Source organism: Mesorhizobium sp. WSM4833 (assembly GCF_055811095.1).
In genome coordinates this window covers 349,051-404,195 of the sequence record NZ_JBVVQG010000001.1, presented here as the reverse complement: position 1 = coordinate 404,195, position 55,145 = coordinate 349,051, and the positions used below count along the sequence as shown (strand labels likewise).

General features: G+C 63.0%; 56 protein-coding genes and 1 other RNA gene (2 of these 57 only partly in view). 40 read left to right on the top strand and 17 right to left on the bottom strand.

Features of this window, described 5'->3' with window-relative positions; translation table 11 throughout:
- On the top strand, positions 1-1,714 hold the 3' portion of the coding sequence (locus AC0L2D_RS02045; protein ID WP_013531013.1) for a chloride channel protein. It extends 89 nt beyond the left edge of the window; only the last 1,714 of its 1,803 coding nucleotides appear in the window; the start codon falls outside the window, past its left edge; the stop codon is at positions 1,712-1,714.
- Here AC0L2D_RS02045 and AC0L2D_RS02040 read toward each other — a convergent pair.
- The 4 genes from AC0L2D_RS02040 to AC0L2D_RS02025 form a co-directional block, all read right to left on the bottom strand.
- On the bottom strand, positions 1,711-1,935 hold the full coding sequence (locus AC0L2D_RS02040; protein WP_473540234.1) for a ribbon-helix-helix domain-containing protein: 225 nt from the start codon (positions 1,933-1,935) through the stop codon (positions 1,711-1,713). The genes AC0L2D_RS02045 and AC0L2D_RS02040 overlap by 4 nt on opposite strands.
- Positions 1,932-2,129 (bottom strand): DUF4169 family protein, encoded by a 198-nt coding sequence (locus tag AC0L2D_RS02035; RefSeq protein WP_024501426.1) that lies wholly within the window; start codon positions 2,127-2,129, stop codon positions 1,932-1,934. The genes AC0L2D_RS02040 and AC0L2D_RS02035 overlap by 4 nt, the downstream gene beginning before the upstream one ends.
- 16 nt (positions 2,130-2,145) lie before the next feature.
- On the bottom strand, positions 2,146-2,682 hold the full coding sequence (locus tag AC0L2D_RS02030) for an SspB family protein (RefSeq protein WP_013531016.1): 537 nt from the start codon (positions 2,680-2,682) through the stop codon (positions 2,146-2,148).
- Between the two features lie 118 nt (positions 2,683-2,800).
- Positions 2,801-3,490 carry a TetR/AcrR family transcriptional regulator gene (locus AC0L2D_RS02025; RefSeq protein WP_473540233.1) on the bottom strand — a complete coding sequence of 230 codons (690 nt, stop codon included), beginning with the start codon at positions 3,488-3,490 and terminating at the stop codon, positions 2,801-2,803.
- Between the two features lie 188 nt (positions 3,491-3,678).
- Here AC0L2D_RS02025 and AC0L2D_RS02020 point away from each other — a divergent pair, with 188 nt between their 5' ends.
- The gene (locus AC0L2D_RS02020; protein WP_473540232.1) at positions 3,679-4,884 is read left to right on the top strand and encodes a multidrug effflux MFS transporter; all 1,206 of its coding nucleotides are present in this window, start codon (positions 3,679-3,681) and stop codon (positions 4,882-4,884) included.
- A 295-nt stretch (positions 4,885-5,179) separates the two neighbouring features.
- Complete coding sequence (locus tag AC0L2D_RS02015; RefSeq protein ID WP_473540231.1) at positions 5,180-6,964, top strand: acetolactate synthase 3 large subunit; 1,785 nt, start codon at positions 5,180-5,182, stop codon at positions 6,962-6,964.
- Positions 6,965-7,028: 64 nt separating this feature from the next.
- Here AC0L2D_RS02015 and AC0L2D_RS02010 read toward each other — a convergent pair whose 3' ends face one another.
- Both AC0L2D_RS02010 and ssrA read right to left on the bottom strand, forming a co-directional pair.
- Positions 7,029-7,580 carry an AAA family ATPase gene (locus AC0L2D_RS02010; protein ID WP_473540230.1) on the bottom strand — a complete coding sequence of 184 codons (552 nt, stop codon included), beginning with the start codon at positions 7,578-7,580 and terminating at the stop codon, positions 7,029-7,031.
- Between the two features lie 86 nt (positions 7,581-7,666).
- Positions 7,667-8,026: a transfer-messenger RNA gene (gene ssrA / locus AC0L2D_RS02005) on the bottom strand.
- A 170-nt stretch (positions 8,027-8,196) separates the two neighbouring features.
- Between ssrA and AC0L2D_RS02000 the strand changes: the two genes are divergently transcribed.
- Both AC0L2D_RS02000 and AC0L2D_RS01995 read left to right on the top strand, forming a co-directional pair.
- A complete protein-coding gene (locus AC0L2D_RS02000; RefSeq protein WP_275952761.1) occupies positions 8,197-8,508 on the top strand; it encodes a DUF2853 family protein in 312 nt (103 codons plus the stop codon).
- Between the two features lie 160 nt (positions 8,509-8,668).
- On the top strand, positions 8,669-9,463 hold the full coding sequence (locus AC0L2D_RS01995) for a thymidylate synthase (RefSeq protein ID WP_024501420.1): 795 nt from the start codon (positions 8,669-8,671) through the stop codon (positions 9,461-9,463).
- An 11-nt stretch (positions 9,464-9,474) separates the two neighbouring features.
- Here AC0L2D_RS01995 and AC0L2D_RS01990 read toward each other — a convergent pair whose 3' ends face one another.
- Positions 9,475-9,684: a TOBE domain-containing protein gene (locus tag AC0L2D_RS01990; RefSeq protein ID WP_013531022.1), complete on the bottom strand. Its 210-nt coding sequence runs from the start codon at positions 9,682-9,684 to the stop codon at positions 9,475-9,477.
- Between the two features lie 161 nt (positions 9,685-9,845).
- Here AC0L2D_RS01990 and modA point away from each other — a divergent pair, with 161 nt between their 5' ends.
- From modA to AC0L2D_RS01970, 4 genes are all read left to right on the top strand, one after another.
- Positions 9,846-10,640 carry a molybdate ABC transporter substrate-binding protein gene (gene modA / locus AC0L2D_RS01985; RefSeq protein ID WP_473540228.1) on the top strand — a complete coding sequence of 265 codons (795 nt, stop codon included), beginning with the start codon at positions 9,846-9,848 and terminating at the stop codon, positions 10,638-10,640.
- A gap of 15 nt (positions 10,641-10,655) precedes the next feature.
- Entirely contained in the window at positions 10,656-11,360 is a 705-nt protein-coding gene (gene modB / locus AC0L2D_RS01980) for a molybdate ABC transporter permease subunit (protein WP_063168280.1), read from the top strand.
- Positions 11,357-12,469, top strand: coding sequence for a molybdenum ABC transporter ATP-binding protein (gene modC / locus AC0L2D_RS01975; protein ID WP_473540226.1), 1,113 nt, complete (start codon positions 11,357-11,359; stop codon positions 12,467-12,469). Before modB ends, modC begins: the two co-directional genes overlap by 4 nt.
- A gap of 80 nt (positions 12,470-12,549) precedes the next feature.
- The gene (locus AC0L2D_RS01970) at positions 12,550-12,891 is read left to right on the top strand and encodes a winged helix-turn-helix domain-containing protein (protein WP_473540225.1); all 342 of its coding nucleotides are present in this window, start codon (positions 12,550-12,552) and stop codon (positions 12,889-12,891) included.
- A 197-nt stretch (positions 12,892-13,088) separates the two neighbouring features.
- On the opposite strand, the gene cobF is transcribed toward AC0L2D_RS01970, so the two are convergent.
- Entirely contained in the window at positions 13,089-13,865 is a 777-nt protein-coding gene (gene cobF / locus AC0L2D_RS01965; protein WP_013531027.1) for a precorrin-6A synthase (deacetylating), read from the bottom strand.
- Between the two features lie 183 nt (positions 13,866-14,048).
- Here cobF and AC0L2D_RS01960 point away from each other — a divergent pair, with 183 nt between their 5' ends.
- The 6 genes from AC0L2D_RS01960 to AC0L2D_RS01935 all read left to right on the top strand — a co-directional run bounded on the left by AC0L2D_RS01960 (position 14,049) and on the right by AC0L2D_RS01935 (position 19,661).
- Positions 14,049-15,050, top strand: a complete 1,002-nt coding sequence (locus AC0L2D_RS01960; protein ID WP_063168277.1) for a DUF4424 domain-containing protein — start codon at positions 14,049-14,051, stop codon at positions 15,048-15,050.
- Positions 15,050-15,568: a dihydrofolate reductase gene (locus tag AC0L2D_RS01955; RefSeq protein WP_473540224.1), complete on the top strand. Its 519-nt coding sequence runs from the start codon at positions 15,050-15,052 to the stop codon at positions 15,566-15,568. The genes AC0L2D_RS01960 and AC0L2D_RS01955 overlap by 1 nt, the downstream gene beginning before the upstream one ends.
- A gap of 169 nt (positions 15,569-15,737) precedes the next feature.
- Positions 15,738-16,856: an FtsH protease activity modulator HflK gene (gene hflK, locus AC0L2D_RS01950; protein ID WP_473540223.1), complete on the top strand. Its 1,119-nt coding sequence runs from the start codon at positions 15,738-15,740 to the stop codon at positions 16,854-16,856.
- On the top strand, positions 16,856-17,824 hold the full coding sequence (gene hflC, locus AC0L2D_RS01945) for a protease modulator HflC (RefSeq protein ID WP_063168276.1): 969 nt from the start codon (positions 16,856-16,858) through the stop codon (positions 17,822-17,824). The genes hflK and hflC overlap by 1 nt, the downstream gene beginning before the upstream one ends.
- 6 nt (positions 17,825-17,830) lie before the next feature.
- Positions 17,831-18,019 (top strand): DUF2065 domain-containing protein, encoded by a 189-nt coding sequence (locus AC0L2D_RS01940; RefSeq protein ID WP_013531032.1) that lies wholly within the window; start codon positions 17,831-17,833, stop codon positions 18,017-18,019.
- A gap of 127 nt (positions 18,020-18,146) precedes the next feature.
- On the top strand, positions 18,147-19,661 hold the full coding sequence (locus AC0L2D_RS01935) for a DegQ family serine endoprotease (RefSeq protein WP_013531033.1): 1,515 nt from the start codon (positions 18,147-18,149) through the stop codon (positions 19,659-19,661).
- Positions 19,662-19,704: 43 nt separating this feature from the next.
- On the opposite strand, the gene AC0L2D_RS01930 is transcribed toward AC0L2D_RS01935, so the two are convergent.
- Both AC0L2D_RS01930 and serB read right to left on the bottom strand, forming a co-directional pair.
- A complete protein-coding gene (locus AC0L2D_RS01930; protein WP_127385238.1) occupies positions 19,705-20,277 on the bottom strand; it encodes a GNAT family N-acetyltransferase in 573 nt (190 codons plus the stop codon).
- Complete coding sequence (serB, locus tag AC0L2D_RS01925) at positions 20,274-21,161, bottom strand: phosphoserine phosphatase SerB (RefSeq protein ID WP_473540222.1); 888 nt, start codon at positions 21,159-21,161, stop codon at positions 20,274-20,276. The genes AC0L2D_RS01930 and serB overlap by 4 nt, the downstream gene beginning before the upstream one ends.
- Between serB and miaA the strand changes: the two genes are divergently transcribed.
- Both miaA and AC0L2D_RS01915 read left to right on the top strand, forming a co-directional pair.
- On the top strand, positions 21,151-22,119 hold the full coding sequence (gene miaA, locus AC0L2D_RS01920) for a tRNA (adenosine(37)-N6)-dimethylallyltransferase MiaA (protein ID WP_473540220.1): 969 nt from the start codon (positions 21,151-21,153) through the stop codon (positions 22,117-22,119). The genes serB and miaA overlap by 11 nt on opposite strands.
- 105 nt (positions 22,120-22,224) lie before the next feature.
- The gene (locus tag AC0L2D_RS01915) at positions 22,225-23,016 is read left to right on the top strand and encodes a GGDEF domain-containing protein (protein ID WP_473540219.1); all 792 of its coding nucleotides are present in this window, start codon (positions 22,225-22,227) and stop codon (positions 23,014-23,016) included.
- A 217-nt stretch (positions 23,017-23,233) separates the two neighbouring features.
- Here AC0L2D_RS01915 and AC0L2D_RS01910 read toward each other — a convergent pair whose 3' ends face one another.
- Positions 23,234-25,063 (bottom strand): ATP-binding protein, encoded by a 1,830-nt coding sequence (locus AC0L2D_RS01910; protein ID WP_024501408.1) that lies wholly within the window; start codon positions 25,061-25,063, stop codon positions 23,234-23,236.
- A 154-nt stretch (positions 25,064-25,217) separates the two neighbouring features.
- Between AC0L2D_RS01910 and AC0L2D_RS01905 the strand changes: the two genes are divergently transcribed.
- The 3 genes from AC0L2D_RS01905 to AC0L2D_RS01895 are packed head-to-tail and all read left to right on the top strand — an operon-like array spanning position 25,218 to position 26,666.
- Positions 25,218-25,781, top strand: a complete 564-nt coding sequence (locus tag AC0L2D_RS01905; protein ID WP_027160588.1) for an XRE family transcriptional regulator — start codon at positions 25,218-25,220, stop codon at positions 25,779-25,781.
- Between the two features lie 4 nt (positions 25,782-25,785).
- A complete protein-coding gene (locus AC0L2D_RS01900) occupies positions 25,786-26,094 on the top strand; it encodes a hypothetical protein (RefSeq protein ID WP_013531040.1) in 309 nt (102 codons plus the stop codon).
- A gap of 44 nt (positions 26,095-26,138) precedes the next feature.
- Positions 26,139-26,666 carry a GNAT family N-acetyltransferase gene (locus AC0L2D_RS01895; protein WP_063172445.1) on the top strand — a complete coding sequence of 176 codons (528 nt, stop codon included), beginning with the start codon at positions 26,139-26,141 and terminating at the stop codon, positions 26,664-26,666.
- Between the two features lie 4 nt (positions 26,667-26,670).
- Here AC0L2D_RS01895 and AC0L2D_RS01890 read toward each other — a convergent pair whose 3' ends face one another.
- Positions 26,671-27,546, bottom strand: a complete 876-nt coding sequence (locus AC0L2D_RS01890) for a LysR family transcriptional regulator (protein ID WP_063172444.1) — start codon at positions 27,544-27,546, stop codon at positions 26,671-26,673.
- Between the two features lie 120 nt (positions 27,547-27,666).
- On the opposite strand from AC0L2D_RS01890, the gene tmpA reads away from it, so the two are divergent.
- Together tmpA and tmpB are read left to right on the top strand one after the other, a co-directional pair.
- A complete protein-coding gene (gene tmpA / locus AC0L2D_RS01885) occupies positions 27,667-28,818 on the top strand; it encodes a 2-trimethylaminoethylphosphonate dioxygenase (protein ID WP_473540218.1) in 1,152 nt (383 codons plus the stop codon).
- Positions 28,815-29,405: a (R)-1-hydroxy-2-trimethylaminoethylphosphonate oxygenase gene (tmpB, locus tag AC0L2D_RS01880; RefSeq protein WP_013531044.1), complete on the top strand. Its 591-nt coding sequence runs from the start codon at positions 28,815-28,817 to the stop codon at positions 29,403-29,405. The genes tmpA and tmpB overlap by 4 nt, the downstream gene beginning before the upstream one ends.
- Positions 29,406-29,476: 71 nt before the next feature.
- On the opposite strand, the gene AC0L2D_RS01875 is transcribed toward tmpB, so the two are convergent.
- The gene (locus tag AC0L2D_RS01875) at positions 29,477-31,279 is read right to left on the bottom strand and encodes an NAD(P)/FAD-dependent oxidoreductase (protein ID WP_063172441.1); all 1,803 of its coding nucleotides are present in this window, start codon (positions 31,277-31,279) and stop codon (positions 29,477-29,479) included.
- 420 nt (positions 31,280-31,699) lie between these two features.
- Here AC0L2D_RS01875 and AC0L2D_RS01870 point away from each other — a divergent pair, with 420 nt between their 5' ends.
- From AC0L2D_RS01870 to AC0L2D_RS01825, 10 genes are all read left to right on the top strand, one after another.
- The gene (locus AC0L2D_RS01870) at positions 31,700-32,881 is read left to right on the top strand and encodes a DUF6600 domain-containing protein (RefSeq protein ID WP_473540217.1); all 1,182 of its coding nucleotides are present in this window, start codon (positions 31,700-31,702) and stop codon (positions 32,879-32,881) included.
- A 257-nt stretch (positions 32,882-33,138) separates the two neighbouring features.
- Positions 33,139-34,920 (top strand): acetolactate synthase 3 large subunit, encoded by a 1,782-nt coding sequence (locus AC0L2D_RS01865; protein WP_082826477.1) that lies wholly within the window; start codon positions 33,139-33,141, stop codon positions 34,918-34,920.
- A gap of 85 nt (positions 34,921-35,005) precedes the next feature.
- Complete coding sequence (gene ilvN, locus AC0L2D_RS01860) at positions 35,006-35,578, top strand: acetolactate synthase small subunit (RefSeq protein ID WP_013531048.1); 573 nt, start codon at positions 35,006-35,008, stop codon at positions 35,576-35,578.
- Between the two features lie 132 nt (positions 35,579-35,710).
- Positions 35,711-36,307, top strand: coding sequence for a LysE family translocator (locus AC0L2D_RS01855; protein WP_473540216.1), 597 nt, complete (start codon positions 35,711-35,713; stop codon positions 36,305-36,307).
- Positions 36,308-36,554: 247 nt separating this feature from the next.
- A complete protein-coding gene (locus AC0L2D_RS01850; RefSeq protein ID WP_337121753.1) occupies positions 36,555-37,829 on the top strand; it encodes an efflux RND transporter periplasmic adaptor subunit in 1,275 nt (424 codons plus the stop codon).
- Positions 37,826-40,987, top strand: a complete 3,162-nt coding sequence (locus tag AC0L2D_RS01845) for an efflux RND transporter permease subunit (protein WP_013531051.1) — start codon at positions 37,826-37,828, stop codon at positions 40,985-40,987. The genes AC0L2D_RS01850 and AC0L2D_RS01845 overlap by 4 nt, the downstream gene beginning before the upstream one ends.
- 79 nt (positions 40,988-41,066) lie before the next feature.
- Entirely contained in the window at positions 41,067-41,690 is a 624-nt protein-coding gene (gene nthA, locus AC0L2D_RS01840) for a nitrile hydratase subunit alpha (protein ID WP_473540214.1), read from the top strand.
- Positions 41,687-42,346 (top strand): nitrile hydratase subunit beta, encoded by a 660-nt coding sequence (nthB, locus tag AC0L2D_RS01835; RefSeq protein WP_473540213.1) that lies wholly within the window; start codon positions 41,687-41,689, stop codon positions 42,344-42,346. The genes nthA and nthB overlap by 4 nt, the downstream gene beginning before the upstream one ends.
- Before the next feature lie 7 nt (positions 42,347-42,353).
- Entirely contained in the window at positions 42,354-42,692 is a 339-nt protein-coding gene (locus AC0L2D_RS01830) for a nitrile hydratase accessory protein (protein ID WP_473540329.1), read from the top strand.
- Positions 42,693-42,836: 144 nt separating this feature from the next.
- A complete protein-coding gene (locus tag AC0L2D_RS01825; protein ID WP_063168263.1) occupies positions 42,837-43,964 on the top strand; it encodes an ATP-dependent DNA helicase in 1,128 nt (375 codons plus the stop codon).
- Here AC0L2D_RS01825 and AC0L2D_RS01820 read toward each other — a convergent pair.
- Complete coding sequence (locus AC0L2D_RS01820; protein WP_013531056.1) at positions 43,957-44,379, bottom strand: SpoIIAA family protein; 423 nt, start codon at positions 44,377-44,379, stop codon at positions 43,957-43,959. The two genes, AC0L2D_RS01825 and AC0L2D_RS01820, sit on opposite strands and share 8 nt — an antisense overlap.
- 133 nt (positions 44,380-44,512) lie before the next feature.
- On the opposite strand from AC0L2D_RS01820, the gene AC0L2D_RS01815 reads away from it, so the two are divergent.
- Both AC0L2D_RS01815 and AC0L2D_RS01810 read left to right on the top strand, forming a co-directional pair.
- Positions 44,513-45,253, top strand: coding sequence for a pyridoxine 5'-phosphate synthase (locus AC0L2D_RS01815; RefSeq protein ID WP_013531057.1), 741 nt, complete (start codon positions 44,513-44,515; stop codon positions 45,251-45,253).
- A gap of 103 nt (positions 45,254-45,356) precedes the next feature.
- Positions 45,357-47,276: a potassium transporter Kup gene (locus tag AC0L2D_RS01810; RefSeq protein WP_013531058.1), complete on the top strand. Its 1,920-nt coding sequence runs from the start codon at positions 45,357-45,359 to the stop codon at positions 47,274-47,276.
- Positions 47,277-47,434: 158 nt separating this feature from the next.
- On the opposite strand, the gene AC0L2D_RS01805 is transcribed toward AC0L2D_RS01810, so the two are convergent.
- The gene (locus tag AC0L2D_RS01805; protein WP_473540211.1) at positions 47,435-48,328 is read right to left on the bottom strand and encodes an SDR family oxidoreductase; all 894 of its coding nucleotides are present in this window, start codon (positions 48,326-48,328) and stop codon (positions 47,435-47,437) included.
- A 135-nt stretch (positions 48,329-48,463) separates the two neighbouring features.
- On the opposite strand from AC0L2D_RS01805, the gene AC0L2D_RS01800 reads away from it, so the two are divergent.
- Together AC0L2D_RS01800 and AC0L2D_RS01795 are read left to right on the top strand one after the other, a co-directional pair.
- On the top strand, positions 48,464-48,874 hold the full coding sequence (locus AC0L2D_RS01800; protein ID WP_013531060.1) for a winged helix-turn-helix transcriptional regulator: 411 nt from the start codon (positions 48,464-48,466) through the stop codon (positions 48,872-48,874).
- A gap of 44 nt (positions 48,875-48,918) precedes the next feature.
- Entirely contained in the window at positions 48,919-50,214 is a 1,296-nt protein-coding gene (locus AC0L2D_RS01795) for an FAD-dependent oxidoreductase (RefSeq protein ID WP_275952774.1), read from the top strand.
- On the opposite strand, the gene AC0L2D_RS01790 is transcribed toward AC0L2D_RS01795, so the two are convergent.
- Positions 50,162-50,908 (bottom strand): glutathione S-transferase family protein, encoded by a 747-nt coding sequence (locus tag AC0L2D_RS01790; protein ID WP_275952775.1) that lies wholly within the window; start codon positions 50,906-50,908, stop codon positions 50,162-50,164. The two genes, AC0L2D_RS01795 and AC0L2D_RS01790, sit on opposite strands and share 53 nt — an antisense overlap.
- A gap of 99 nt (positions 50,909-51,007) precedes the next feature.
- Between AC0L2D_RS01790 and AC0L2D_RS01785 the strand changes: the two genes are divergently transcribed.
- From AC0L2D_RS01785 to ilvC, 3 genes are all read left to right on the top strand, one after another.
- Entirely contained in the window at positions 51,008-51,466 is a 459-nt protein-coding gene (locus AC0L2D_RS01785) for a MarR family winged helix-turn-helix transcriptional regulator (RefSeq protein ID WP_064993769.1), read from the top strand.
- Positions 51,467-51,583: 117 nt separating this feature from the next.
- Complete coding sequence (locus AC0L2D_RS01780; RefSeq protein WP_244514306.1) at positions 51,584-52,297, top strand: TetR/AcrR family transcriptional regulator; 714 nt, start codon at positions 51,584-51,586, stop codon at positions 52,295-52,297.
- 100 nt (positions 52,298-52,397) lie between these two features.
- Positions 52,398-53,417 carry a ketol-acid reductoisomerase gene (ilvC, locus tag AC0L2D_RS01775; protein WP_013531065.1) on the top strand — a complete coding sequence of 340 codons (1,020 nt, stop codon included), beginning with the start codon at positions 52,398-52,400 and terminating at the stop codon, positions 53,415-53,417.
- A 107-nt stretch (positions 53,418-53,524) separates the two neighbouring features.
- Here ilvC and AC0L2D_RS01770 read toward each other — a convergent pair whose 3' ends face one another.
- Positions 53,525-54,091, bottom strand: coding sequence for a BA14K family protein (locus AC0L2D_RS01770; protein ID WP_013531066.1), 567 nt, complete (start codon positions 54,089-54,091; stop codon positions 53,525-53,527).
- Positions 54,092-54,280: 189 nt separating this feature from the next.
- Between AC0L2D_RS01770 and AC0L2D_RS01765 the strand changes: the two genes are divergently transcribed.
- Positions 54,281-55,145, top strand: partial view of an endonuclease/exonuclease/phosphatase family protein gene (locus AC0L2D_RS01765; protein ID WP_473540210.1) — the 5' portion only. Its footprint extends 248 nt past the window's final position; the window shows 865 of its 1,113 coding nt (coding positions 1-865); it begins with the start codon at positions 54,281-54,283; the stop codon falls past the right edge of the window.

Here is a 55,145-nt window from a genome sequence, read left to right as displayed (position 1 = left end):
GGCGACAGCCGGGTTGTTTGCCGGCATCGCGCTTTTGAAGCTGATCCGGCTTGCCACCAACATTGCCTATTTCGGCCAGTTCTCGCTTGCCGACCTGAAGCTCGAGAACACGCCGCTTGGGCTTGCCGCCGTCCTCGTTCCGGTGATCGGTGCGCTGATCATCGGCCTGATGGCGCGCTATGGCAGCGAGAAGATCCGCGGCCACGGCATTCCCGAAGCCATCGAGGCGATCCTGCTCGGGCGCTCGAAACTCGACGCCAAGGTGGCGATCCTGAAGCCGCTGTCGTCGGCGATCTCGATCGGTTCCGGCGGACCGTTCGGCGCGGAAGGACCGATCATCATGACAGGCGGCGCGATCGGCTCGCTGATCGCGCAGATGCTGCCGGTCAGCGACAACGAGCGCAAGACCCTGCTGGTGGCTGGTGCGGCAGCGGGCATGACCACGGTGTTCGGAACACCGATCGCCGCCATCATGCTGGCGGTCGAACTGCTGCTATTCGAATGGACCCCGCGCAGCTTCATTCCGGTGGCGGTCGCGGCTGTTATCGCCGAGGTCGAGCGCACCATGCTGCATCTGCCCGGGCCGATCTTTCCGTTTCAGGGCGGCATGGAGGTGTCTTTTGTCGGCCTTGCCGGCTGGGTGGCGATCGGCGTTTGTGCAGGACTTCTGTCGGGACTGCTGACGCAGATGGTCTATGCCTGCGAGGACGGTTTTCAGAAGCTGCCGATCCACTGGATGTGGTGGCCGATGCTTGGCGGCCTGGTGGTCGGCATAGGCGGGCTGATCGAACCGCACGCGCTCGGCGTCGGCTATGACAACATCACCGACATGCTGGATGGCCGCACCGTCGCGACGGCGGCACTCCTGCTGCTGGTGGTCAAGGCGATCATCTGGTCGGTAGCGCTCGGCTCGGGAACGTCGGGAGGTGTGCTGGCGCCGCTGTTGATCATGGGCGGGGCTATGGGCGCTGTGCTCGCTGGCGTTCTGCCTGCCGCGGATCCGGGTTTCTGGGCACTGCTGGCAATGGCCGCCACCATGGGCGGCACGATGCGCGCGCCGCTGACCGCCACGTTCTTCGCCGTCGAACTGACCGGCAACACACATATGCTGGTGCCGCTGATTGCCGCCTGCGCCGCGGCGCATGCCGTGACCGTGCTTCTGATGAAGCGTTCGATCCTGACCGAAAAGATCGCCAGAAGGGGACACCATCTGGTTCGCGAATACCGTGTCGACCCTTTCGCCCTGACCAGGGTGCGCGAGGTGATGACGTCGCAGGTCGAAAGCGTGCCGGCGACGATGACGCTGCATGGCGCAGCAGCCTTCCTGACGGCGCCGGAAACACGGCATCCGAGTTTCCCGGTGGTCGACGAGAACGGTCAGGTGCTGGGCCTCATCGATCCGCCGGCGATCTTGCGCTGGAGACGCGCCGGCACGCACCGCACCACCACGCTTGGCGCGTTGCTGGCCGGCAGCAAGGTGACGCTGGCCTATCCGGACGAATATCTCGAAGGCCTCTCCGACAAGCTGCTGATGGCCAACGTCTCCCATCTGCCCGTCGTCACTCGCGAAGGCTCGTTGCTGGTCGGCTATGTCGGCTGGAAGGATCTGATGCGCGTGCGGTCCAGGAAACAGGCCGAGGAGCGCGAGCGTTCGACCTTGCTTGGCTTCGGCACCAGACGCAGGAAAAAGGACGACGCGGTCGAAAGCCTTTAGATGCTCTCTCCTCGCTTCGCCCACTCCAGCACATGGAGCCTCAACGCCGAAGACAGGTTGGTGTCGCGGGGCCGCGTCTCGTCGACTTCGGCGACAAGAGCAGCGAGCGTCAGCTCTCTGGCCGCCGCGATCGCGACGAGGTCGTCATAGAAGGGCTTTTCAAGCGAGTAGCTGGTGCGGTGGCCGCGAATGGTCACCGAACGCTTTTCGACCGGGCTCATTGACGGCCGGGGTCGCCGGGCTTTTCACGACGATGCCCGGCAACGAATTTTTCGCTCTTGTCGGCGGCGACGCGATCGCGTTCCTTTTCGGCCTTGGAGCGGCCGTGCAGCGCGCGGTTCTGTTCGGCGGCGCGCAGCTTTTCGTCCCGCGCCTTTTGCTTGCGGGCCTGGCGGAGATTGACGATTTCGGCCACGGCGTAAGTCGCCGGCCTATTTCTTGCGGAAGGCGTCGAGCGAGACCACTTCGGCGCCCTTGGTGGCGGCGTCCGCGGCCGCGGGCTTCTTCTCCGCCTCCGCGGCGGCCTTCTTCTCGGCCTTCGGCTTTTTCTCGGAGACGATGGTCAACGGCTCCGGAGTTGGCGCAGCCGGTTCATCGGCTGCCGCACCATCCGTCTTGACGTCGAATTCGAGTTCGAAATTGACCGAGGGATCATAGAAGCCGCGCACGGCCGAGAACGGGATTTCGAGTTTTTCCGGCACATCGGAGAAGGACAGGCCAACCTCGAAGCCGGTATCGGTCACCTTCAGGTCCCAATACTGGAACTGAATGACGATGGTCATCTGCTCGGGATAGCGCTCGCGCAGCCGCGAGGACACGCGTACGCCCGGCGCGCCGGTCAGGAAGGTGATGAAGAAGTGGTGGTTGCCGGGGAGGCCGGTGCGCGCGACCTCGGCCAGGACCTTGCGCATGACGCCGCGCAACGCCTCCTGGGCCAGAATGTCGTAGCGGATGTGGTCGTCGGCCATGTGGCGGTCGGGTTCCGTTGAATCGTCCGCATAGCTGTAATCAAGCTTGAGCGCGGCGTAAACCGCATATAGATCACCCTCGCGCGGAAGCGAAGACTATTGCCAGCGATTTGATCGCTCAGGCGCTGGTGAGCGCGCTTTGCTTTTCGGACGATGCCGCGGAGCGGCGCTTGCCGAAGGCGCGCAGGAAGGTGCGCACGCCATTGGTCGCGGATTGCAGCACCTCATCCTCGCGCGGCGAGCCGCCAAGCATGAAGGTGGTCTGCAGTTCGGCATTGACAAGGCCAAGGAACTGGCGTGCCGCCACGTCCGGGTCCTCGATCGTGAGATAGCCGCCATAGGCGAGGCGGGCGAAGCGGGCGGCGATTGCCGGCCATGTCCTGCCCGGTCCCTGTTCGCGCCATTCGGCAAACAGTTCGGGATAGCGCTCGCCTTCGGTCTGGATCAGCTTGCGCAGGAATTTTCCATCGCGGTTGCAGATGCAATTCTGATTCAAGCGCACCGCAAAGCCGATCAGGTCGGCTTCGAGATCCCCCGGCTGATCGGGGAAGGTGGCAATGGTGGCGAAGATGCCGGCATTGCAACGTTCGGTCAGATCACGGACCACAGCGACGAACAGTTTTTCCTTGTCGCCGTGATGGTTGTAGATGGTCTGGCGCGAGACGCCGGCTTCGGCGGCGATCAGGTCGATATTGGCGCCGGCGAAACCTTCGCGGCAAAACACGGTGGCGGCGGAGTCGACGATCGACAGGCGCTTGGCCTCATGACCGCGTGGCGGGAAAATGTCAGGAGAAACGTGCAGCTTCATAAAAAACTATATAGAGACGATTGACGATTTAGACAAGAGTGTCTAAATTTGTGGACACAAGATAAAGAGATTTCGCATGAAAGAGACGAACAGAACTCGCTCTCGAGGTGTCGGAATCTCACGGGATGGAACGTCCTAGGTTAGACGCCGCCTGGCGGCGGCAACCAGATTTGAAAGAAGCCTCTATCATGAGTCCCAAATTCCTCCGCATCGCGGTCGTGCTCGGCTTGTTGTCCGCCATCGGCCCGTTCGCCATCGACATGTATCTGCCCGCGCTGCCGTCGATCGGCGCCGATCTGCATGCCGGCACCGCTGCCGTGCAGATGAGCCTGTTGATCTTCTTCCTGTCGATGGGCTTTGGCCAGATCGTCGTCGGGCCGATCTCCGACATGGTCGGCCGCAAGCTGCCGCTCTACGGCGGCCTTGCGCTGTTCATGGTCGGCGGCATCGGTTCGGCAATGGCGCCGACCATCGAATGGCTGATCGCTTTCCGCTTCCTGCAGGGGCTTGGCGCCAGCGCCGGCATGGCCGTTCCGCGCGCCATCGTGCGCGACCTGCATACCGGCAATGAGGCTGCCAAGCTGATGTCCTTGCTGATGCTGGTATTTTCGGTGTCGCCGATCCTGGCGCCGCTGACCGGCAGCGTGATCATCGAGAATTTCGGCTGGCGTGCCGTGTTCTGGACGGTGACGGGCGCGGCTCTGCTGGCCACCATCCTTCTGGCGACCTCGCTCAAGGAGACGCGGCCGGTGGAAGATCGCGCCGGGTCCTCCTTCGGCACCGCGCTGTCGGCCTACCGCTTCCTGATGGGCGACCGTAACTTCCTTGGCCTGACGGCGATTGCCGGCTTCGGCATTGCCAGCTTCTTCGTCTATCTGTCGAGCTCGTCGTTCATCCTGATCGACCATTACGGCCTGTCGCCTTCGGTCTACAGCGTGTTCTTCTCGATCAACGCGGTCGCCTTCATCGGCATGTCGCAGATGACGGGGCTGCTGGCCGAGCGCTTCGGCCTGCGACGCGTGGTGCGCGTCGCGGTGACCGGCTATGCCACGACGATGGTGGTGCTGTTCGCGGTGATGGCGACGGGCATCGACCGGCTCGACGTGATGGCGGTGCTGCTGTTCGTCGGCTACGGCTTCCTTGGTCTGGTCATTCCGACCACGTCGGTGCTGGCCATGGAAGAGCATGGCGAGATTGCCGGCACGGCGTCAGCGCTGATGGGCACGCTGCATTTCGCCATCGGCGCACTGGCCATGGGTGTTGCCGGCGTGTTTTTCGACGGTACGCCGCTGCCGATGGTGGCCGGCATCACGCTCTGCGCGGTGATTTCCTTCACGCTGGCCAAGGTCACGCTCGGCCGCTCTCGCGAGGCCGTCGAGGCGCCGGCCGAGTAGTAGACTTTCGATGAGAACGAAGGGGCCGGCTCATGCCGGCCTCTTTGCCATTGGGCGCGGACAGTTCCGTCCGAAAGGCGTTGACGACGCCCGGTTTCGGCTGTAGCAGCGATGGTCATGATGATCGCAACGGCTCTCGTGGTGGTAGGAAAGCGCATGGGCAGGATGGTGTAACCATCCGGCGATAGCCACCCATGCGCGGTAAACAGGCTCCTGACGGGGCCTTTTTTTATGCCCGAAATCCGGGCGATGCCCCGTCAATCATCCTCATCACGCAACACCACGGATCAGAACCATGACGGGCGAGAACCCTATTCAAACCGCGAGCAAGCGCATGACAGGCGCGGAGATCGTTCTCCACGCACTCAGAGACAATGGCGTAGAGCATGTCTTCGGCTATCCTGGCGCCGCCTTGCTGCCGATCTACGACGAGATATTCCAACAGGATGACATCAAGCATATCCTCGTGCGCCATGAGCAAGGTGCGGGCCATGCCGCCGAAGGCTATGCACGGTCTACGGGCAAGGTCGGCGTCATGCTCGTCACATCCGGTCCAGGCACGACAAATGCGGTAACGCCACTGCAGGATGCGCTTATGGATTCGGTGCCGATCGTCTGCCTGACAGGACAGGTGCCGACAACGCTGATCGGCTCCGATGCCTTTCAGGAATGCGACACGGTCGGCATTACGCGGCCCTGCACCAAGCACAATTCGTTGGTCAAGGACGTCAACGAACTGGCGTCAACGATCCACAGGGCTTTTCACATCGCCAAGTCCGGACGACCGGGACCTGTCCTCGTCGACATGCCAAAGGACGTCCTGTTTGCCACCGGCGTGTACACGCCGCCCTCGGATGCTGCTGCACTGAAGAGCTGTCGGCCGACGGTGGAGAGCGACATCAACGAGATCGGCAAGGCGATAGAGTTGATGGCCAATGCCCGTCGTCCAGTCATTTATACCGGCGGTGGCATCGTCAATTCCGGCATGGAGGCATCGAGACTGCTGCGGGAGCTTGTCGAACTGACTGATTTCCCGATCACTTCGACCCTCATGGGGCTTGGCGCATATCCGGCATCCGGCAAGAACTGGCTGAAAATGGTCGGCCTGCACGGATCGTACGAGGCGAACATGGCCATGCATGAGTGCGACGTTATGCTCTGCATCGGCGCCCGCTTTGACGATCGCGTGACTTCGCGCGTGGAGGCTTTTTCACCGAACTCAAGGAAGATCCATGTCGATATCGATCCCTCCTCGATCAACAAGACCGTCCGTGCCGACGTCGGCATCCAGGGCGATGCCGGCAAGGTGGTGGACAGCCTGGTTCGCTCATGGCGTGCGCTGCCGCAAAACCCTGACAGAAGACGCCTCGATGAATGGTGGAAAAAGATCGCGCGCTGGCGCGGGCGCAACTCCTTCTCTTACGAAATGAGCAACGAGGTGATCATGCCGCAATACGCGGTCGAGCGTCTCTACGCGCTGACGAAGGATCGCGACACCTACATTACGACCGAAGTTGGCCAGCATCAGATGTGGGCGGCCCAGTTCTACGGTCTCGAAAAGCCGCGTCGCTGGATGACGTCGGGCGGCCTTGGTACGATGGGCTATGGCTTGCCGGCGGCATTGGGCGTGCAGATCGCGCACCCGGAAAGCCTTGTCATCGATATTGCCGGCGACGCATCTGTCCAGATGACGATGAAAGAGATGTCGGCGGCGGTTCAGTACAATGCGCCTATCAAGATATTCATCTTGAACAACTCTTACATGGGCATGGTTCGCCAGTGGCAGCAAATGCTTCACGGAAACCGGCTTGCGCATTCCTATTCCGAAACTTTGCCCGATTTCGTCAAACTGGCTGAAGCGTTCGGTGCGGTCGGCATACGTTGTGAGAAGCCGGCCGACCTCGATGACGCGATTCAGGAAATGATCGATGTAAACCGGCCGGTGCTCTTCGACTGCCGTGTTGCCGAACTCGCCAATTGCCTTCCGATGATCCGGACGGGCAGAGCCCATAATGAGATGCTCTTACCCGGCGAGACCTTCGCCAGTGCAACCGATGAGATCGGCCAGGGACTGGTATAGACCCCAGAGCGGGATGCATTCGAATTGAATCGTGCATCCCGCTCGATTGCGTCCGACTTCAAGGCTACAGCCCGGTTTGCGCCAGCACGAAGCGCAGCCGCGCCTCGACGGGGGCCAGCGGCAACGGAACCATCTCATAGCCCAGTTCCGTATAGACGCCGACCAGCGCATGGTGGGTGCGCTCGGCCTCGTCGAGCGTCTGCCTGCGCTCTTTGTCCTGCGCGAAGATCTCCGGCCAAAGCGGGGCGACGAAGACGCGCCGATGATAGCGGAAGCGCTCTGCGGCAGCGTGGGCGTGTTCGGGTATCGGCAGGCCGCTCAGCCTGAGATAGCCGAGCGTGTCCGGAACGCCGCGATCGAAAAAAACAGGACGCCCAGTCTGTTCTTGCGCAATTTGATACGAGCGCATCTCCCATGACAGCATCAACTCGGCAAACAGGGCGCGATCGTGCCAAGGCAAAGCGGGTCCGCCAATGGCGGACTGGTCGCGGATAATGCCACGCCCGGCTTCGACCGAGGCGGCAAAGCCTGCCCGGCGCAGGGCTTGGATCAGGGTCGTCTTGCCGGAGCCGGGACCGCCGGTCAGCACGAAGAATCGATCGGAATCGTTTTGCATATATTGTCCATGGAGAGGGAGCACGCGGCAGGGCGCGTTCGCGGAGGAACTGCCGTCGCGCATGCTGGATATCGGAGGAGGGGAGAAGTGGAGGTTTCTGTTGCCAGGTACCTCCGAACCCCGCCTAGAAGTGCGAACCTCTAGGGCTTGATTTGAAGCTATCGCACCGCTTACGCGGCGAGACGTGCTTCCGCATAGTTGTCATTTGCAACTACAGGTTTAGCCCGATGACGGTGGTACCATGCCGGGCAAAAGTACGATCTTTACACCTTCGTCGATCCTATTTCGCCCCCAGCAAAAACCGCTCTGTCGTCAACAGCGGCTTTTGGTGGAGGCGCCGGGTACCGCCCCCGGGTCCGAACGGCTTATTTCATCGCCCATTTATCGCCATAGTCGGTCAAGCCGACAAACCGAATATAGGGGGCGATCGCAGGAAATGAAAGGCCGCAATGGCACTTTGTCCCCGTGTCAAAACCGCAAGTCCGAAGGGTTGACTTGAGCGCGGTCTCAACCGAAGCTTTGCCCCGGTGAGGAGTTACCGACATAGCGCACCAGTTGCAGCAGCGCGCCACAGCCCTCATCGATCGGATCCGTGGCGCCGACGAGGGGAATTTTGATGGCCGACTATCTTGCAGACGTGAAGAAATACGATGCCTCGGCGAGTGCCGACGTGGTCGACAAAATCGTGAAGCATCTTGGTATTGCGCTTCGGAACCGCGATTCCTCGCTGGTGTCTTGCACCGATCCGAAGGAACTGGAGCGCGTCAAGGCTGGCTGGGTTGCCAAGAAGCTCGGCATATCGGACGACAACAAGGCTGACGCTTCGATCGAGAAGGTCTGCAAGGCGATGGCCGCCGACAATACCAAGAACCGGGTTACCTTCTACTACCTGGTTGCCAAGGACCTGGGTAAACTCGGCTCCCTCTGACGGCCGCGCTTCAATTCGCCGGGCTGGCGCGGTCCATGCGCCAGCCGGTGATGTTGTTGGAGACTGACTGGCTTCGGGCATGGTTTGCGCGCTGCTTTGTGGTGTTCGATCGCCCGTCTGTCAGTTATGATGGCTGGACAACCGAATCGAGCCGGAACCGATGCGCCAGTATCTCGACCTCCTGCAGCACGTGCTGGACAACGGCGCCGACCGCGGCGACCGCACCGGCACCGGAACGCGCTCCGTCTTCGGCTACCAGATGCGTTTCGACCTGGCGCGCGGCTTTCCCGTCACCACAACCAAGAAGCTGCATCTCAAGTCGATCATCCATGAGCTTCTGTGGTTCCTGGCCGGCGACACCAACATCAAATATCTCACCGACCATGGCGTCTCGATCTGGGACGAATGGGCCGACGAGAATGGCGATCTCGGCCCGGTCTACGGCAAGCAGTGGCGTTCCTGGCCGGACGGCCATGGCGGCTCGATCGACCAGATCGCGAATCTTCTCAAGGAGATACGCAGAAATCCTCAATCGCGGCGGCTGATTGTTTCGGCATGGAACCCAGCCGAGGTGGAAGCGATGGCGCTGCCGCCCTGCCACTGCCTGTTCCAGTTCTATGTTTCGGAAGGGCGGCTTTCCTGCCAACTCTACCAGCGTTCCGCCGATATCTTCCTTGGCGTGCCGTTCAACATCGCGTCCTATGCCCTGCTGACCTTGATGGTGGCGCAGGTGACAGGGCTGAAACCCGGCGATTTCGTCCACACACTTGGCGATGCGCACCTCTACTCGAACCATTTCGAGCAAGCACGCGAACAGCTGCGGCGCACGCCGAGGACACTGCCGACGATGTGGATCAATCCGGAGGTGAAGGACCTCTTCGCCTTCCGCTTCGAGGATTTCCGGCTGGAAAACTACGTCGCCGACGCGTCGATCAAGGCGCCGATCGCGGTCTAAGGCCGCAAATTTCAGTCGATGCCGACCATCACGTCCGAGGCTTTAATCACGGCATAGGCCTGCTTGCCCTTTTCGAGCTTGAGATCGGCGACGGCCTCGTTGGTGATCGAGGCGGTGACGATGGCGCCGCCGCCAATGTCGATCCTGACATGCGAGGTGGTGGCTCCCTTGACGATCTCGGCGATCGTTCCCTTGAGGACGTTGCGGGCGCTGATCTTCACCGGAGTTTCCTTTCCAAGGTTTCTTTTCCCGGTCTTACCAAAACAATTGGTGTCGTACAGACGCTTTCATGAGGCGCCGGGCCTTCCCTTGTTATATTCATACGGATATATCGGTCAGCAGGCTTCGAGCCGGCCGGATTTCAAACCAGGGAGAGTTTTCCATGACGCGCACAGGTTTTGGATCTAGGGCGATCGCCATTGGCGGTTTGGCTGCGGCGCTGATGGCAGTCGTGCCGGCAGCGCATGCGGAAGACAAGGTGGTGGTGTTTGCCGCAGCCAGCCTCAAGGACGCGCTCGACGCGGTGAACAAGGCCTGCGAGGCCGATGTCGGCGAGGCGGCGACTGTCTCCTATGCCGCGAGCTCGGCGCTGGCCAAGCAGATCGAGGGCGGGGCGCCTGCCGACGTCTTCATCTCGGCCGATTTCGACTGGATGAAATATCTCTCCGACAAGAAGCTGACCAAGCCGGACACCGAAGTGAAGCTGCTCGGCAATCAGATCGTGCTGGTGGCGCCGAAGGACTCGGCGGTCGACACCAGGATCGAGAAGGGTTTCGACCTCGCCAAGCTGATCGGCGACGGCAAGCTCGCCATGGGCGATTTCAAAGCGGTGCCGGCCGGCAAATACGGCAAGGCCGCGCTTGAATCGCTCGGCGTCTGGTCCTCGGTCGAGGGCAAGGTGGCGCAGGCCGAAAACGTGCGCGCGGCGCTGAAACTGGTTTCGACGGGCGAAGCCGCCCTTGGCATTGTCTATGCCACCGACGCGCATGCCGAAAAGGGCGTCAAGGTGATCGGCACCTTCCCGGAGGATTCGCATCCGCCGATCATCTATCCGGTTGCCCAGACCGCCGATTCGAAGGACAAGGATACGCCGGCTTTCCTGAAATGCCTGCAGTCGGCCAAGGCGGCCGCGCTGTTCAAGGATCAGGGATTTACCGTGCTCGCGCCGAGCAACTGAGTTCCAAGGGGCACTATGAACTGGCTGCTGGACCTCACTCCCGACGAATGGAATGCGGTCCGGCTGTCCATCAAGGTGGCAACGGTGGCGATGCTCGCCAGCCTGCCGCCGGGCATCTTGATCGCGCTGCTGCTTGCCCGGGGACAGTTCTGGGGCAAGACCGTTCTCAACGGGCTGGTGCATCTGCCGCTGATCCTGCCGCCGGTGGTGACCGGCTATCTGCTGCTGCTCACCTTCGGCCGGCGCGGCCCGGCCGGTGCCTTCCTGGCGGAGCATTTCGGCATCGTCTTCTCCTTCCGCTGGACAGGTGCGGCGCTGGCTTGCGGCGTCATGGGCTTTCCCCTGATGGTGCGGGCGATCCGGTTATCGATCGAGGCGGTGGACCGTAGGATGGAAGCGGCGGCGGGAACGCTCGGCGCCAATCCGCTCTGGGTGTTTGCCACCATCACGCTGCCGTTGATCCTGCCCGGGCTGATCGCCGGCGCCATCCTGGCCTTCGCCAAGGCGATGGGCGAGTTCGGCGCCACCATCACCTTCGTTTCCAACATTCCCAATGAGACGCAGACATTGCCGTCGGCGATCTACACCTTCACGCAGGTGCCGGGTGGCGATGAAGGGGCGCTCCGCCTGACGCTGATTTCCATTGTCATCTCCATGGCAGCACTTGTGGCTTCGGAGGTGCTGGCGCGGCGTGTCGGCCGGCGGCTGGACATCGAATGAGCGTTCTCGTCGACATCAGCCATCGGCTGGGTGGTTTCGCCATCGGCGCCCGCTTCGAAAGCGCCGGGCGGCTGACGGCGCTGTTCGGAGCGTCGGGGTCGGGCAAGACGACGCTGATCGGCATGATTGCCGGGCTGATCCGGCCCGACAAGGGACGCATCGAGGTTGACGGCCGTGTGCTGGTCGATACCGGTGCCGGCATTTTCGTGCCGAAGCACAAGCGCCGCATCGGCATGGTGTTCCAGGACGCAAGGCTGTTTCCGCATTTGAGCGTTGCCGGCAATCTTCGCTACGGCCGCTGGTTCACGCCGCCGGCGGAGCGCTACGCCGATATCGATGCCGTCGTCGACCTGCTCGGCATCGGGCCGCTCATGAACAGGCGGCCGGCAAAGCTCTCAGGTGGCGAGAAACAGCGTGTGGCGATCGGCCGGGCATTGCTTGCCAGCCCCAGACTGCTGCTCATGGACGAACCGCTGGCCTCGCTCGACGAGGCGCGCAAGGCCGAAATCCTGCCCTATGTCGAAAGGCTGCGCGACGAGATCAAAATCCCGATCGTCTATGTCAGTCACTCGGTCGCCGAAGTGGCGCGGCTGGCCAGCGACGTGGTGATGCTGGCGCAGGGCAATGTCGTTGCCAGCGGGCCGACCGAGGCGGTGATGCAAAGGCTCAACCTGTTGCCGGCGGAGGAGCGCGGCGAGGGCGGCGCCGTGCTGGACACAAGGGTGCTGCATCACGACGAGAATTTCGGCATGACCGTGCTCGGCTCGGCTGCGGGCGAGCTCCGGGTGCCACAGCTGGCGATGAAGACAGGTACGCCGGTGCGCATCCGTATCCGCGCACGCGATGTGATGATCGCCACCGAAAAGCCGAGGGGTCTCAGCGCGCTCAACATCCTGCCGGGAACCATTACCGCGATGAGCCCCGGCGAGGGACCGGCGGTCGAGGTCGGTATCGACTGCAATGGCGCAACCGTGCTTGCCCGCATCACCGAACAGTCGCGGCAGGCGCTGAAGCTTGATCTTGGCGGCAAGATTTTCGCGGTGATCAAGACGGTGAGCTTCGATCGGGCGAACACCGGCGCCGGCCTGCCCGCCGAGACGGATGGATGATCCCGCTATGTCTTTTTGGAATAGCGGTTTCGCCAGGGAGCTTCTAGTATGATGTTGGGATGTGACCGCGGAGAGCAAAGATGCCGTCGCTGAGCTTGCGGATAAATCTCGATCCCGACGGGCGCGTCGGGCCGGGCAAGATCGAACTCCTGGAACAGATCGCCGCCTTCGGCTCCATCTCGGCCGCCGCGCGCGGCATGGAGATGTCCTATAAGCACGCCTGGGACCTGGTCGAGGACATGAACCGGGTATTCGGCAAGCCGCTGGTGGCGGCACAGACCGGCGGCCGCAAGGGCGGCGGCGCACAGTTGACGGCGGTCGGCCTGGCAGTGGTCAGCCGCTTCCGCGCCATCGAGCGCGCGGCGGCGGCCGCGGCAGCGACGCATATGGAGGCGTTGCAGGCGGAGATTGAGGCTGCGTGAGGGAGTAGGGCAGTAGGGCAGTAGGGCAGTAGGGCAGTAGGGCAGTAGGGCAGTAGGGCAGTAGGGCAGTAGGGCGGCATTCGCGTGCTGTCTTCCAACACAAAACGTCATTCACCTACTGCCCTACTGCCTTACTCCCTTACTCCCTTACTCCCTTACTCCCTTACTCCCTTACTCCCTTACTCCCTATTGCCTTCCTATTCGGGCTTGCGCAGCAAATAGCTGTCCATGATCCAGCCCTTCCGCCGACGGGCTTCCTCTCGAACTTTTTCGATCTTTGCGCCGATGTCACCGATTCTGCCGGAGAGAGTGATCTCGTCTTCCGTTCCGAGATAGGCGCCCCAATGGATGACGACATCCTTGTCGGCCAGCGTGTTGAAGGCGCATTTGCCGTCCAGCAGGACGACCGCGCTGCCGGCATTGTCCGGCATGCCTTCTTCGGTCAGGCGGCGGCCGGTGGTAATGAGGACGGAATCGCCGATGCGGTTCAGCGCCATCTTGTGGCTGGCGGCAAGTGCCTGGACGGCGGTGATGCCGGGGATGACCTCAAGCTCGAACGCCACATCGCCTCGCAGGCGCACGCGCTCAAGGATGCGCAACGCGCTGTCATAGAGCGAAGGGTCGCCCCAGATCAGGAAGGCGCCGCAGCCGTCGCCTGCAATCTCGTCGCGGATCAGGCCTTCGTAAATGGCGGCGATGGCTTCATGCCAGTCATCGACGGTCGAGCGGTAGGAGGGCGCCGGACCATCTTCTACCGGGAGGTCTCGCACCGGCACGTCGAATTCGACGCGCCGCGACTTCGGATTGGTGACGAAGCGGTCGCAGATCTGACGGCGCAGTTCGGCCAATTCATTTTTTTTCGCGCCCTTGTCGGGAATGAACAGCACATCCGCCTGGTTCAGGCCTGATATGGCCTGAACGGTCATGTGGTCGGGATTGCCGGCGCCGATGCCGATGACGAGAAGCTTGCGCATGGGCGAACTCCTGCCCGATCGGAACCCGTTAGTCCAGACCGCGCAGGCGCGTGTCCAGACCGCGCAGGCGCGTGTCCAGACCGCAGTCCAGCTCCCTTTGGTGCGTCCGCGGATACGGAAGGGCTTTGAACGCCACATTGAAACGGCTAGGGTCCTGCAGGCATTCCAGCCGAGGGGGCTTCCATGTTGCGATATGTTCTGACCGCCGTGCTGGCCTTGTCGTCCGCACCCGCTTTCGCCAATGATTCGGTTGCCGAACTTGGCACCGGCGGCCTGATCCTGTCGCGCAGCGATGCCGTGGCGATGCAAAGCGAGGACCTTTTCATCTCGCCGGAAAAGGTCACGGTCGACTATGTCTTCCACAACAACACCGATCAGGATGTCCAGGCCATCGTCGCCTTCCCGATGCCCGACATATCGGGCAATCCCGAAGAAATCCCGGCGATTCCTGAAAATCAGAGCGATAATTTCCTCGGTTTCGAGGTGACGATCGACGGTGTCGCCGCAAAGCCGCAGCTCGAGCAGAAGGTGTTGGCGCTCGGCATCGACATCAGCGCTGAGCTGAAGGCGCAAAACGTGCCGTTCTATCCTTTCGGCGATGCGGCGAAGGCGGCGCTGGCGAAGCTGCCGCAAGCGGTTGTCGATGACTGGGTCAACCGCGGCATCATCATCGAGGACACCGGCAGCGACGGCACCGAGACGAGCAAGGTCTACACCCCGTTCTGGCAATTGCGTTCGACCTACTGGTGGCGCTCGACCTTTCCGGCCAACAAGGACGTCCATGTTTCCCACCACTACAGGCCGAGCGTCGGCGGCACGTCTTCGGTCAGCTTCTTCTACGACGGCAAATTCCAGGGTCAGTATGCGGCCTACAAGACCCGGTATTGCATGGACGGCACATTCGAAAATGCGGTGCGCAAGGCGGCCAAGGACGACCCTGACGGCTACCCCAAATATTTCGAGAGCCGCATCGCCTATATCCTGACCACCGGCGGCAACTGGGCCACCGGCACGATCGGCAAGTTCAAGCTCACGATCGACAAGGGCAATCCGAAAGCCCTGGTCTCGTTCTGCGGCGACAATGTCAAAAAGACCGGACCGACGACCTTCGAGATGACGGCGGATGATTTCTACCCCGAGCGCGATATCGACATCCTGATCCTCGAGCCGACGGGCGAAAATTGATGCATGTCGCAATCTACGTTGCCATTGCCGAGAACGGCGTGATCGGGCGTGACGGCGGGCTCCCATGGCGGCTCTCCACCGATCTCAAGCGCTTCAAGGCCGATACGATGGGCAAGCCAATCATCATGGGCCGCAAGACCTATGAGGGCATCGGTCGGCCGCTGCCGGGCAGGTTGAACATCGTCGTGACCCGCGACGAGACCTGGCGCGCCGAGGGCGTCGAGGTGGCACATTCGCTCGAAGCCGCGATCCAGCTGGCGACGGTGCGCGGGGGCGGCATGGCCGATGTCGACGAGGTGTGCGTCATCGGCGGCGGCGAAATCTATGCCCAGGCCATGCTGCTGGCCGACCGGCTGCACGTCACCCATGTGCTGGCAGCGGTCGACGGCGATGCGCATTTCCCGCCGATCGATCCCGATTCCTGGCGCATTGTCAGCTCGCAGGACGTCCCAGCCGGGGAAAAGGACAGCCACCCGACGCGCTATTCGGTTTACGAGCGGCGTCGCGAGAGACATTGAACGAAAAAAGAGCCATTGAAGGAAGACAAAGGGTCGCGACTGGACCAAATCGGACGAAGTCGGAAGCGCATCGCGTTGAAAGCGCCCCGTGGCGTGCCTATAGAAGAACAATACTGGATTTTGCGCCGTAATGCCGGCGCTTGAGGGAATTCCAAGCGAAAGGACATTCATGCCCTGGAACGACAAAAGCGGCGGTGGCGGCGGCCCATGGGGTGGCGGCGGCAACAATCAGGGACCCTGGGGGCAGGGTCCAAAAGGACCGAGCGGGCCGCAGGGCTCGCCTCCCGATCTCGAAGACATCATCCGCCGCGGCCAGGACCGGCTGCGGCGCGCTCTTCCGGGCGGCGGCGGCGCGAGCCCGGCTATCTTCGCGCTGATCGCGGCTGCACTTGTGGTGCTGTGGGCGTTCAAGGCGGTTTACACCGTGCAGCCCGATGAGGTCGCGGTCGAACTGCGCTTCGGCAAGCCGAAGACCGAACTGTCGCAGCCTGGCCTGCATTTCCATTGGTGGCCGCTCGAAACCGTCGAGACGGCCAAGATTTCCGAGCAGCTCGTCGATATCGGCGGCGGCGGCGCGACAAGTGGCAATACGTCCGGGCTGATGCTTACCGGCGACCAGAACATCGTCAACGTCCAGTTCTCCGTGGCCTATCAGGTCTCCGACCCGCGCGCGTATCTGTTCGATGTGTCCGATCCCGACGGCATGCTGCGGCAGGTTGCCGAAAGCGCCATGCGTGAAGCCGTCGGCCGCCGGCCGGCGCAGGACATCTTCCGCGACGACCGCCAGGGCATTGCCGCCTCGGTGCGTGAGATCATCCAGACGACGCTGGACGGCTACAAGGCCGGTCTTAACGTCAACGCCGTCTCGATCGAGGATGCGGCACCGCCACGCGAAGTGGCCGATGCGTTCGACGAGGTGCAGCGCGCCGAGCAGGACGAGGACAAGTTCGTCGAGCAGGCCAACCAGTACTCCAATCAGAAGCTCGGGCAGGCGCGCGGCGAGGCCGCACAGATCCGCGAAGACGCGGCCGCCTACAAGAACCGGGTCGTGCAGGAAGCCGAGGGTGAGGCGCAGCGCTTCATCTCGGTCTATGACGAATATGCCAAGGCGCCCGATGTAACGCGCAAGCGCCTCTACCTGGAAACCATGGAGAAGGTTCTGAAGGATTCGAGCAAGGTCATCGTCGAGCAGGGCAACGGGCAAGGGGTCGTTCCCTATCTGCCGCTGCCGGCATTGCAGACGAAAGCGCCGGCACCGGCCGCCCCCGTTACGGGAGGTAACCAGTGATGGCCAACCGTCTTCCCATCATCGTCGTCGCAGCAGCGGTTATCCTGTTCCTGCTCTATTCGTCGGTCTTCGTGGTCAATGCGCGCCAGCAGGCGCTGGTGCTCAGGTTCGGTGAGATTGTCGACGTCAAGAGCGAACCCGGCATCTACTTCAAGGCGCCGTTCTCGTTCTTCGACGCCGACACCGTGCAGCTGATCGAGAACCGGGTGCTGCGCTTCGATCTCGACAACATTCGCGTCCAGGTCTCGGGCGGCAAGTTCTATGAGGTCGATGCCTTCATCGCCTATCGCATCTCGGATCCGCGGGTCTTCCGCGCCGCGGTGTCCGGTCAGATCGAATTGGCCGAGGCCCGGCTCAGGACGCGTCTCGACGCTGCCTTGCGCCGTGTCTATGGTCTGCGTGATTTCGAGGCAGCACTCTCCGAAGAGCGCGGCGTGATGATGCGCGAAGTCCGCGACCAGCTCAGGCCCGATGCCACATCGCTCGGCCTGCAGATCGAGGATGTCCGCATTCGCCGCACCGATCTCACGGCCGAAGTCTCGCAGCAGACCTTCGACCGCATGAAGGCGGAACGCCTGGCGGAAGCTGCCCGGCTGAGGGCGCGCGGCAATGAGGCGGCACAGCGCATCACCGCCCGCGCCGATCGCGAAGTGGTCGAGATCGTCGCCGAAGCCCAAAAAGAGTCGGAAATCCTGCGCGGCGAGGGCGAGGCCCAGCGCAGCGCCACCTTCGCGGGAGCCTATCAGCGCGATCCGGCTTTCTTCGACTTCTACCGGTCGATGAATGCCTATGGCACGGCGCTGGACAACACCGGAACGACGATGGTGCTGTCGCCGAACTCGGAGTTCTTCCGCTTCTTCCGCAATCCCGACGGCAGCGAGGGATCGGCAAAGCCGGCTTCGCCTGCGCCAAACGCTCCGGCGACGGCACCCGCCGCGCCGGCGGCACAGCCCAGCACCGGCCAGTAGCGGCCGGTGCAGGATTTTCTTGCCGCCATGGGCCTCGTCCTCGTCATAGAGGGTCTGGTCTATGGCGGCTTTCCCGGCCTGGCCAGGAAGCTTGCCACCGAAGTGCTGTCGCTGCCCGAGAACGCGCTGCGGATTGCCGGGCTGGCGGCGATCGCGATCGGCGTCGGCATCGTCTGGCTGGTACGAGGCGCATGAGGGCGGCGATGATTTATCCTCTGCCGATAGTCATAGCCGCAAACGTGCCGTATTTTTTGCCAACATGGCGTGACGCGGCGTTTTCGTCGAAGCGCTTTTCTTTTCAAGAATACCGGGAGGCTTCTCGATGACATCCAATACAATTTTGCGCGCGGCGCGGCGGACATTCATCGCCGGCGCGGCGGCACTTCTTGTCAGCGCCGTCGCTGTCCCGTCCTTCACGGCGCCGACATTTGCCGCCGATGGGCCCGCTTCGGTCGCCGATCTGGCGCAAGGCCTGCTCGGCGCGGTGGTCAACATATCGACCTCGCAGACGGTCAAGGGTACCGAAGGCCCGGGCGCGGTGCCGATGCCGCAATTGCCCGAGGGTTCGCCCTTTCAGGATTTCTTCGACGATTTCTTCAAGAACCGCGGCGGTGACAAGGACAACGGCTCGCAGAAGGTGCAGTCGCTGGGCTCCGGCTTCGTCATCGATGCCGAGCAAGGCATCGTCGTCACCAACAACCATGTCATTGCCGATGCCGACGACATCGAGGTCAATTTCTCCGATGGCGTCACCTTGAAGGCGACGCTGGTCGGCACCGACACCAAGACCGATGTCGCCGTGCTCAAGGTCGATCCGAAAGGCCACAAGCTGACGGCGGTAAAGTTTGGCGATTCCACCAAGATGCGCGTCGGCGACTGGGTGATGGCGATCGGCAATCCGTTCGGCCTCGGCGGCACGGTGACGGTCGGCATCGTCTCGGCCCGCAACCGCGACATCAATTCCGGCCCCTATGACGACTTCATCCAGACCGATGCCGCGATCAACCGCGGCAATTCCGGCGGACCGCTGTTCAACAGCGCGGGCGAAGTCATCGGCATCAACACGGCGATCATCTCGCCATCCGGCGGCTCGATCGGCATCGGCTTCTCCATCCCGTCGCAGCTCGCGTCCGGTGTCGTCGACCAGTTGCGCCAGTTCGGCGAGACGCGGCGCGGCTGGCTCGGCGTGCGCATCCAGCCGGTGACCGACGATATCGCCGAAAGCCTCGGCATGGCGACCGCAAAGGGTGCGCTGGTTGCCGGCGTGATCAAGGGCGGCCCGGTCGACAATGGCACGATCCAGGCCGGCGACGTCATCATCAAGTTCGACGGCAAGGATATCCATGAGATGCGCGACCTGCCACGTGTCGTCGCCGAAAGCCCCGTCGGCAAGGCGGTCGACGTGCTGATCGTGCGCAAGGGCGTTGAACAGACGGTGAAAGTGACCCTCGGCCGGCTCGAGGATGGCGAGAAGGCCGCCAACGCCGAGGAGGGCAACACCGATCAGGACAAGGGCGACAAGGCTCCGGCCGTTTCCACTGCCTCGGTGCTCGGCATGACGGTCGGCGAACTGAACGACGAGACACGCAAGAAGTTCAGCATTGCGGCCGATGTTTCGGGCGTCGTCATCACCGACGTCACCAAGGACTCGGCCGCCGCCGAACGCGGCATCCAGCCCGGCGAGGTGATCACCGAGATCGCACAGGAATCGGTTGCTACCCCCAAGGACGTCATGGACCGGATCGGCGCCTTGAAGGAACAGGGGCGCAAGAATGCGTTGCTGATGCTGGCCTCGAAGACCGGCGAGCTCAGGTTCGTGACGATCAGGATGGACTGAGGTCCGGAAGATCGACAACACGACAACACTGAAAAAAGGGCGGCTAGCGAGCTGCCCTTTTTCTTGCCTGCCAGTCCTGGCGCGACAGTCTGTAGAGGACATGCCGTTTGAGATGCGGATGGCTGTCGGGAATGCTGGGGTGGTCGAAATCGCCGGACGGATCCGCGCTCATGCCGAGGCGTTGCATGACGGCGGTGGAGCGGCGGTTGGCCGCGACGGCGAATGACACGATTTCATCGAGGCCAAGCGTCTCGAAGCCGTAGGCCAGCCACGCTTCGGCTGCCTCGGTGACATAGCCTTTGCCCCAGAACTCAGGTGCCAGCCGCCAGCCGATCTCGATGGTGCCGGCTGGCAGGGATGGCACATGATCGGTGTCGAGGAGACCGATGAAGCCGATGCATTCACCGGTGGCGGTGATCTCGGCGGCAGCAAAACCGTATCCGTCGTTCGTGGTCCAGGCCCGGAGCTCGTCCATCTTGGCATCCGCCTGGGCACGGTCACGGCGGAATGGAAAGAACTCCATCACCCGGTCGTCGGAGTTGATGCGGTGGAACAGGTCGCGGTCGCGATCCTCCCAGTTGCGCAGGATCAGGCGCTCGGTACGCATTGGTTTCATTGCACAAAGTCCTCCTGCCTGTAGCCCTGCATATAGAGCAGCGCGGTCAGGTCGCCATGATCGATGCGGACCTTGGCCTGTGCCGCCACCGTCGGCTTGGCGTGAAGCGCGACACCGGTACCGGCAAGGCGGATCATGTCGAGATCATTGGCGCCGTCACCGACGGCAATGGCGTCGGCGGGCGTCAGGCCGAGGCGCGCTGAAATTTCGATCAACGCGTCGGCCTTGGCGGCGCGGCCGAGGATAGGTTCGCCGACCAGGCCGGTGAAGCGCCCGTCCTGCTCGAGCAGGCGATTGGCGCGGTTCTCCTGGAAGCCGAGCATTGCGGCGATTCGCGTCGTGAAGACCTCGAACCCGCCAGACACGAGTGCCGTCCAGGCACCGTTGGCGCGCATGGTCCGGACCAGAACACGGCCGCCCGAGGCCAGCGTCAGGCGATTGGCGACGATGCGATCGACCACGGCGGCGTCGAGGCCCTTCAGCAACGCCACCCGCTCGCGCAAAGCCGGTTCGAAGGCGATCTCGCCATTCATGGATCGCGCGGTAATCGTGGCAACATGATCCTTGACGCCGATCTCGTCGGCCAGCTCGTCGATGCATTCCTGGTCGATCATGGTCGAATCCATGTCGGCGATCAGGATTTTCTTGCGGCGGGTTTCGGCCTCTTGGACGATCACGTCGACCGCCTCGCTGGCGAGTGCCGTGCGCAAGACGGCACTCGTGGCGGCGGCGTCGGCTGCCTCAGGCAGGACGAGATCGCAGGCGATACCTTCGGCCAGCCAGACAACAGCGCTTGCGCCGACCGACCGTGAGGCCATATTCGCAAGCGACAGCGACAAAGCGCGTTCAGTGGGACGGGAAACAAGCGTGGCGATGAGCGGCATGGAACATTCCGGCGGGCAGGCGGGCAAGGGCCGCGTGAAGAACGCGATCCTGATAGCCGGGCCGACCGCCAGCGGCAAGTCGGCGCTTGCGCTCGATCTGGCCGAGCGCAGGGGTGGCGTGATCGTCAATACGGATTCCATGCAGGGCTATTCGGTGCTCGACGTGCTGACCGCCCGGCCGGAGGCGGCCGACCTCGCCCGCGCACCGCATTTCCTCTACGGCCATGTCCATCCGGCGACACCCTATTCCACCGGCGCCTGGCTGCGCGACGTGATGAAACTGATCGACGACGGCACATTCTCCGAACGGACAGCGATTTTTGTCGGCGGCACCGGGCTCTATTTTCGCGCATTAGCCGAGGGCATTTCGGAAATGCCCGACATTCCGCAACGGGTCCGCGACCGTTGGCGCTACGAATTGAAGGAGCAGGGCGCCGTCAAGCTGCACAGCCTGCTGCTGCGCGAGGATTCGGCGGCCGCCATGATGCTCAAGCCAACCGACAGCCAGCGCATCGTGCGGGCATTGGAGGTTCTCGATGCGTCTGGCCGTTCGATCCTGGAATGGCAGGCAGAGCGCGGCCAGCCGCTCATCGACAGGCAAAGCGCGCGTTTCCTGGTGATCGAGCCGGATCGGGCGGCGTTGGTCGGACGCATCGACAAACGCTTCGGCCAAATGCTGGACAAGGGCGCGCTGGACGAGGTCAAGCGGCTTGCGGCACTTGGCCTCGATCCCGAATTGCCGGCGATGAAAGCGATCGGCGTTCGCGAACTGCAGGCGGCGATGGCCGGAGGGATTGGCTTTCCCGAGGCAATCGAACGCGCCAAGATCGCGACCAGGCAATATTCCAAGCGGCAAACCACCTGGTTCAGGCATCAATTGGGGCCGGAATGGCTGAGGTTGCACCCCGGTGATGATCTGGAAACCACGATCTCAGCGCTTGCTTCCGATGCAACCTGAAAAGTTTACCTGCAAGGAAAGGTTCCCGTTGTGGTTGTCCAAATTAACCCTCCGTAAGCCCGCCCATGCCATAAGGTCGATGGGCACTTTTCCAATGGGGAGCAGATGCGTTTCCACAAGGCGGAATCAGCGTTTTTCGTCTTTATATTCGTGATCCTGGCCGCCGGCCTGGTGACGCTGCATGCTTATGGACTTCTGCAGTCCTTCGCCGACGAGTTGCATACGGCTTCGGGTCTGGACAAGGTCATCTATCTCAACAAGCTCTTGTTCGCGACCGGCGTGCTCCTGGCCACCGCGCTGTTCTTCGGCATTTTCTTCATCTATCCGCTGATTCGAAAACAGGCGACGGAGGAGGGCAAGCTGCGCGCCATGACGGTCTCGCTCAGCGCGCGGTCGGAAACACTCGAGCATGCGGCGCTGACCGACGGCCTGACCGGCATGCAGAACCGGCGCTATTTCGATGATGCGCTGAAGCAGTATCTCGAGGAGTTCCGGCGCATCGAAAAGCCTGTCGGGCTGATGATCCTCGATCTCGACCATTTCAAGCAGGTCAACGACACCCATGGCCATGACGTCGGCGACGAGGTGCTCAAGGCGGTCGCGAGCTGTCTCAAGGATATGACGCGCTACCACGATGTGGTGGCGCGATTGGGCGGCGAGGAGTTCGCCGTGGTCACGCCCAACATGGACGCCGAGCTTCTGGGCAAGTTTGCCGAGCGCATCCGCAAGGCGATCGCCAACATGTCGGTGCTGTCGGGCAATGTCCGCCTCAAGATCACCACCAGCGTCGGGCTAGCCGTCTGGGACCGCAAGGAAACAGCGGAAGAGTTCTATCGCCGCGCCGACCGCCAGCTTTACGAGGCGAAGAGGCAAGGCCGCAACCGCGTCTGCGCCTAAAATCCCGTCCCTGAATTCGTGAAGCTGGCCGTCTGGCGCCGTTTTCTGTGCTTCCGATCCTCACGGACTCAAATGTCCGCTCCGCTTCGGTTCTCGAAAACAGCACCACCCGACTCAGCCTGACGAATTCCCTGACGGGATTTACCCAAGCGGTCCAGGCAGGGCGCGAGCTTAGCGCGGCTTCTCAATCGGCCGGCAGAACAGCCGGGTCGCAAGCTCAATCGTTTTGCGGGCGCAGGCCGAAGGTTGCGGGCTTGAGGCCGTAGCGCATGTCGAAATCGTCGTCCGATGGCGGGCGTGCGGCGGGTGGCTTGCGGTAGTCGGGGTCGCCGGCCTGGCGGCCTGAATCCACGACCTCGGCGAAGGCCATCGCCTGCTGCGTCGATTTCGGCACGTTGCGCAATCGTTCCACGATCGCCACCAGATCGACATCGTCGCCCGGCTTCGACGTGGCCTCTTCGCGTTTGGCGGTGCCGGGAAGCAGGTGGCTCGGCAGTTTTTCGAACTTCAGCCGCATGGTCGTCGCCACGCCTTCGCCGAAGGCGATGGCTTCGCGCTGGCCCATCGAGGACAGAAAGGCAAGCGTCGAGGCAGAAGAGTCGGCAATCGCCGAGCGGATGATCGCCTGGTCCTGCTCATTGGCAAGCCGCATGGCGAAGAAGGTCGAGCATTGCGACAGGATGGTCGGGTCGAGCTCGCCGGGGCGCTGGGTGACGACGCCGAGATAGCAGCCATATTTGCGGCCTTCCTTGGCAATGCGCGACAGCGCATGCCTGGTCGGCGCGAATCCGAGACGCGGGTCGGCCGGCATATAGCGGTGCGCCTCTTCGCACAAAAACAGAAGCTGCAGCTTGCCTTCGCTCCACAGAGCGAGATCGAAGGCCAGGCGCGCCAGCACCGAACAGACGGAATTGACCACTTCGGACGGCATGCCGGCCATCTCGAAGCAGGTCACGGGGCGGCCATGATGCGGCACGCGGAAGATGTTGCCGATCGTCTCGTGGATGGTGTCCTCGATCAGGCGCGAGTTGAACATGAAGCGATAACGTGGATCGGCCGCCGCCGATTCGATGCGCGTCTTCAGCGATTTGAGCGTCGGGCGATCGGTCTTGCTTTCGAGCATGCCCATGCGCTCATCGATCTGCTTGAGCAGGTCGGCGATGCGGTAAGGCACTGGCGTATCGGCGGTCAGCGCATCGCTGCCGCGCCTGATATAGGAGCCCGAATTCGGGTTGCGGTAGAGATTCTTGGCGGCCGGGATCAGGTCGCGCAAGGCATCGATTTCTTCCGGCTCGGTCTCGCGGCCCCGGAACAGCACCTCGGCGAATTCCTCCAGCGTGAACATCCAGAACGGAAGATCCAAAGTTTTGGAATCGACCCTGACGCAGTATTCGGGCAGCGATGCCGCGAACTCGTTGTGCGGGTCGAGGATCAGGATGCGCAGATCCGGCCGTGCCGCGATCGACTTGCGCAGCAGCAGCGAAACGGCGGTGGATTTGCCGACGCCGGTCGTGCCGACAATGGCGAAGTGACGCGCCAGCGTATCGTCGATAGCGATGTTGGCGGCGATCGTCTCGTCCTGCGCGAGCGTGCCGATCGTGATCGAATGACGCCCGGCAAGGTCATAGACCGCCTGCAGGTCGCGGGTGCGGATGCGATGCGCAACGGCGCCGATATGCGGATAGGTGGTGATGCCGCGGTCGAAGACCGGTCTGGCGCCGGGCTCCGCACCGTCACGGACTTCGCCGATCAGCTCGATGCTGACCTCGATGGCGTTCTGGCCCTCATTGCTCCAGGCGCGGTCCGACTTGCCGATCGCGTAGACAAGGCCGACGGTTCGCGTCGATCCGAGATTGATGGAAATCATCTTGCCGACTGTCCACAGGCCGGTCACCGCGCCGTCGGCATCGTCCGCATAGGCGCTGATGGTGGCGCGAGCGCCGTCGCATTGCACGACATTGCCGAGGATGCGCTTGTCGTTCTGCTCGGTCTGGCGGCGCTCCTGCGAGGTCGGTTCCCCCACGGAGGCTTCGCGTTCGACATACATGGACAGGCCAATCCCCATTTCCCTGGAGAGTCGATCCTACCCGAATGGGGTTAAGGCCCGATGAGGTCGGATGGTGTAGAGAGCATTAAGGGGCCTGTGAAAATTGTCGCAAGGCGGCTCTTCTCCGGCGTCAATATTTCGCTATAATAGACATATGGATGATATAGCGAACGAAATTTCCTCGACGATAGGCCGCAGGATACACGCCGAAAGGGTCATGCGTGACTGGTCCCTGGCCGAACTGGCGGAGCATTCCGGCGTCTCGAAGGCGATGCTCAGCACGATCGAGCGAGGCAAGACCAGCCCGACGGCGGCGCTTCTGGTGCGCATCGCGTCGGCCTTCGGCATGACGCTGTCGACCTTGATCGCGCGCGCCGAGCTGCAGGGCGGCGGGCTGCTGCGCGAGGCCGACCAGCCGGTATGGCGCGATCCCGATACCGGCTATGTCAGGCGGCATCTTTCGCCGGCTGGCGATATGCCGCTGGAACTGATCAAGGTGCATCTGCCGGCGGGCGCCAGGGTCAGTTTTCCGGCTGCTTCATACGCCTTCATCAAGCAACAGATATGGCTGATTTCCGGGCGGCTCGAATTCATCGAAGGCGATATGGCGCACAAGCTCGAGCCCGGCGACTGCCTGGCGCTTGGGGCGCCGTCGGACTGCACCTTCCATGCCCTGGAGCCCGGCGCCGACTATCTGGTCGCCCTGGTCAGAGGCTGACACAATGGCAAAGAGACCAAAGCGCTCCCACAATGGGGGGCCGCCTCTCGATGAGTACAAGGGCCCGCCATGGGGCACGGGCGATCCCTATATCTTCCTGGCCTGGCAGGCAGCGCACGCCAAGGCGTGGAAGGCGCCGAGCCACGAGGTCATGCTGTTGCGCATGGACAGAGCCGAGCGGCTTGGCCTGACCTACGAGGAGTACACGCTCGAGATTCTCGAGCGCGGGCGGCACCTCGGGCACGAAGATGCCGACCGCATCAGCGCCATCAAGGCGGCGCGAAAGCGTCGCCGCGCGCGCCATCTGGAGTGACGGCAATGCGCCCGCTTCTATCGCAATCACAGGATATCCCGCACATGAACTCGATCGAGATCGCAACCCTGACCCCGGCTGCCGAGACGCAGGACGGGCTGGCCGAATTGCTGGTCGCAACGGTGGCGGCAGGCGGTTCGGTCAGCTTCATGCATCCGTTGGCGCCGCAGGCGGCGAGGGGTTTCTGGGAGAAATCGCTGGCCGCGGCGGCAAGGGGCGAAAGAGCGATGCTTGGCGCCTGGGACGGCAAAAACCTGGTCGGCACCGTGACCTTGCTGCTCGACTGTCCGCCCAACCAGCCGCACCGGGCCGAGATCGCCAAGCTGATGACACGCACAGACTACCGGGGCAGGGGCGTGGGAACGCGCCTGATGCGGGCCGCCGAGAGCCTTGCGGTGGAGAAGGGCCGCACGCTGCTGGTTCTGGACACGGCAACCGAGGAGGGCGCCTCAGGCCTCTATGAGCGGTTGGGCTTCACGCTGGCCGGTGAGATACCGGACTATGCCCTGAAGCCGCATGGCGGGCTGACCGGCACGCTGATCTACTGGAAGCGAATCGGGCAAATCTCGTAACCAATCATGCCGGCGCGGAGAGGCGCGACAGCAACCACTGGCGGAAATCCTGCTCGGCGCCGGTTAGGCGCGCTGTCGACGCCTTGGTCAGAAAATGGCCCGATGTGCTGGAGAGTTCGAAGTCGGAAAGCCTGACCAGCGTCTTGCTGTCGAGCGCCGCATCGACCAGCGGCCGCGAGCCCAAAAGCACGCCGGCGCCGGCCTTGGCCGCTTCCATGGCGGCAACGAAGCTGTCGAAGCGGTGCGATCGCCTGGGATGGCCGGCCAGCCTGGCGGCAGCGAACCATTCCGCCCACATCTCGCGCGCGCCGGCAACCAGAAGCAGCGGCAAGGAGGTCCAGTCTGCGTCGCCGACCAGACCCGGAGCCGCCACCGGCAGAAGCCGCTCGGCGGTCAGCCTGTCGGCTTCGCGGCCGGGGAAGGATCCGTTGCCGAAACGGATATCGAGCACCGAGCCCGGCAGGTCGTAATCGGTAGGGCGATGGATCGTCACCAGGTCGAGCTGGATGCGCGGCAGTGCCTTCGCGAGATCGGGCAGCGCCGGAACCAGCATCAGCAAGGCAAAGGAAATCGGCGCCCGGATGGTCACGGTCTGGACGGCGCGCGGCTCGAACAGTTCCGCGGTGCTGTTGCCGATGGTGGCGAAGGCCGACTGGATGTGGGGGAGGTAGGCTGCCCCCTCCGGCGACAGGGCGACGCCGCGCGCCAGCCGCGAAAACAAACGTGTCTTCAGCCGCTCCTCGAGAAACCGGATGTGCTGGCTGACGGCCGCCTGGGTGAGGCCAAGCTCGGCTGCCGCAGCGGTGAAATTCGACAGCCGCGCCGCAGCCTCGAAACTGCGCAGCCAGTCGAGCGGCGGCAGGGGTGTGGTTCGAGACATTAGTATATCGTGGTCATTGGCCAAAAAGGATAATTTGAATTATGCCTCTCGCGCGATCAACATGCAATCGAAACCCTGCGGGTCAGCTGCGGGGGACGCAATGGACAGGAACGGATCTCCATGCTCACCCAGGCGCTGATCGGCGACGAAGGCAGAACAATCGAACTTGGCTGGAAGGACGGGTCGCGCACCCGCTTTCACGCCATGTGGCTGCGCGACAATGCGCTGGACGACAAGACGCGCAGCGCCGGCAATGGCCAACGGCTGATCACCATCCTCGACATTCCCGCCGACACCAGGATCGGCGCGGCATCGGTCAAGGGCGGTGCCCTGGAAGTCAGCTTCGTGCCGGAGCAGAAAACAGTGAGTTTCCCGGCGGCATGGCTGAGCGCCAATGCCTATGATCGTGACGCGGCCCGCCAGCCCGGCTGGACAGACGAGGCCACCGTGCGATGGACCAAGGCCTCGATGCAGAATTCGGTGCCGCGCGCCGGCTATGCTGCGGCCAGCCGCGATCGCGCTGTGCTGGGGCAATGGCTGTCGGCGGTGAAAACCTATGGCTTTGCGGTGATGGACGATCTGCCGGCCGAATCCGGAGTGCTGTGCAAGGTGTCCGATCTGTTCGGCTATATCAGGGAGACCAATTACGGCCGCTGGTTCGAAGTGCGCGCCGAGGTCAATCCGAGCAATCTCGCCTACACCAATCTCGGGCTCCAGGCGCATACCGACAATCCCTATCGCGACCCCGTGCCGACGCTGCAGATCCTGTCCTGCATCGAGAATACGGTTGAGGGAGGCGAATCCAGCGTCGTCGACGGATTTGCCGTCGCGGCTGCGCTGCAGGCTGAGAACCCGGAAGGCTTCCGGCTGCTGAGCTCATGCCCGGCGCGCTTCGAATATGCCGGCTCTTCCGGTGTGCGGCTGCAGGCGAAGCGGCCGATGATCGAGCTCGGGCCCGATGGCGAGCTGATCTGCATCCGCTTCAACAACCGCTCGCTGGCGCCGACGGTCGACGTGCCCTTCGCCGACATGGAAGCGTACTACGCGGCCTACCGCCGGTTCGCCGAACTGATCGAGGATCCATCCTTCGAAGTGACGTTCAAGCTCGAAGCGGGGCAGGCTTTCATCGTCGACAACACGCGCGTCATGCACGCCCGCAAGGCGTTTTCCGGAACCGGCAAGCGCTGGCTGCAGGGCTGTTACGCCGACAAGGATGGCCTGCTGTCGACGCTCGCGTCGATAGAACACGGGTTCAAGGAGGCGGCGGAATGAGCAGCCAGGATTTGAACGCGGACAATATCGTCGAATTCATTGCCGACATCTTCGAGCGCCGGGGTGCGGAATCCTACCTCGGCGAACCCGTCACCATGTCGGAGCACATGCTGCAGGGCGCCTGGTTCGCCGAAAAGGACGGCGCGCCGGACGAGCTGGTGGCGGCGGCGCTGCTGCACGACATTGGCCATTACACCAGCGAGTTCGGCACCTATTCGCCCGAGGATGTCGAGGACAAGCATCATGACGAAGCCGGCGGCGAAGTGCTGGCGCCGTTCTTTCCACCTGTCATCGTCGAATGCGTCAGGCTGCATGTCGCCGCCAAGCGCTATCTCTGCGCCACCGATCCGACTTATTTCGGCAAGCTGTCGCAGGCCTCGGTGCATACGCTGTCGCTGCAGGGTGGGCCGATGAATGCCGAGGAGGTGGCCGAGTTCCGCAAGAACCCGTTCCATGAGGAAGCGGTCCGGGTCCGCATCTGGGACGAGAGCGGCAAGATTGCCAACATGAAGACGCGGACGTTTCGCGATTACGTGCCGCTGTTGCAGCGGGTGGTGACGCAATTCGCGGCGGGTAAGCCGGCGTAATTCCCTCAAAGGAAGGAGGCAGGGTGCAAGCCCTGCCTCCTTTCTTCCGGCTTCGCCGGAATCGCGCTCGCCTACCCCTTGTGATGCACCTGCTGCAGCCCGTAGACCGGCGTCGCCAAGCCGGCCTGCCTGGCCTTCAGCTGCAGCGCCAGGAATTGTGAATAGTGGCGTGACTGGTGCAGGTTGCCGCCGTGAAACCACAGCGCTTCCTGCTGTGTAGGCTTCCACATGTTGCGCAACTCGCCTTCCCAGGGGCCGGGATCCTTGGTGGTGTTCGAGCCGAGGCCCCAGCATTTGCCGACCTTGTCGGCGGTTTCGCGCGATATCAGATCGGCGGCCCAGCCGTTCATCGAGCCGTAGCCGGTGGCGTAGACGATGAGGTCCGCAGGCAGTTCCGACCCGTCGCTGAGCAGAACCGAGTGCTGCTTGATCTCTTCGACGTCGACGCCGCTCTTCAGCTTGATCGAACCATCGATGACCAGCTGCGATGCGCCAACATCGATGTAATAGCCAGAGCCGCGCCTGAGGTACTTCATGAACAGGCCGGACTCGTCGTCGCCCCAGTCGAGCATGAAACCGGCCTTTTCCAGTCCCTTGTAGAATGCCGCATCGCGTTTCTTCATCTCGGCATAGGCCGGGATCTGGAACTCGTGCAGGATCTTGTAGGGCAGCGAAGCGAAGATGAGATCGGCCTTGGCGGTGGTGATGCCATTCTGCAGCGCCTGCTCCGAATAGAGCGAACCCAGTCCGATTTCCATCAACGTGTCGGACCTGGAGATATGGGTACTCGAGCGCTGCACCATGGTCACGTCGGCGCCGGCTTCCCAAAGTGCGGCAGCGATGTCATGGGCGGAATTGTTGGATCCGATGACAACGGCCTTTTTGCCGGCATAGGCGTCGGGACCCGGATGCTTCGACGAGTGGTGCTGATCGCCCTCGAAGGTCTCCATGCCCTTGAATTTCGGCAGATTGGCTTTGCCGGACTGTCCGGTCGCCAGCACCAGCTGCTTCGGCTTCAGCGTGATGTCCTTGCCGTCACGGTGGACGACAACGGTCCATTCCTTCGTCTTGTCGTCATAGGAAGCGCTTTTGGCCTCGGTCGAGGACCAGTAATTCAGCTCCATTACCTTGGTGTACATTTCCAGCCAGTCGCCGATCTTGTCCTTGGGCGAGAAGACCGGCCAGTTCTTGGGGAAATCGATATAGGGCAGATGGTCGTACCAGACCGGGTCATGCAGGCAGAGCGACTTGTAGCGCTTGCGCCAGCTGTCGCCGGCACGCTCGTTCTTCTCGATGATGATGGTCGGCACGCCAAGCTGCCGCAGCCGCGCGCCGAGCGCGATACCGCCCTGGCCGCCACCGATGATCACCGTATAGGGCTGCGTCTTGAAGCCGAGCTCGGCGGCTTCCCTCTCGCGCTCTTCCTTCCATGTCGGACGGTTCTTGCCCGAGCCGTGCCTGGCGCCCATCGGCCGCGCGAAGCCTGCCGGCTCCTCGTGGCCTTTCAGTTCGGCCATGGTGGTCAGCAGCGTCCAGATCTTGCCGTTCTTCAGCCTGATATGGCCGAAGCCGCGTGCCGCCTCCGTCTCGAAGCTGATCCAGCCCTCGATCAGTTCGCCGCTCTCGGTCGCGTCCTCGCCCTTGGCGATGGCGAAGTGCGATGGCCTGGTGTTCGACAACTGGCTTTTCAGCATGTCGCGGACCTGGTCGCGGCCTTCCATGGTCTTGATGTTCCAGGTGAAGGTAACGAGGTCGCGCCAGTAGCAATCTTCTTGAAAGCAATCGACCGCCTTCTCGATGTCATTGGCAGCAAGCGCGGCGCCGAATTGGTCGAGTACGTCAGACAGTTTCTTGCTAGAGGGCTTGTCGAGCATCAGGTTTCCTCCCGTGAAATCCAGATCGTCATGGTGGTGGCTCCGACGGGCTTGCCGCCGGACGATCAAGTATCGTCAGAGATGGCGGCCCTCGTCACGCCCCACCATAGTTTCCAGCGGTTTCAATGGTTTATTCGCAAAATGGGATCACCCGGCGGTTTCGCAATCGCCCGGGCGCCGGAAACGACCGTCCCATTTGTGAATGCCGCGCCGGTCGCGCAAAGTTGATGGTCAAATGCCGCAATGCGGTCACCGGGGACGATGACAACCGATCGGTGAGAAGCCGGGAAGCGGTGGCGGGCAGCAGGGCGGTTCCTGGGATTTTCTGGATGCGGAACTCTGGAGCCCGTTATGATTATCATATCCTTTTTCCAAGCGTCTTCACGCCACTTTCTCGGCCGGCGTGGACGTGCTGCAGCAATGGCCGCGGTCATCGCCTTGAGTGCGACGCTGACCGGCCCGCTGGTGCTGCCCGGAACACAGGCGCATGCGGCGGAAATTTCCGTCACCGTCCGCGAAAGGCTTTCGAACTATGGCGGATGGCGAACCTCCAGCCGCTTCGGCGATGTCTGGGTTCCCTCGGTGCGTACCCAATGGCGGCCCTACACCGAAGGCAGGTGGGTCTGGACTGACAATGGCTGGTACTGGCAGTCCACCGAGCCATTCGGCGATGTCGTCTATCACTATGGCCGCTGGGCGTATGATCCCGATTTCGGCTGGGTGTGGATCGCCGGCGATCAATGGGCGCCAGCCTGGGTGGTCTGGCGTCAGGGCGGCAATGATGTCGGCTGGGCTCCGGCGCCGCCCGACGTCGGTGCCGCCTTCGACGACGCCTGGTGGTGTTTCGTGCCGGTGGCGGCGATCGGCGCGGTGGATCTGGTCAGGGTGGTGCGGCCGGTTCAGGAGAACGTCGTCATCGTGCGCAACACGACATTCATCAACCAGACGGTCGCGGTCAACAATGCGCCACGCGTGCGGCTTGGCAACCAGGTGGTTGCGATCAATGCCGGACCCCGGCTGCAGCAACTCCCGAAGCCCGTCATGGAATCGATCAAGGCGGCAAAACTGGTTCCTCCGCCCAAAGGCGTGTTTGCCAGTGCACGTCTCGATGCTTCCAGGGGCGCCGAAATCAAGAAGCTTGCCGGCAATGCAATGCCTGCCGCCAAGGCGGCCAATGGGAACGGGCAAATCGTGGCGGGCCATGGCCCCAAGATTGCGAGCGGCGACAAGGCCACGTCTCCGAGCGCTGTGACAGCGAGCAATCCAGCCGTCGTGAAGCCTGGCAACACTGTGCGCAAGCGGATGGCCGCCGGCAACGGCGCGAAGGCCGATGCGCTCAAGCTGCATGCCGACAGGACCGCGGGCGATGGACGTATCGTTGTCAAATCGTCGGCCAAACCGGGGTCGGCCAAGCCGGTCTCGGGGCAGCGTCCTGCACGCGGTGCCGGGCAACAGAAGCCGCATCAGCAGGCGATGGCAATGCACGTGCCCCAGCACCATGGCCCGGCAAGGGTGGCACCTCACCATCCGCCAGCGAAGATGCAGGCGAGGAAGGTGTCCAACTGCGATCCGCGCGTTTCCCGCTGCAAGGCGCCGGGCTGATCGCCTCAATCGCGCCGGCACGCTGTGCGCGCCGGTGCGATTTTTCCCGTTGACAGGTCGCCTTGCCCGCCCTTAGTGTCCGCCACCATGAAAACAGCACTCATTCTCGTAGGAAAGCGCGTGGGCAAGGCGGTGTAACCGCCGGGCGAAAACCCCCCATGCGCAAGACACAGGCTCCCTCGGGGGCCTTTTTTATTGCCTGAAACACGACTAAACGACCAGCAAACGCCCAATGGCGACAGTACGGGACCAGACCGATGAGCAACGGACAGAACGAGCGGCGCGAGATGACGGGCGCCGAAATGGTGGTGCAGGCGCTGAAGGACAATGGCGTCAAGCATGTCTTCGGCTATCCCGGCGGCGCTGTCCTTCCGATCTATGACGAGATTTTTCAGCAAGACGAGGTCGAGCACATACTGGTGCGCCATGAGCAGGGCGCCGGCCATGCGGCGGAAGGCTATGCGCGTTCGACCGGTAAGGCCGGCGTGATGCTGGTGACCTCCGGCCCGGGCGCCACCAATGCGGTGACGCCGCTGCAGGACGCGTTGATGGATTCGATCCCGCTGGTCTGCCTGACCGGGCAGGTGCCGACCTCGCTGATCGGCTCGGACGCTTTTCAGGAATGCGATACGGTCGGCATCACGCGCCCCTGCACCAAGCACAACTGGCTGGTGAAGGACGTCAACGAGCTCGCCGCCACCATCCACGAGGCCTTTCATGTCGCGACCACCGGCCGTCCCGGTCCGGTCGTCGTCGACATCCCGAAGGATGTGCAGTTCGCCAAGGGATTCTATGTCCCGCCGCAGATCGCGCCACGCACCAGCTACCAGCCAAAGGTCCAGGGCGACCTGGAGAAGATCAAGGCGGCGGTCGAGTTGATGGCGGGCGCCAAGAAGCCGATCATCTACAGCGGCGGCGGCGTCATCAACTCCGGCCCGGAAGCGAGCCATCTGTTGCGCGAACTGGTCGATCTCACCGGGTTCCCGATCACCTCGACGCTGATGGGCCTCGGCGCCTATCCGGCATCGGGCAAGAACTGGATGGGCATGCTCGGCATGCACGGCACCTATGAAGCCAACATGGCCATGCATGATTGCGACGTGATGATCTGCATCGGCGCGCGCTTCGACGACCGCATCACCGGTCGGCTGACCGCCTTCTCGCCGAACTCGAAGAAGATCCACATCGACATCGATCCGTCGTCGATCAACAAGAACGTCCACACCGAGGTGCCGATCATCGGCGATGTCGGCCGGGTGCTGGAGGATATGGTGCGGCTGTGGCGGGCGAGCGCCAAGGCCGACAAGAAGGCGCTCTACCCCTGGTGGGAGCAGATCGCCAAATGGCGTGCGCGCGACTCGCTCGCCTACAAGATGAACAACGACGTGATCATGCCGCAATACGCCATCGAGCGGCTCTACGAACTGACCAAGGGCATGGACACCTACATCACCACCGAGGTCGGCCAGCACCAGATGTGGGCGGCGCAGCACTATCGTTTCGAGAAGCCGAACCGCTGGATGACGTCGGGCGGGCTGGGCACGATGGGTTATGGCCTGCCGGCAGCACTCGGCGTGCAGATCGCGCATCCCGACGCTTTGGTCATCGACATTGCCGGCGACGCCTCGGTGCAGATGACGATGCAGGAGATGAGCGCGGCGGTGCAGCACAATGCGCCGATCAAGATCTTCATCCTCAACAACCAGTATATGGGCATGGTGCGGCAGTGGCAGCAGTTGCTGCACGGCAACCGGCTGTCGCATTCCTATACCGAGGCGATGCCGGACTTCGTCAAGCTGGCCGAGGCCTATGGCGGCCACGGCATTCGCTGCGAAAAGCCGGACGAGCTGGACGACGCGATCAAGGAGATGATCTCGGTCAGGAAGCCGGTGCTGTTCGATTGCCGCGTGGCGACGCTCGCCAACTGCTTCCCGATGATCCCGTCGGGCAAGGCGCATAACGAGATGCTGTTGCCCGACGAGGCGACCGACGAGGCGGTGGCCAATGCCATCGACGCCAAGGGCAGGGAACTGGTGTAGCCGGCAGAACCAAGGCAGGGCTGTCGCGAGAAAGCCCTGCGCAAACAACGAATTAGCTCAAGAGCTTGAAATCGAGATTCATGTCATGAACGCACAGCTACAACCGACCGGTTCGGCCTATTTTATCGCCAAGGAAACGGAAAAGCCGGAAAACCACACGCTTTCCGTGCTGGTCGACAATGAGCCGGGCGTGCTTGCCCGGGTCATCGGCCTGTTTTCCGGGCGCGGCTACAACATCGAGAGCCTGACCGTCTCCGAGACCGAGCATGAAAAACACCTGTCGCGCATCACCATCGTGACGCGCGGCACGCCGCATGTGCTGGAGCAGATCAAGCACCAGCTGGAGCGCATCGTGCCGGTGCACCGCGTCGTCGACCTGACCGTGCGCTCGCATGAATCCGGCCAGGAGCGGCCGCTGGAGCGCGAACTGGCGCTGGTCAAGGTCGCCGGCATCGGCGAGGCCCGGGTCGAGGCGCTGCGGCTGGCCGATGCGTTCCGCGCCAGCGTCATCGACGCCAACACCGAGCATTTCATCTTCGAGATCACCGGCAAGGGCTCCAAGATCGATCAGTTCATCGCCATCATGAAGCCGCTCGGCCTGGTCGAAATCTGCCGCACCGGCGTGGCGGCGTTGAACCGCGGCCCGCAGGCGATGTAGGCCTTCGGTGCTGGCGCCGGGCGCGCCAGCCAGCTTCCACAGTGAGGCTTCTGGCCCCGCTGTGGGCCGTCCGTGGGCCTTTGCGGGTTGCCTAGAAAAGACAACGATCCTGACTTGTCGGGGAGGATATCCATGTCGCTTGACGCTTTCCTTGCCCTGCTTGTCTACGCCTTGGTGACTTCGATCACGCCGGGGCCGAACAATCTCATGCTTCTGGCATCGGGCGTGAATTTCGGCATCGTCAGAACCGTTCCGCACATGCTTGGCATCAGCATGGGTTTCCTCGTGCTGCTGCTTGCCGTCGGTCTTGGCCTTGGCGCTGTGTTGACGGCGTTTCCGGCGCTGCATACCGCGCTCAAGATCGCCGGCGGCGCCTATCTTCTGTACCTCGCCTGGAAGATCGCCATGTCGCGCACGCTGACCGGCAAGGGCGAGACGAAGGCGCGGCCGATGCGCTTCATCGAGGCGGCTGCATTCCAGTGGGTCAATCCCAAGGCGTGGGTGATGGCGATCACCGCCATGGCCGTCTATGCCAATGCCGAGCACCCGTTCCTGTCGGTGGTGTTGATCGCTGTGGCCTTCACCATCGTCAATTTGCCGAGCGTCTCGGTGTGGGCTGGGTTCGGCACCGCGCTGCGCGGTTTCCTGTCGGACCCGGTACGGCTGAAATGGTTCAACATCGCCATGGGCGCGCTGCTGGCGGCGACGCTTTGGCCGATGCTCAAATAGGTCGAGACGCGCACATTCTGGTCGTCTCAGGCCGGAAGGCGATGGCTCGCAAGCCGTCGGATGGGGATTCAGCCCGTGTTGCACATCCATTGTGCAGTGCACATTAAATCTTCGTAATGCCGTGTTTTGGCCCTTTTCCGACAAAGGCGCGTCCTATCTATTCGGCGAAATCGCGGCAACGGGCCGTGATTTGCGCTAGAGTAGAACCATCGGACCACGACGTGTCGGGTGGAGAGGGCCTTTGACCATGCGTGGAAAAGTCGTTCTTTCGTTGCTTGCCGTCGCCTGTGCGGGCGCGGCCTGGCTCTATGTGTCTCCGGACGCGCTGAGCAAGGCTCAGCAGCTCATCGGCGCAAAGCAGGTCGCTGCCGCGGACAAATCGGCAACCGGCAAGCCGGCAGCGGGCGACAAGGCGGCAGGTGGCGGCGGTGCCGCCCGCTCGGCTTCCATCCTCTCGGCCGTCGCCTCGACAGCCGATTTCCCGATCCGGCGTTATGCGATCGGCTTCGTCTCTTCTCCCGCCGTCGTCAACATCAACGCGCGGGTGTCCAGCCAGATCGTCTCGATCGACGTCAAGGATGGGCAGATGGTCAGGGTCGGCGACGTTCTGTTCTCGCTCGATGACCGGGCGCTGAAGGCGCAGTTGGCAAAGGATCAGGCGGCGCTCGCCAAGGACCAGGCGCTGCTTGCCAGTTCGAATTCCGATCTCCAGCGCGCCAAGGATCTGGTTGCCAAGCAGGCCGGCACGCAGCAGACCTACGACCAGGCCGTCGCCGCGCAGAAGGCTGCCGCTGCGACCGTTGACGCCGACAAGGCGACAATCGACGCCGATAATGTCCAGCTTGGCTTCGCCACGATCACGGCGCCGATTTCCGGCAGGCTGGGTGCGGTCAGCGTCGCCGTCGGCGATCTCGTCACCGTCAGCAATGGCAACAGCAGCACGGCGACCCCGCTGGTGACCATCACCCAGATGGACCCGCTGCAGGTCAACTTCAATCTGCCGGAAAGCAATCTCGCGCTGCTGCACAAGGCGCTTGCCAATCCGCAGCAGGGCGCGGTGACACTGACCAAGGATGGTGACCCGACGCCGATCGGCAAGGGCACGCTCGATTTCGTCGACTCCAGCGTCGACACCGCGTCGGGCACCATCGCGACGCGGGCAAGTATTCCCAATGCCGACCTTTCGCTATGGCCCGGCCAGTATGTGAATGTCGTGCTCGACGCCGGCATCATGCCGCAGATGACATCGGTTCCTACCGTCGCGGTGCAGCCAAGCCAGAAGGGCCCGTTCGTCTATGTGGTCAAGCCGGACAACACGGTCGAGATGCGGCCGGTGCAGGTGGCGCTGACCGAAGGCGACAACAGCGCCATCAGCCAGGGGCTGAAAAGCGGTGAGAAGGTTGTCACCGAGGGCCAGACACGGCTGAAGGACGGCGCCGCGGTGCATGAAGGCAAGACCACGGCGGGTGCCGCCGCGCCCAAGGTGGCCGAGGCGACCAGCGCCGGCGAGGCGGCCCAATGATTTCCGAATTCTGCATACGCCGGCCCGTCGCCACCCTTCTGATGTCGTTCGCCCTCGTGCTGGGCGGGCTGTTCGCCTACAAGTTCCTGCCGGTGGCCGCACTGCCCAGCGCCGAATTCCCGGTGGTCAACGTCTCGGCCTCGCTGCCCGGCGCCTCGCCGGAAACCATGGCGACATCGGTGGCGACGCCGCTGATCAAGCAGTTCGCCACCATCGCCGGCATCGATTCGATCTCGACCACCAACTCGCTTGGCCAGACTTCGATCGCCATCCAGTTCGTGCTCAACCGCGACATCGACGCGGCGGCGGCCGACGTGCAGGCGGCGATCGCGCGCACGCAGAAATCATTGCCGCCGCAGATGACGGCGCCGCCGAGCTATCGCAAGGTCAATCCGGCCGACGCGCCGATCCTTTTGATGTCGCTGGTCAGCGACACGGTTCCGCTGACCGACCTCGATGCGTTCGCGGAAAACGTCATCTCGCCGTCGCTGTCGACCATCGACGGCGTGGCGCAGGTCTCGATCTTCGGCCAGCAGAAATACGCGGTGCGCATCCAGATCGACCCGACCGCGCTTGCCGCACGCGGCATCTCGATCGATCAGCTGCAGGCGGCGGTTGCCTCGGCCAACAGCAACACGCCGCTCGGCGTGCTCCAGAACGACAAGCAGCAGCTCACCATCACCGCCAACACGCAGCTGACCGACGCCGCCGGTTTCTCCAACATCATCATCGCCACCAAGAACGGTCACCCGGTACGACTGGGCGAGGTGACCCGCGTGGTCGATTCGGTGCAGACGACCACGACGGCGAGTTGGTACGATGGCACCCGCGCGATCATCATGGCCGTGCAGCGCCAGCCCGACGCCAACACTGTCGACGTCGTCGACAAGGTCAAGGCGATGCTGCCGTCCTTCAAGGACCAGATGCCGGCCGCCGCAGACATCAAGCTGCTTAACGACCGCTCCAGTTCGATCCGGCAGGCGGTCAGCGACGTGCAGTTCACGCTGCTGCTCACCATTGCCCTGGTCATCATGGTGATCTTCGTGTTCCTGCGCCGGGTGACGGCGACAATCATCCCGGCCGTGGCGGTGCCGATCTCGCTGATCGCCACGCTCGGCGCGATGTTCCTGTTCGGCTTTTCGATCGACAACATCTCGCTGATGGGCTTGACGCTGGCGGTCGGCCTCGTCGTCGACGACGCCATCGTGATGCTTGAAAACATCTTCCGCCACATGGAGGAGGACGGGCTGTCGGCCTTCGACGCCTCGCTGAAGGGCGCGCGCGAAATCGGCTTCACCATCATCTCGATCTCGATCTCGCTGGTTGCGGTTTTCATCCCCGTGCTGCTGATGGGCGGCGTCATCGGGCGCATCTTCAACGAATTCGCCGTGGTGGTGACGGTCGCCATCCTGGCGTCGATGTTCGTGTCGCTGACGCTGACGCCGATGCTGTGCTCGCGGCTGCTGTCGGTGACCAAAGCCGACCGCGATAAGCATGGCCCCGGTCACAAGCAGGACCTCGTCACGCGCGGCTACGACAGGGTCTTGAGCTTCTGCCTGCGGCACACCTTCCTGGTGTTCCTCGTCTTCGTCGGCACCGCGGCAGCGTCGGTGTGGCTGATCCAGACTTCGCCGAAGGGTTTCTTCCCGCAGGAGGACATCGGCCAGATATCGGTGACCACCATCGCCCGCCAGGACATCTCGTTCGACGCCATGTCCAGGCTGCAAGGGCAGGTCGCCAGCGTCTTCTCGCATTCGCCCTATGTCGACCATGTGGCGTGGTCGGCGGGCAGCGGCAACAACGCGCTCAACCAGGGGCAGCTTTTCGTCCAGCTCAAGGGCAAGGACCAGCGTCCCGATATAGAGAAGGTGCTTGCGGATCTGCGCAAGCAACTGGCCGGCGTTGCTGGCATCGAGACCTACATGCAGCCGGTGCAGAATTTGAGGCTGGGCTCGCGGTCGTCCGCAAGCGCCTACCAGCTCGTGGTTCAGGGCCTTGATACCGGCCTCACCGATATTTGGGCGCAGAAACTGAACGACGCGATGGCGGCCGACCATGCGAACTTCACCGACGTCACCAGCGACCTGCAGAACAATGCGCTGCAGGCGACGCTGGTGGTGGATCGCGACAAGGCCGCCCAACTCGGTATCGATACCGACACGTTGCGCTCCGCCCTCTATGGCGGGTTCGGCACCGACCAGGTTTCGACCATCTTCGGTTCGGCCGACAGCTATGAAGTCATCACCGAGCTCGATCCCAAGATCGAGTGGTCGCCCGAGCGGATGCTGGCCATCCAGATGAGGACGGCGAGCGGCAGTCTTGTTCCGCTCGGCGCCTTCGCCCGCGTCGATCGCACGGCCGGCGCCCTGACCGTCAACCAGCTCGGCCAGCTTCCAGCCGTGACCATCTCCTACAATCTGCCGCAGGGCGTGGCGCTGGGCGACAGCGTGACACGCATCAATGCGCTGAAAGAGCAGATCGGCATGCCGACGGTGATCTCGACGACCTTTGCCGGCACGGCCAAGACCTTCCAGGATTCGCTGGCCAACCAGGGTTTTCTGGTCGGCGGCGCAATCCTGACCATCTACATCGTGCTCGGCATCCTCTACGAAAGCTTCATCCACCCGCTGACCATCCTCACCGGCCTGCCGTCGGCCGTGCTGGGAGCGGTCGTTGCGCTGCGCTTCGCCGGCATGGATCTGTCGGTCATCGCGGTGATCGGCATCCTGATGCTGATCGGCATCGTCAAGAAGAACGGCATCATGATGGTCGATGTCGCGCTCGAACTGCGACGAGAAGGCATGTCGGCGACCGAGTCGATCCACAAGGCTTGCCTGATGCGCTTCAGGCCGATCATGATGACGACGCTGGCGGCACTCATGGGCACGTTCCCGATTGCGCTCGGCACCGGCGCCAGCGCCGAACTGCGCCAGCCGCTGGGCGTTGCCGTTGTCGGCGGCCTGCTTGCCTCGCAGGCACTGACCCTGTTCGTGACGCCGGTGATCTATGTCTACATGGAGAATTTCTCGGGCTGGCTGGTCGGGCTTTGGTCGAAGCGCAAGGGCGAGCCGGGCTCGGTCGAAGCGGGGGATCAGCCCTCGCTGTTCAAGCCCAGGGAAGACATGCTGCCCGAGCCGCAGCGGGCGGCCGCCGAATAGGGGGTAGAGCTGGCGCCATGGTCCGCTGGCCCAAGCCGTCGCGCTTGCGGCGGCATCACTGCAAACGTAGTTTGTAGCCATGTCACACGATCATGACCACGACAACGAACTCGATCCGTTTGCCGCCCGCGTGCGTGCGCTGGAAACCATCCTGACCCAGAAGGGGCTGATCGATCCGGCGGCGATCGACGTCATCGTCGATACCTACGAGACCAAGATCGGGCCGCGCAACGGGGCCAGGGTGGTGGCGAAAGCCTGGAGCGATCCAGCCTTTGCCGACTGGCTGAAACGCGACGCGACGGCGGCGATCGGCTCGCTAAGCTATACCGGCCGCCAGGGCGAGCATATGCAGGCGGTGTTCAACACGCAGGATACCCATAATCTCGTCGTCTGCACACTGTGCTCCTGCTATCCGTGGTCGGTGCTTGGCCTGCCGCCGGTCTGGTACAAGGCGCCGCCCTATCGTTCGCGCGCGGTGATCGATCCGCGCGGCGTGCTGGAGGAGTTCGGGCTGACGCTGCCGGCGGACAAGAAAATCCGCGTCTGGGATTCCACTGCCGAGCTGCGCTATCTCGTCGTGCCGATGCGGCCCGAGGGTACCGAGGGCTGGAGCGAGGAGCGGCTGGCGGAGCTGGTCAGCCGTGACGCGATGATCGGCACCGGCCTGGCCCAAAGACCTGGAATAGAGGGGCAGCCGGCATGAACGGGCCGCAAGATCTCGGCGGACAGATGGGGTTCGGCCCGGTCGCGCCGGAAAAGGACGAACCTTACTTCCATGCCGCCTGGGAAAGGCGGGCGCTCGGCGTGACGCTGACTGCCGGCGCCATGGGCGCGTGGAACATCGACGAGAGCCGGCATGCACGGGAATCGCTGCATCCGGCTGTCTACTATTCATCGAGCTACTACGAGATATGGATCAAGGCGCTGGAGGTGCTGTTAAAGCGCCATGGCTTCGTCAGCCAGCGCGATCTCGAAGCGGGCAAGGCAGTCGATCCAGCAGCGACTCCCAAGAGGGTGCTGAAGGCGGAAAACGTGCCCGCGGTGTTGGCCAAGGGCAGCCCTTGCGACCGGCCGGTGGCGCAAGCGGCGCGGTTCAAGGCGGGCGACGCCGTGCGGACCAAAAACTTCAACCCGACCGGCCACACGCGGCTGCCGCGCTATGCGCGCGCCAAGCAGGGGGTGATTGAGACGGTGCACGACGGTTTCGTGTTCCCCGACAGCAACGCGCATGGACACGGCGAAAATCCGCAATGGGTCTACACCGTGGTTTTCGAAGGGCCGGAAATCTGGGGAGAGGGCGCCGGCCCGACGCTGAGCGTCTCGATAGACGCCTGGGAGAGCTATCTTGAGCCGGCGTGACTCGGACATGGCCGATTTGCCGCCGGGCGCCGATGCGCCTGTTTTCGCCGAACCATGGCAGGCTGAGGCGTTTGCCATGACGGTGGCGCTGCACGACAAGGGCCTGTTTTCGTGGAGCGAGTGGGCGCAGGCGCTGTCGAGCGAAGTGAAAAGACCGGGCGCCGCAGCGGACGGCCATGATTATTACGAACATTGGCTGGCGGCGCTGGAAAGCCTGCTTGCCTCGAAGGGACTGGCTGCCAAGTCGGATGTCGACGCGATGGCTGAGGCCTGGGAGCGCGCCGCGCATGCCACCCCGCACGGCAAGCCGATCCTGCTGGAGAACGATCCCCAGCGGATTCGATAAGGTCTGGGGTGAGCTTGTATGTTCCCTTTACGTTCTTGTCTGTGCCTGATAGCCTGACCCGTCGGCGGCACTGAAGCGTCCCGGCGCATCGATGATGATGGCGGCTGTCTTGTCTTTCCCTTGCGAATCCGGTCTCTCGCGCTGATGGAATTCTCTCCCCAACAGGACGAGGCGCTGCAAGCGGTCGCCCGCTGGCTGAAGATCGGCCAGCCACAGCTGTTCCGGCTGTTCGGCTATGCCGGCACCGGCAAGACGACGCTGGCGCGCTATTTCGCCGAGCATGTCGACGGCCAGGTGCAGTTCGCCGCCTTCACCGGCAAGGCGGCGCAGGTGCTGCGCTCCAAGGGCGCGGTCAATGCGCGTACCATCCATTCGCTGATCTACCGGCCGAAAGGCGAGGAATCGGTGTCGGACGAAATCACCGGCAAGACGTCGATGTCGCCGACTTTTTCGCTCAACCGGCAGAGCCCGATCTCGCGGGCCAAGCTGGTCGTCATCGACGAATGTTCGATGGTCGACGAGCAACTCGGCCGCGACCTGATGAGTTTCGGCACGCCGATCCTGGTGCTCGGCGACCCCGGCCAGTTGCCGCCGATCTCGGGCGGCGGCTTCTTCACCGACCACGAGCCGGATTTTCTGCTCACCGAAATCCACCGGCAGGCGCGCGACAACCCGATCCTGCGGCTGGCGCTCGATGTGCGCGAGGGCCGCGAGTTCATGCGTGGCGACTATGGCACGGCGCAGGTGATCGGCAAGGAAGACGTTACCCAGGAACTGGTGCTGAAGGCGGACCAGGTGCTGGTCGGCACCAATCGCACGCGGCGCCGCTACAATCAGCGGCTGCGCGAGCTCAAGGGCTTCAACGCCGACTATCCGCAGGCCGGCGACAAGCTCGTCTGCCTGCGCAACGATCCGGCAAAGGGCCTGCTCAACGGCTCGCTGTGGAAGGTGATGACATCGTCGCGCGAGACGGTGAAGCCCGGCATCAACCTTCTGGTGTCGCCGGAAGAGGACGATCCGGATCGCGGCGTCGCCAAGATCAAGCTGCTCAAGGCGGCGTTCGAGGATCCGGACGCCGATATCCCCTGGCAGCAGAAGAAGCGCTTCGACGATTTCGACTATGGCTACGCGCTGACCGTGCACAAGGCGCAGGGCTCACAGTGGAACGAGATCGTGCTGTTCGATGAAAGCTGGGCCTTCAAGGAAACCCGCCAGCGCTGGCTCTACACCGCCATCACGCGGGCGGCCGAGCGGCTGACGATCGTCAGGTAGGGGCGCCGGATGCTGTTGCCCCGATAGGCTGTGCGGCAAGCCATTGCCAGGCGGCAGCCTCGTCCTCCGTCCTGAAATGCCTGATTTCGATGGGTGGTGAGGACGGCAGAAAGCGTTGTGCGTCCGCTATCCAGTCCGGTTCGCCGATCGTCGCGCAACGGTCGACATGTTCCAATGCATGAATGGCGCCCTGCTTCAGGGTCTCGTCCGCGATGTCGGCCCAGTCGACGCCGTCGTGGTCGACGAGGCGCACCAGCACATCGACGCGCGGATGCAGGGCGTAGGCTGCCTCCAGCAATCCGAAAAGATTTTCACCATCGGCCGCGGAAACGTGCCCGACGACATCGATGGCGAAAAGGTCGTCACGGCTGGTCTCGATACGGCGGATTGCCGGCACCTCATCGAGAAAATTCATCGGCGCTACCTTTCCCGGCTGGTTCATCAGGCTTGGAACACCCGAAACCCCCAGTCTGTTCCCACCAAAGGCATTACTGTTCCCGCCAAAGCCATTATAGGTGGCGCATCGAATGATTTTTGAGGCCACCCGCATGCCTGCAAAGCTCTCCGTCAATCTCAATGCCATCGCCATGCTGCGCAACCGGCGCGACCTGCCGTGGCCAAGCGTCACCGGCCTCGGCCGCATTGCGCTGGCGGCCGGAGCGCACGGGCTGACAGTGCATCCACGCCCCGACGAGCGGCACACAAGACTCTCCGATGTGCCTGAGATCCGGTCGCTGATCGACGACGAGTTTCCGGGCGCGGAATTCAACATCGAGGGCTATCCGACCGAGGATTTCCTGCTGCTTGTGGAAAAGCATCAGCCTGAACAGGTGACCTTGGTGCCGGACGATCCGGCCCAGGCGACATCGGACCATGGCTGGAACTTCGCTACCCAGGCCGCGTTCCTCACACCGATCGTCAAGCGTCTGAAAAAGGGGGGCTTTCGCGTGTCGCTGTTTTCCGATCCGGACCCCGATTGGGTGGCGGCCGCATGCGACACCGGCGCCGACCGCATCGAGCTCTATACGGGTCCATACGGCAGCTATCACACAGATTCCGCCAAAGCGGCCAAAGAGCTGGAAAGGCTGGGAAAAACAGCCGACGCCGCGCTTGCCGCCGGGCTTCAGGTCAATGCCGGGCACGATCTGGTGGTCAGCAATCTGCCGGCACTTGCCAGGCGCATTCCGGCATTGGCCGAAGTGTCGATCGGACATGGGTTGACAGCCGACGCGTTGGAGTATGGCATGGCCGGCACGGTGGGTCGGTTCCTCAAGGCCTGCGGGTGGTAGCAATGGCAGCCTCGCATGGCAGGCATGGCTGCCATTACGCGACGGCACTTGATATTGCATTGCAGCAAGCGTAGAGCACCGCGCGCTTATCGGAGTGTCGTCCATGGCCCTTACCAATAATGGTAGTGAGGCAGAACCCGTCGAACAATCGAGCCATTCGGAAGTCGAACAGCACAGCACCAAGGTTCTGATGCTGGGCGCGCTCGGTGTCGTCTATGGGGATATCGGCACCAGCCCGATCTACGCCTTTCGCGAGGCGCTGGTGGCATCTTCCGGCGGAGAAGTGGCCGACCGCGGTGACATCCTGGGCGTTTTGTCGCTGATCATCTGGTCGCTGACCATCATCGTCACCATCAAATACATCATGTTCGTGCTGCGGGCGAACAACCGCGGCGAGGGCGGCGTGCTGTCGCTGATGGCGCTGGCGCGCGGCAGTTTCCCCAAGCGCTCGGCGCTGATGCTCGGCATCGGCATCGTCGGGGCGTCGCTTTTCTTCGGCGACGCCGTCATCACGCCGGCGATTTCGGTGCTGTCGGCGGTCGAAGGCATGAACGTCGTCACGCCGACCTTCCAGCCTTATGTCGTGCCGCTGACACTGGTCATTCTCGCCATGGTGTTCGCGGTGCAACGTTTCGGCACGGGCGGCGTGGGATTGGTCTTCGGTCCCGTGACGGCGGTGTGGTTCCTGGCGATCGGCCTTTCCGGCCTCAACCACATCATCGCCGATCCGGAAATCCTGTGGGCGATCAGCCCGCACTACATCGTCGCATTCCTGATCAATTCGCCCGATGTCGCTTTCGTCACCATCGGCGCCATCTTCCTCGCCGTGACCGGCGCCGAGGCGCTCTATGCGGATCTCGGCCATTTCGGCCGCAAGCCGATCGTGCTCGCCTGGCTGTGGGTCGTGTTTCCGTGCCTGCTGCTCAATTATGCCGGGCAGGGCGCTTTCGTGCTGGCCAAGAACGGCGTCGTCGGCCATCCGTTCTTCGAAATGAATGAAGGCTGGACGCTGATCCCGATGGTCGTGCTGGCGACCGCCGCCACGGTCATCGCCAGCCAGGCGGTGATCTCGGGCGCCTTCTCGTTGACCAGGCAGGCGGTGCAGCTCAACATGCTGCCGCGCCTGGAAATTCTGCATACGTCGGAGAAACAGTCCGGCCAGATCTACATGCCGCGCGTCAACCTGCTGCTGGCGCTGGTGGTGATGATGCTGGTGGTGGGCTTCGGCGAGTCCAGCAGGCTGGCATCGGCCTACGGCATCTCGGTGACCGGCAACATGCTGGTGACCACGGTGCTGTTGTTTGTGGTCATGACGCGGATCTGGAAATGGAAGCTGTGGCTGGCGGTCTCGCTGACGGCGCTGTTCGGCTTCATCGACGTCGGTTTCTTTGCCTCCAACATCGTCAAGGTGTTTGAGGGCGGCTGGGCATCGCTGGCCGTTGCCTTCACCATCGTGCTGGCCATGTGGACCTGGGTGCGCGGCAGCCGCTATCTGTTCGACAAGACCCGCCGCAACGAGATCCCGCTCGATTTCCTGGCCGGCAATCTGTTGAAGAAGAAGCCGCAGCTGGTGTCAGGCACCGCCGTGTTCCTGACCAGCGATCCGCTCAGCGCGCCAACCGCACTGATGCACAGCCTGAAGCACTACAAGGTGCTGCATGAGCAGAACGTCATCCTTTCGGTGGTGACCGCGCCGCAGCCGGTGGTGCCCGACAGCGACCGGGTCAAGATGGAGACGGTCAACGAGCTGTTCATGCGCGTGACTCTGACCTTCGGCTACATGGAGCAGCCCAACATCCCGCGCGCTCTGGCGATCTGCCGCAAGCAGGGCTGGAAATTCGACATCATGACGACTTCGTTCTTCCTGTCGCGGCGTTCGCTCAAGGCCTCGCCCAATTCCGGCATGCCGGTGTGGCAGGACCGGCTGTTCATCGGCCTGGCGCGCACGGCGGCCGACGCGACGGAGTATTTCCAGATCCCGACCGGGCGCGTGGTGGAGATCGGCACTCAGGTGGCCATCTAGGACATGCCGATATTCAGGTGAGGCCGGCCTGCGAACGGCAGGTTCCCGCGCTTCCGGTACTCACGGACTAGGTGTCCGCTCCGTTCCGGTTCTCGGAACCCACCATTCTCGGTCCAGCCTGACCTGAATCTCGACATACCTTCACGAAGACGCCGATCTTAACCGGCCAGGGCGGCTTTGTTGGCCTCGAGGAATTGCTTCAAGGTCTTCGGCGTCCTGCCGGAAAGCGTCTCGATCGCGTCCGTCACCATGGCGATGCGGCCGGAGCGCGTGTTGGCGTCGAAGGACACGATGACTTCAGCAAAATCCTCGGGAACGCCTGATGCCTTTACCCCTTCGGTGAGCGCTTCATCCGGAACCTGCACGACATCGAGCGACTTGCCGGTGACCTCGCTTACCAGGGCGGCAATCTCTGCCGTGGTGTAGGCGTGCGGACCGGTCAAGGTGTAGGTCTTGCTTTCGTTTGAAGCGCCAGCGAGGCTGGCGGCGATCGCCGCTGCCATGTCGTCGCGCGCACCGTGGGCAATGCGCCCGTCGCCGGCCGACGTGTACCATTTTCCCGAGGCGATCGCGTGCGGCAGGGCCATGAACAGGTTCTCCTGGTACCAGCCGTTGCGGAAGATCGTGTAGGGGATGCCGCTCGCCTTGATCGCCTGCTCGGTGCTGTAGTGGTCATCGGCAAACAGGACCGGCGATACCGGCTCCGGATTGGGCATCGAGGTGTAGAGCAGATGCGAAATGCCGGCATTTTTGGCCGCGGCGACGGCATTTTCGTGCTGCTTCAGGCGCCTGCCGCTTTTGAGATCGAGATCGCCGGTCGAAATAATCAGCACCTTGTCGGCGCCTTTGAATGCGGTTTCCAGCGACGCCGCGTCGTTGAAGTCGGCGGCCCTGACAACGACGCCGCGCAGCGCCAGATCGGCCACGCCTTCCAGATTGCGTGTGGCGGCGATGATGTTTGCCGGTGGAACTTTGTGCTTGTCCAGGAGATATTGGACGACACCGCGGCCGAGCTGGCCGGAAGCGCCGGTGACGAGAAGGGTTTCGGTCATGGAAGGTCCTGACATTGCGCCGCTAAGGCGGTTCGAGTGGCAGTCTCAAAAAGAGACCAGCACTAAAATAGGAATTGACCTGGTGCCGTAAAGAAGGCAGTTTTTCGGGAGGTAGGCACACGCAGGGAACCAGCCATGGACGGTAAGGTCATCAATCTGAAGTCGAAGTTGGAGGTCTACAAGGCCATCTCAGGCGGCGGTAATATTGCCAATTGTCCGGTTCGCGAGGTCATCCAGGGGGTGAGCGGCAAATGGAGGTCGCTGCTGATGATGGCGCTGGCTGAAAAACCCTATCGCTTCGGCGAGTTGCGGCGCCTTGTGCCCGACATTTCGCAGCGCATGCTGACCCAGACGCTGTACGATCTTCAGCGCGATGGCTATGTGCATCGTGAGGTGTTCCCGACCAAACCACCAAGCGTCGAATACAGCCTGACCGATCTCGGGCGCTCTATGTTCGGCGCCTTTCATCAATTGATTCTGTGGGCCGAACTCAACCATGATGCGGTGCGCGCAGCGCGCGCCGATTTTGATGCGTCCCAGGCTTGAACGGCCGCCAAGGCCCAGGCTTGAACGACCGCTAAAGCCCCAGGGTGCGGCTTGATTTCGCCGGGCTGCTGAAGGATTGTCCCGGCCAGTTCGGCTGTGGGGGCATTGGCATTTCCTACGACATCGCAATAGCAGGCGCCGGGCCGGCGGGACTGGCCATGGCGCTCTATCTCAAGCGCGCCGGGCATCGGGTCACGGTCTTCGAGCGCTTCGATGAGCCGAAGCCGGTCGGCTCCGGGCTGATCCTGCAGCCGACAGGGCTGACGGTGCTGGCCGATCTTGGCCTGCTCGACGACATGCTGGCGCTGGGCAGCCGCATCGACCGCCTGCATGGCGCCGATGCCACCACAGGCCGTACCGTGCTCGATGTCCGCTACGATGCGCAACGCGGTGGCCGCTTCGGGCTGGCGGTGCACCGGGCGGCCTTGTTCGGCGTGCTCTTCCGCGCCGCCCAACGCGAAGCGATCGCCATCGAAACCGGCGTCGAGATCGAGGCCTTGGAGACGGGCGAACGGACGACGCTGATCTGCGGCAACGGACGAAGGGCGGGGCCGTTCGACCTCGTAGTCGACGCCAGCGGTTCGCGCTCGAAACTGTGCCGCGCAAGCGCTGCAGGCGAGCCACGACCGCTCACCTATGGCGCGTTCTGGGCCTCGCTTGGCTGGCGCGGCGACGGTTTCGATGAGCGCGCGCTGCTGCAACGCTACGACAGAGCGAGCGTGATGATCGGCGTGCTGCCGATCGGCCGGCCGCAGCCGGGCGCTGAAAAGATGGCGGCATTCTTCTGGAGCCTGAAGCCGTCGGACGCCGATGAGGTGCGCGTCCGGGGCCTGGATGCCTGGAAGGAGAGGGTGATCCGGCTGTGGCCGCAGAGCGAGGCGTATGTCAGCCAGATCGACAGTTTCGACCAGCTCTCGCTGGCGCGCTATGGCCACCACACGATGAAGCGGCCGGTTGGGCGGCGGTTGGCCATCATCGGCGACGCGGCGCACTCGACCAGCCCGCAGCTCGGGCAAGGGGCCAATATGGCGCTGCTCGACGCCGCGGCGCTCAGCCATGCGCTGGCGCGGACGGACAGTGTCGAAGCGGCACTTGAAGCCTATGCGAGGGCGCGGCGCTGGCATGTCCGCATCTTCCAGGCGCTGTCGCTGGCGTTCACGCCGTTCTACCAGTCGGATTCGGTGGCGCTGCCCTTCATCCGCGACAGGCTGGTGGCGACGGTGGCAAAAATCCCGCCGGCGCCGCAGTTTCTCGCCTCGATGGTGGCCGGCACCGTAATCGATCCGTTCAAGCGGATAGGACTGGTCGAAGCGCGGTGGCCGGATCGTTTTGGCCAATGAGGCTCGAAAGGTACGATCCCTTTGCCCGCAGGAAGGCATGCAGGCGCTGTGAGTAGTCCGGCGCCACGGCTTGCCTGATCGACGGGCGTTCACTCAACGCCCGGCGCCAGGCGCGGACGAGGGGCTTTCGGTCAAGAATGCCGAAATCACCGATCCGGTCGAAGACATCGAGATAGCGGAAGACCGGACCGTAAACGGCGTCGACCAGCGAAAAGTGCTTGCTGGCGAACCAGGGGCCGCCAGGCTCGTCCGCCAGCTCGGCTTCGAGACGGTCGAGCATGGCGGATAGCGCGCTGGATTCGTCAAGGAAGCCGGCCTCGGTCGATGTTGAATAGAACCGACCGATGGCGTTGAGGGTTGCCGAACCGAACTCGATCCAGGCGCGATGCCGGGCGCGGGCATAGGGATCGGCCGGGTGGAGTGGATTGGCTTGCGTCTCTTCGAGGAATTCCAGGATGACGGCCGATTCGAAGATCACCGTTTCCTCGCCATTTCGCTGCACGCGCAGCAGCGGCACCTTGCCGAGCGGCGAGATCGCCTTGAACCAGTCCGGCTTGTTGGCGAGGTCGATATCGACGCGTTCGAACGGCACGCCCTTTTCGGTGAGCGAAATCGCGGCGCGCTGCACATAGGGGCAGAGGTGATGGCTGACGAGAATGAGCTTGTCGGCGCGTTTGCAGATTTCGTGTTTCATCGGATTGGCTTTCCCTGATTAATGCAATTGCATCTATGTAGATGCATATGCATTGATCGTCAAGCTTGATGCAATTGCATCTATCGTCTAAGGTGCGCCATGACCGAGAAAGCCGCGCCTTCGCCCGAAGCCATCAAGGCCTGGGCTCGCCTGATGCGCGTATCGCGCCAGTTGATGGAGAGCGCCGAAGAGGCGTTGAAGGCCGCCGGTCTGCCCCCACTTGCCTGGTACGACGTGCTGCATGAACTCGCCGAGGCGGGCGAGGGCGGGCTGCGGCCGTTCCAGCTCATCGAGCACACGCTGTTCGCGCAATACAACATTTCGCGCCTGCTGACCCGGCTCGAGGCCGATGGGCTCGTCGAGAAACTGCCGGTGGCCGATGACGGCCGTGGCCAGACCATCCGCATCGCGGCCAAGGGGCGAGAGACACGCCGCCAGATGTGGGCTGTCTACGGACGCTCGATCGCCGAACTGGTTGGCGCCAAACTGTCGGCGGATGAGCTGACCATGGTCTCGGCACTGCTTGGACGGTTGCGCCATCCGCCAGCCAGCGATTAAGCGAGCCTGTCGCGCCAGCGCCTGTCCATTTTGCAGATATTTTGCTCTCGTCCTCTTGCGCACGGCCTCGGATCGCGCAATATGCCGAACCGTAACGTACGGTTCGGCTTATCGGGAATGCCGACCTTTCGAGAGAAGAGCGTGTTGCACATCGTGCCTGACATCGACACCAGCGAAGCGCTGACAGAGCGGCAGAAGGCCGTGCTCGACGCGGCGTTGCGGCTGCTGGTCGAAGAGGGCGACCAGCTGACCATGACCGCCGTGGCGCGCCGCGCCAGCTGTTCCAAGGAAACGCTCTACAAATGGTTCGGCGACCGCGACGGGCTGCTGACGGCGACGGTGCAATGGCAGGCCTCTAAAGTGCGAGTGGCACCGGTCGACCGCAAGGGGCTCGATCTTGCCTCGCTGACCGCGAGCCTCGAGCGCTTCGCCTCGGATTGGCTCAAGGTGATTTCCAGCGACACGTCGATCGCGCTCAATCGGGTGGCGGTCAGCCATGCGGGCTCCGGCAAGGACAATCTCGGCGCCGTGGTGCTGGAGAACGGCCGCTTCGCGCTGGCCAAACGGCTGAAGCCGGTGCTTGAGGCCGGCCGACGGACCGGGCTTTTGGATTTCGCGGATGCCGAGACGGCGTTCCGCACCTTTTTCGGGCTGGTCGCCCGCGATGTGCAGATCCGTCTGCTGCTCGGCGACCGGCTGGAATTGACTGAGGCGGCGATCGGCGGCGATGCCGCGCGGGCGACGCAGCAGTTTCTCGCTCTTCATGGAGCAACAACCGGCCGCAAGGCCCTAGAGCCGGATGATTTCAGGTCAAGTCGACCTGAAATCTGAATCCGTCTCTAAATCAAGAAGATAGAGCATGATGTCGTCCGAAAACCGCTTCACACTTTTCGGCATCATGCTCTGATTTATAAACGGGAAGGAAGACAAAATGCGTGTCTATTACGATCGTGATGCCGATCTCAATCTGATCAAGGGCAAGAAGGTCGCCATCATCGGCTATGGCAGCCAGGGCAGGGCGCATGCGCTCAACCTCAAGGATTCCGGCGCCAAGGAGATCGCAATCGGCCTCAAGGCCGGCTCGGCAACCGCCAAGAAGGTCGAGGCCGACGGTCTCAAGGTGATGAGCGTGGCGGACGCCGCCAAATGGGCCGACCTGATGATGATGGCAACGCCGGACGAACTGCAGGCCGACATCTACAAGAACGAGATCGCGCCGAACATCCGCGATGGTGCCGCTATCGCCTTCGCGCACGGCCTCAACGTGCATTTCGGCCTGATCGAGCCGAAGTCGACGGTCGACGTCGTCATGATCGCGCCGAAGGGTCCCGGCCACACGGTGCGCGGCGAATACCAGAAGGGCGGCGGCGTGCCGTGCCTGGTCGCCGTCAACCAGGATGCCTCGGGCAATGCGCTCGACCTGGCACTGTCCTACGCCTGCGGCGTCGGCGGCGGCCGTTCGGGCATCATCGAGACCAATTTCCGCGAGGAATGCGAGACCGATCTGTTCGGCGAGCAGGTCGTGCTGTGCGGCGGCCTGGTCGAGCTGATCCGGGCCGGTTTCGAGACGCTGGTGGAAGCCGGCTACGCGCCTGAGATGGCCTATTTCGAGTGCCTGCACGAGGTCAAGCTGATCGTCGACCTGATCTATGAAGGCGGCATCGCCAACATGAACTACTCGATTTCGAACACCGCCGAATGGGGCGAATATGTCTCGGGTCCGCGCATCATCACCGCCGAGACCAAGGCCGAGATGAAGCGCGTGCTGAAGGACATCCAGACCGGCAAATTCACCTCGGAGTGGATGCAGGAGTACCGCGCCGGCATGTCCCGCTTCAAGGGCATCCGCCGCAACAATGACAGCCACCAGATCGAGGAAGTCGGCGCCAAGCTGCGCGCGATGATGCCGTGGATTTCCAAGAACAAGCTGGTCGACAAGGCGAAGAACTGAGCGAAATCCACAAGCGCTCGAAAATAGCAGCTTCCATGAACAAGAAACGGCGCCACGTGGCGCCGTTTTTTCATTCTGTCGATCAGCTCAGCTACAGGGCCAGCCCATCAATAGGGTGAGTAGCACTGCTGGCGCGGGCCGTTGTAGGGCTGGAACGTGTTGTCGTAGGCCCGGTACGACCGGTAGCGGTTGTAGCACCATTGGACATGGGCGCTCGAAAGCCGTCCCGCGCGGTAGTAGCGGCGCGGCGCCGGCCGGTCATAGTAGTCGTAGTTGTTGTACATGCTGCCGAGGCCAAGCCCCAGGCCAAGGCCCAGGATCGCGGCACTCGCGCCATCATCGTAGTAACGGCCGCCGCGATAGTGATGGCGACCATGGCGCCAACGCCAGTTGTCTCCACCATTCCAGTGACCGCCGCCGCCGTGCCAATGCCGACGGCCGCCGTCCCAATTGCCCGACCGGCGCCATCTCCAATTGTCGTTGTTGAACTGACGGTTGTTGTTGCCGCCCGCCCAGCTGTCGCGGACCGGTGTGACATTCGGCGCCGCGGTGCTGGTGGGAATCGACAGGTCCGGTTGCATGATCGGGCCGGCGGCGGACGGTGCCGTGACGCCGGAAAGGATACCCAGGGCTAGCAGCCCCGATTTGACCGTGGAAGAAAAGAGCGAATTCATTGCACTCTCCAAGAGCTACAGGCCCCACGCCCACCCGAGGAATGGGGCAACAATGGATGTTTGCATCTGAACGGCGGATGAACGGAAAGGTTCCGTCAACCATGACGCGAACGCACCCAGGACCAATCGATCTCAGATGGTGGTCCTGCGCGCTTGTTTTCCGAAGCACTTGCGGGCAAAGGTCATGGCATGTCGCTGCGCCTTGCCACCTTCAATGTCGAGAACCTGATGAACAGGTTCGATTTTTCCGGCTATCGCAACCAGCTCAACGAGGATCGAACGCTGGCGCTGTTCGATATCCAGAGCGAGGCGGAATACAGGATGCTGGAGCAGGCCCGCGCCATCGCCCAATCCGACGACACGCGCCAGCTGACGGCGCTGGCAATCGCTGCCACCCGGGCCGACATCATCTGCATGCAGGAGGTCGACAACATCGAGGCGCTGAAGGCCTTCGAATATGGCTATCTGTTCAAGATGGTGGGGCAGGGCTACCGGCAGAAATACACCACATCGGGCAATGATTCACGCGGCATCGACGTTGCCGTGATGATGCGCAATGAGACCGCCCAGGGCCAGCCGATCGAATTCGTGCGCATGACCAGCCACGCCTATGTCACCTACGAGCAGTTCGGGCTGCACACGCCGGAACTCGAGGCACTGGGCAATCAGGCCAATGAGCGCATTTTCCGGCGCGACTGCCTGGAGATCGACGTCACCGTGGGCGGCGTGCCGCTGACGCTCTATCTCGTGCATTTCAAGTCGATGGGTTCGCCGCGCAACGGGCTCGACGGGCGCGAGGCGACGATGCCGGTGCGCATCGCGGAGGCGCAGGCCGTGCGGCGCATCATCGAGGAGCGCTTCGGCAAGGACTATGCCGCCGACAAACGCTGGGCAATCTGCGGCGATATGAACGATTACCGCCAGCGTGTGAAGGTGGCCGGCGATGCGATCGACGGCTATCGCTTCGAGGTCGTCGACGAAGCCCTGTCCTGCATCAACGTGCTGACGGCCGGCGGCTTCTGCGAAAACGTCGTCGAGCGGCGGCCGGAGATGA

Bases quoted from the DNA above. Each gene is read 5' to 3' on its own strand.
- AC0L2D_RS02040 (WP_473540234.1), bottom strand. From the start codon at position 1,935: ATGAGCCCGGTCGAAAAGCGTTCGGTGACCATTCGCGGCCACCGCACC.
- AC0L2D_RS02030 (WP_013531016.1), bottom strand. From the start codon at position 2,682: ATGGCCGACGACCACATCCGCTACGACATTCTGGCCCAGGAGGCGTTG.
- AC0L2D_RS02025 (WP_473540233.1), bottom strand. From the start codon at position 3,490: ATGAAGCTGCACGTTTCTCCTGACATTTTCCCGCCACGCGGTCATGAG.
- AC0L2D_RS02020 (WP_473540232.1), top strand. From the start codon at position 3,679: ATGAGTCCCAAATTCCTCCGCATCGCGGTCGTGCTCGGCTTGTTGTCC.
- AC0L2D_RS02015 (WP_473540231.1), top strand. From the start codon at position 5,180: ATGACGGGCGAGAACCCTATTCAAACCGCGAGCAAGCGCATGACAGGC.
- AC0L2D_RS02010 (WP_473540230.1), bottom strand. From the start codon at position 7,580: ATGCAAAACGATTCCGATCGATTCTTCGTGCTGACCGGCGGTCCCGGC.
- AC0L2D_RS02000 (WP_275952761.1), top strand. From the start codon at position 8,197: ATGGCCGACTATCTTGCAGACGTGAAGAAATACGATGCCTCGGCGAGT.
- AC0L2D_RS01995 (WP_024501420.1), top strand. From the start codon at position 8,669: ATGCGCCAGTATCTCGACCTCCTGCAGCACGTGCTGGACAACGGCGCC.
- modA (WP_473540228.1), top strand. From the start codon at position 9,846: ATGACGCGCACAGGTTTTGGATCTAGGGCGATCGCCATTGGCGGTTTG.
- modB (WP_063168280.1), top strand. From the start codon at position 10,656: ATGAACTGGCTGCTGGACCTCACTCCCGACGAATGGAATGCGGTCCGG.
- modC (WP_473540226.1), top strand. From the start codon at position 11,357: ATGAGCGTTCTCGTCGACATCAGCCATCGGCTGGGTGGTTTCGCCATC.
- AC0L2D_RS01970 (WP_473540225.1), top strand. From the start codon at position 12,550: ATGCCGTCGCTGAGCTTGCGGATAAATCTCGATCCCGACGGGCGCGTC.
- cobF (WP_013531027.1), bottom strand. From the start codon at position 13,865: ATGCGCAAGCTTCTCGTCATCGGCATCGGCGCCGGCAATCCCGACCAC.
- AC0L2D_RS01960 (WP_063168277.1), top strand. From the start codon at position 14,049: ATGTTGCGATATGTTCTGACCGCCGTGCTGGCCTTGTCGTCCGCACCC.
- AC0L2D_RS01955 (WP_473540224.1), top strand. From the start codon at position 15,050: ATGCATGTCGCAATCTACGTTGCCATTGCCGAGAACGGCGTGATCGGG.
- hflK (WP_473540223.1), top strand. From the start codon at position 15,738: ATGCCCTGGAACGACAAAAGCGGCGGTGGCGGCGGCCCATGGGGTGGC.
- hflC (WP_063168276.1), top strand. From the start codon at position 16,856: ATGGCCAACCGTCTTCCCATCATCGTCGTCGCAGCAGCGGTTATCCTG.
- AC0L2D_RS01935 (WP_013531033.1), top strand. From the start codon at position 18,147: ATGACATCCAATACAATTTTGCGCGCGGCGCGGCGGACATTCATCGCC.
- AC0L2D_RS01930 (WP_127385238.1), bottom strand. From the start codon at position 20,277: ATGAAACCAATGCGTACCGAGCGCCTGATCCTGCGCAACTGGGAGGAT.
- miaA (WP_473540220.1), top strand. From the start codon at position 21,151: ATGAGCGGCATGGAACATTCCGGCGGGCAGGCGGGCAAGGGCCGCGTG.
- serB (WP_473540222.1), bottom strand. From the start codon at position 21,161: ATGCCGCTCATCGCCACGCTTGTTTCCCGTCCCACTGAACGCGCTTTG.
- AC0L2D_RS01915 (WP_473540219.1), top strand. From the start codon at position 22,225: ATGCGTTTCCACAAGGCGGAATCAGCGTTTTTCGTCTTTATATTCGTG.
- AC0L2D_RS01910 (WP_024501408.1), bottom strand. From the start codon at position 25,063: ATGTATGTCGAACGCGAAGCCTCCGTGGGGGAACCGACCTCGCAGGAG.
- AC0L2D_RS01905 (WP_027160588.1), top strand. From the start codon at position 25,218: ATGGATGATATAGCGAACGAAATTTCCTCGACGATAGGCCGCAGGATA.
- AC0L2D_RS01900 (WP_013531040.1), top strand. From the start codon at position 25,786: ATGGCAAAGAGACCAAAGCGCTCCCACAATGGGGGGCCGCCTCTCGAT.
- AC0L2D_RS01895 (WP_063172445.1), top strand. From the start codon at position 26,139: ATGAACTCGATCGAGATCGCAACCCTGACCCCGGCTGCCGAGACGCAG.
- AC0L2D_RS01890 (WP_063172444.1), bottom strand. From the start codon at position 27,546: ATGTCTCGAACCACACCCCTGCCGCCGCTCGACTGGCTGCGCAGTTTC.
- tmpA (WP_473540218.1), top strand. From the start codon at position 27,667: ATGCTCACCCAGGCGCTGATCGGCGACGAAGGCAGAACAATCGAACTT.
- tmpB (WP_013531044.1), top strand. From the start codon at position 28,815: ATGAGCAGCCAGGATTTGAACGCGGACAATATCGTCGAATTCATTGCC.
- AC0L2D_RS01875 (WP_063172441.1), bottom strand. From the start codon at position 31,279: ATGCTCGACAAGCCCTCTAGCAAGAAACTGTCTGACGTACTCGACCAA.
- AC0L2D_RS01870 (WP_473540217.1), top strand. From the start codon at position 31,700: ATGGCCGCGGTCATCGCCTTGAGTGCGACGCTGACCGGCCCGCTGGTG.
- AC0L2D_RS01865 (WP_082826477.1), top strand. From the start codon at position 33,139: ATGAGCAACGGACAGAACGAGCGGCGCGAGATGACGGGCGCCGAAATG.
- ilvN (WP_013531048.1), top strand. From the start codon at position 35,006: ATGAACGCACAGCTACAACCGACCGGTTCGGCCTATTTTATCGCCAAG.
- AC0L2D_RS01855 (WP_473540216.1), top strand. From the start codon at position 35,711: ATGTCGCTTGACGCTTTCCTTGCCCTGCTTGTCTACGCCTTGGTGACT.
- AC0L2D_RS01850 (WP_337121753.1), top strand. From the start codon at position 36,555: ATGCGTGGAAAAGTCGTTCTTTCGTTGCTTGCCGTCGCCTGTGCGGGC.
- AC0L2D_RS01845 (WP_013531051.1), top strand. From the start codon at position 37,826: ATGATTTCCGAATTCTGCATACGCCGGCCCGTCGCCACCCTTCTGATG.
- nthA (WP_473540214.1), top strand. From the start codon at position 41,067: ATGTCACACGATCATGACCACGACAACGAACTCGATCCGTTTGCCGCC.
- nthB (WP_473540213.1), top strand. From the start codon at position 41,687: ATGAACGGGCCGCAAGATCTCGGCGGACAGATGGGGTTCGGCCCGGTC.
- AC0L2D_RS01830 (WP_473540329.1), top strand. From the start codon at position 42,354: ATGGCCGATTTGCCGCCGGGCGCCGATGCGCCTGTTTTCGCCGAACCA.
- AC0L2D_RS01825 (WP_063168263.1), top strand. From the start codon at position 42,837: ATGGAATTCTCTCCCCAACAGGACGAGGCGCTGCAAGCGGTCGCCCGC.
- AC0L2D_RS01820 (WP_013531056.1), bottom strand. From the start codon at position 44,379: ATGAATTTTCTCGATGAGGTGCCGGCAATCCGCCGTATCGAGACCAGC.
- AC0L2D_RS01815 (WP_013531057.1), top strand. From the start codon at position 44,513: ATGCCTGCAAAGCTCTCCGTCAATCTCAATGCCATCGCCATGCTGCGC.
- AC0L2D_RS01810 (WP_013531058.1), top strand. From the start codon at position 45,357: ATGGCCCTTACCAATAATGGTAGTGAGGCAGAACCCGTCGAACAATCG.
- AC0L2D_RS01805 (WP_473540211.1), bottom strand. From the start codon at position 48,328: ATGACCGAAACCCTTCTCGTCACCGGCGCTTCCGGCCAGCTCGGCCGC.
- AC0L2D_RS01800 (WP_013531060.1), top strand. From the start codon at position 48,464: ATGGACGGTAAGGTCATCAATCTGAAGTCGAAGTTGGAGGTCTACAAG.
- AC0L2D_RS01790 (WP_275952775.1), bottom strand. From the start codon at position 50,908: ATGAAACACGAAATCTGCAAACGCGCCGACAAGCTCATTCTCGTCAGC.
- AC0L2D_RS01785 (WP_064993769.1), top strand. From the start codon at position 51,008: ATGACCGAGAAAGCCGCGCCTTCGCCCGAAGCCATCAAGGCCTGGGCT.
- AC0L2D_RS01780 (WP_244514306.1), top strand. From the start codon at position 51,584: ATGCCGACCTTTCGAGAGAAGAGCGTGTTGCACATCGTGCCTGACATC.
- ilvC (WP_013531065.1), top strand. From the start codon at position 52,398: ATGCGTGTCTATTACGATCGTGATGCCGATCTCAATCTGATCAAGGGC.
- AC0L2D_RS01770 (WP_013531066.1), bottom strand. From the start codon at position 54,091: ATGAATTCGCTCTTTTCTTCCACGGTCAAATCGGGGCTGCTAGCCCTG.